Annotated in this window: 49 protein-coding genes; 25 read left to right on the forward strand and 24 right to left on the reverse strand. The window is 40.6% G+C overall.

Annotated features, from left to right (window positions below):
- Positions 1 to 241: 241 nt before the first annotated feature.
- Positions 242 to 811, reverse strand: a complete 570-nt coding sequence (locus FTV37_RS13905) for a peptidylprolyl isomerase (protein ID WP_168379531.1) — start codon at positions 809 to 811, stop codon at positions 242 to 244.
- Between the two features lie 101 nt (positions 812 to 912).
- On the opposite strand from FTV37_RS13905, the gene FTV37_RS13910 reads away from it, so the two are divergent.
- A complete protein-coding gene (locus FTV37_RS13910; RefSeq protein WP_180064154.1) occupies positions 913 to 1,584 on the forward strand; it encodes an acetoacetate decarboxylase family protein in 672 nt (223 codons plus the stop codon).
- Positions 1,585 to 1,647: 63 nt separating this feature from the next.
- On the opposite strand, the gene FTV37_RS13915 is transcribed toward FTV37_RS13910, so the two are convergent.
- The gene (locus FTV37_RS13915) at positions 1,648 to 2,718 is read right to left on the reverse strand and encodes an alpha/beta hydrolase (protein WP_078194436.1); all 1,071 of its coding nucleotides are present in this window, start codon (positions 2,716 to 2,718) and stop codon (positions 1,648 to 1,650) included.
- Between the two features lie 201 nt (positions 2,719 to 2,919).
- On the opposite strand from FTV37_RS13915, the gene FTV37_RS13920 reads away from it, so the two are divergent.
- Positions 2,920 to 3,489, forward strand: coding sequence for a hypothetical protein (locus tag FTV37_RS13920; protein ID WP_168379529.1), 570 nt, complete (start codon positions 2,920 to 2,922; stop codon positions 3,487 to 3,489).
- A gap of 182 nt (positions 3,490 to 3,671) precedes the next feature.
- On the opposite strand, the gene FTV37_RS13925 is transcribed toward FTV37_RS13920, so the two are convergent.
- Positions 3,672 to 3,899 carry a hypothetical protein gene (locus FTV37_RS13925; protein WP_252725869.1) on the reverse strand — a complete coding sequence of 76 codons (228 nt, stop codon included), beginning with the start codon at positions 3,897 to 3,899 and terminating at the stop codon, positions 3,672 to 3,674.
- Between the two features lie 938 nt (positions 3,900 to 4,837).
- Between FTV37_RS13925 and grpE the strand changes: the two genes are divergently transcribed.
- The 4 genes from grpE to FTV37_RS13945 all read left to right on the forward strand — a co-directional run bounded on the left by grpE (position 4,838) and on the right by FTV37_RS13945 (position 9,098).
- A complete protein-coding gene (grpE, locus tag FTV37_RS13930; protein ID WP_078189495.1) occupies positions 4,838 to 5,377 on the forward strand; it encodes a nucleotide exchange factor GrpE in 540 nt (179 codons plus the stop codon).
- A 154-nt stretch (positions 5,378 to 5,531) separates the two neighbouring features.
- The gene (dnaK, locus tag FTV37_RS13935) at positions 5,532 to 7,472 is read left to right on the forward strand and encodes a molecular chaperone DnaK (RefSeq protein WP_078194438.1); all 1,941 of its coding nucleotides are present in this window, start codon (positions 5,532 to 5,534) and stop codon (positions 7,470 to 7,472) included.
- A 216-nt stretch (positions 7,473 to 7,688) separates the two neighbouring features.
- Positions 7,689 to 8,600: a matrixin family metalloprotease gene (locus tag FTV37_RS13940; protein ID WP_180064142.1), complete on the forward strand. Its 912-nt coding sequence runs from the start codon at positions 7,689 to 7,691 to the stop codon at positions 8,598 to 8,600.
- A gap of 120 nt (positions 8,601 to 8,720) precedes the next feature.
- Complete coding sequence (locus FTV37_RS13945; protein ID WP_180005534.1) at positions 8,721 to 9,098, forward strand: hypothetical protein; 378 nt, start codon at positions 8,721 to 8,723, stop codon at positions 9,096 to 9,098.
- A gap of 68 nt (positions 9,099 to 9,166) precedes the next feature.
- Here the strand turns inward: FTV37_RS13945 and erpA are convergent, their stop codons facing one another.
- The 4 genes from erpA to FTV37_RS13965 all read right to left on the reverse strand — a co-directional run bounded on the left by erpA (position 9,167) and on the right by FTV37_RS13965 (position 13,117).
- Positions 9,167 to 9,502, reverse strand: coding sequence for an iron-sulfur cluster insertion protein ErpA (gene erpA / locus FTV37_RS13950; RefSeq protein ID WP_180064143.1), 336 nt, complete (start codon positions 9,500 to 9,502; stop codon positions 9,167 to 9,169).
- Between the two features lie 134 nt (positions 9,503 to 9,636).
- Entirely contained in the window at positions 9,637 to 10,644 is a 1,008-nt protein-coding gene (locus FTV37_RS13955; protein WP_180005535.1) for a putative solute-binding protein, read from the reverse strand.
- A gap of 201 nt (positions 10,645 to 10,845) precedes the next feature.
- Positions 10,846 to 11,856 (reverse strand): putative solute-binding protein, encoded by a 1,011-nt coding sequence (locus FTV37_RS13960; RefSeq protein WP_180005536.1) that lies wholly within the window; start codon positions 11,854 to 11,856, stop codon positions 10,846 to 10,848.
- A gap of 256 nt (positions 11,857 to 12,112) precedes the next feature.
- Positions 12,113 to 13,117, reverse strand: a complete 1,005-nt coding sequence (locus FTV37_RS13965) for a putative solute-binding protein (protein ID WP_180022815.1) — start codon at positions 13,115 to 13,117, stop codon at positions 12,113 to 12,115.
- Positions 13,118 to 13,313: 196 nt separating this feature from the next.
- Here FTV37_RS13965 and FTV37_RS13970 point away from each other — a divergent pair, with 196 nt between their 5' ends.
- Positions 13,314 to 15,251 carry an ATP-binding cassette domain-containing protein gene (locus tag FTV37_RS13970; protein WP_180056038.1) on the forward strand — a complete coding sequence of 646 codons (1,938 nt, stop codon included), beginning with the start codon at positions 13,314 to 13,316 and terminating at the stop codon, positions 15,249 to 15,251.
- Between the two features lie 531 nt (positions 15,252 to 15,782).
- Here FTV37_RS13970 and FTV37_RS13975 read toward each other — a convergent pair.
- The 5 genes from FTV37_RS13975 to dnaA all read right to left on the reverse strand — a co-directional run bounded on the left by FTV37_RS13975 (position 15,783) and on the right by dnaA (position 22,591).
- Positions 15,783 to 16,160 carry a hypothetical protein gene (locus FTV37_RS13975; RefSeq protein WP_180064144.1) on the reverse strand — a complete coding sequence of 126 codons (378 nt, stop codon included), beginning with the start codon at positions 16,158 to 16,160 and terminating at the stop codon, positions 15,783 to 15,785.
- A gap of 170 nt (positions 16,161 to 16,330) precedes the next feature.
- Positions 16,331 to 18,799, reverse strand: a complete 2,469-nt coding sequence (gyrB, locus tag FTV37_RS13980; RefSeq protein ID WP_180064145.1) for a DNA topoisomerase (ATP-hydrolyzing) subunit B — start codon at positions 18,797 to 18,799, stop codon at positions 16,331 to 16,333.
- Positions 18,800 to 18,842: 43 nt separating this feature from the next.
- Positions 18,843 to 19,925 carry a DNA replication/repair protein RecF gene (gene recF / locus FTV37_RS13985; RefSeq protein WP_078194447.1) on the reverse strand — a complete coding sequence of 361 codons (1,083 nt, stop codon included), beginning with the start codon at positions 19,923 to 19,925 and terminating at the stop codon, positions 18,843 to 18,845.
- Between the two features lie 23 nt (positions 19,926 to 19,948).
- Positions 19,949 to 21,097, reverse strand: coding sequence for a DNA polymerase III subunit beta (dnaN, locus tag FTV37_RS13990; protein ID WP_180005503.1), 1,149 nt, complete (start codon positions 21,095 to 21,097; stop codon positions 19,949 to 19,951).
- 108 nt (positions 21,098 to 21,205) lie between these two features.
- Entirely contained in the window at positions 21,206 to 22,591 is a 1,386-nt protein-coding gene (gene dnaA / locus FTV37_RS13995) for a chromosomal replication initiator protein DnaA (RefSeq protein ID WP_111885711.1), read from the reverse strand.
- Positions 22,592 to 23,250: 659 nt separating this feature from the next.
- Between dnaA and rpmH the strand changes: the two genes are divergently transcribed.
- From rpmH to mnmE, 5 genes are all read left to right on the forward strand, one after another.
- Positions 23,251 to 23,385 (forward strand): 50S ribosomal protein L34, encoded by a 135-nt coding sequence (gene rpmH / locus FTV37_RS14000; protein WP_000831329.1) that lies wholly within the window; start codon positions 23,251 to 23,253, stop codon positions 23,383 to 23,385.
- Positions 23,386 to 23,416: 31 nt separating this feature from the next.
- Positions 23,417 to 23,809: a ribonuclease P protein component gene (rnpA, locus tag FTV37_RS14005; RefSeq protein WP_078189509.1), complete on the forward strand. Its 393-nt coding sequence runs from the start codon at positions 23,417 to 23,419 to the stop codon at positions 23,807 to 23,809.
- A 9-nt stretch (positions 23,810 to 23,818) separates the two neighbouring features.
- Complete coding sequence (gene yidD / locus FTV37_RS14010) at positions 23,819 to 24,139, forward strand: membrane protein insertion efficiency factor YidD (RefSeq protein WP_078189510.1); 321 nt, start codon at positions 23,819 to 23,821, stop codon at positions 24,137 to 24,139.
- A 5-nt stretch (positions 24,140 to 24,144) separates the two neighbouring features.
- Entirely contained in the window at positions 24,145 to 25,911 is a 1,767-nt protein-coding gene (gene yidC / locus FTV37_RS14015; RefSeq protein ID WP_168379514.1) for a membrane protein insertase YidC, read from the forward strand.
- 92 nt (positions 25,912 to 26,003) lie between these two features.
- Complete coding sequence (mnmE, locus tag FTV37_RS14020) at positions 26,004 to 27,359, forward strand: tRNA uridine-5-carboxymethylaminomethyl(34) synthesis GTPase MnmE (protein WP_180009134.1); 1,356 nt, start codon at positions 26,004 to 26,006, stop codon at positions 27,357 to 27,359.
- A gap of 85 nt (positions 27,360 to 27,444) precedes the next feature.
- Here the strand turns inward: mnmE and FTV37_RS14025 are convergent, their stop codons facing one another.
- The 3 genes from FTV37_RS14025 to FTV37_RS14035 all read right to left on the reverse strand — a co-directional run bounded on the left by FTV37_RS14025 (position 27,445) and on the right by FTV37_RS14035 (position 30,309).
- Entirely contained in the window at positions 27,445 to 28,623 is a 1,179-nt protein-coding gene (locus tag FTV37_RS14025) for a hypothetical protein (protein ID WP_180064146.1), read from the reverse strand.
- A 128-nt stretch (positions 28,624 to 28,751) separates the two neighbouring features.
- A complete protein-coding gene (locus FTV37_RS14030) occupies positions 28,752 to 29,927 on the reverse strand; it encodes an MFS transporter (protein ID WP_257224347.1) in 1,176 nt (391 codons plus the stop codon).
- A gap of 115 nt (positions 29,928 to 30,042) precedes the next feature.
- Positions 30,043 to 30,309 (reverse strand): metal/formaldehyde-sensitive transcriptional repressor, encoded by a 267-nt coding sequence (locus FTV37_RS14035; protein WP_078194474.1) that lies wholly within the window; start codon positions 30,307 to 30,309, stop codon positions 30,043 to 30,045.
- A 56-nt stretch (positions 30,310 to 30,365) separates the two neighbouring features.
- On the opposite strand from FTV37_RS14035, the gene dmeF reads away from it, so the two are divergent.
- Entirely contained in the window at positions 30,366 to 31,322 is a 957-nt protein-coding gene (dmeF, locus tag FTV37_RS14040; RefSeq protein WP_180024969.1) for a CDF family Co(II)/Ni(II) efflux transporter DmeF, read from the forward strand.
- Between the two features lie 113 nt (positions 31,323 to 31,435).
- Positions 31,436 to 32,134, forward strand: a complete 699-nt coding sequence (locus FTV37_RS14045) for a DsbC family protein (RefSeq protein ID WP_180064156.1) — start codon at positions 31,436 to 31,438, stop codon at positions 32,132 to 32,134.
- 79 nt (positions 32,135 to 32,213) lie between these two features.
- Here FTV37_RS14045 and FTV37_RS14050 read toward each other — a convergent pair whose 3' ends face one another.
- From FTV37_RS14050 to guaD, 3 genes are all read right to left on the reverse strand, one after another.
- Entirely contained in the window at positions 32,214 to 32,471 is a 258-nt protein-coding gene (locus FTV37_RS14050; RefSeq protein ID WP_078189516.1) for a GlsB/YeaQ/YmgE family stress response membrane protein, read from the reverse strand.
- A gap of 178 nt (positions 32,472 to 32,649) precedes the next feature.
- Positions 32,650 to 33,177 carry a hypoxanthine phosphoribosyltransferase gene (hpt, locus tag FTV37_RS14055; protein WP_078194457.1) on the reverse strand — a complete coding sequence of 176 codons (528 nt, stop codon included), beginning with the start codon at positions 33,175 to 33,177 and terminating at the stop codon, positions 32,650 to 32,652.
- Positions 33,178 to 33,401: 224 nt separating this feature from the next.
- Positions 33,402 to 34,718, reverse strand: coding sequence for a guanine deaminase (gene guaD, locus FTV37_RS14060; protein ID WP_078189518.1), 1,317 nt, complete (start codon positions 34,716 to 34,718; stop codon positions 33,402 to 33,404).
- A 208-nt stretch (positions 34,719 to 34,926) separates the two neighbouring features.
- Here guaD and FTV37_RS14065 point away from each other — a divergent pair, with 208 nt between their 5' ends.
- On the forward strand, positions 34,927 to 35,541 hold the full coding sequence (locus FTV37_RS14065) for a nucleotidyltransferase family protein (RefSeq protein ID WP_249748283.1): 615 nt from the start codon (positions 34,927 to 34,929) through the stop codon (positions 35,539 to 35,541).
- Positions 35,542 to 35,607: 66 nt separating this feature from the next.
- Here FTV37_RS14065 and FTV37_RS14070 read toward each other — a convergent pair whose 3' ends face one another.
- Entirely contained in the window at positions 35,608 to 36,573 is a 966-nt protein-coding gene (locus FTV37_RS14070; RefSeq protein ID WP_078194460.1) for a TerC family protein, read from the reverse strand.
- Between the two features lie 302 nt (positions 36,574 to 36,875).
- The gene (locus FTV37_RS14075) at positions 36,876 to 38,069 is read right to left on the reverse strand and encodes a sugar transporter (protein WP_180064147.1); all 1,194 of its coding nucleotides are present in this window, start codon (positions 38,067 to 38,069) and stop codon (positions 36,876 to 36,878) included.
- 132 nt (positions 38,070 to 38,201) lie between these two features.
- On the opposite strand from FTV37_RS14075, the gene FTV37_RS14080 reads away from it, so the two are divergent.
- The 3 genes from FTV37_RS14080 (at position 38,202) to FTV37_RS14090 (ending at position 40,214) form a co-directional block, all read left to right on the forward strand.
- Positions 38,202 to 38,507, forward strand: a complete 306-nt coding sequence (locus FTV37_RS14080; protein ID WP_347269446.1) for a GNAT family N-acetyltransferase — start codon at positions 38,202 to 38,204, stop codon at positions 38,505 to 38,507.
- A gap of 308 nt (positions 38,508 to 38,815) precedes the next feature.
- A complete protein-coding gene (locus tag FTV37_RS14085; protein ID WP_257224348.1) occupies positions 38,816 to 39,142 on the forward strand; it encodes a GNAT family N-acetyltransferase in 327 nt (108 codons plus the stop codon).
- Between the two features lie 601 nt (positions 39,143 to 39,743).
- Positions 39,744 to 40,214: a BLUF domain-containing protein gene (locus FTV37_RS14090; protein ID WP_180064149.1), complete on the forward strand. Its 471-nt coding sequence runs from the start codon at positions 39,744 to 39,746 to the stop codon at positions 40,212 to 40,214.
- Between the two features lie 61 nt (positions 40,215 to 40,275).
- On the opposite strand, the gene mpl is transcribed toward FTV37_RS14090, so the two are convergent.
- The gene (gene mpl / locus FTV37_RS14095) at positions 40,276 to 41,640 is read right to left on the reverse strand and encodes a UDP-N-acetylmuramate:L-alanyl-gamma-D-glutamyl-meso-diaminopimelate ligase (protein ID WP_180064150.1); all 1,365 of its coding nucleotides are present in this window, start codon (positions 41,638 to 41,640) and stop codon (positions 40,276 to 40,278) included.
- A 225-nt stretch (positions 41,641 to 41,865) separates the two neighbouring features.
- Between mpl and FTV37_RS17935 the strand changes: the two genes are divergently transcribed.
- Both FTV37_RS17935 and FTV37_RS14100 read left to right on the forward strand, forming a co-directional pair.
- A complete protein-coding gene (locus FTV37_RS17935; RefSeq protein ID WP_257224351.1) occupies positions 41,866 to 41,997 on the forward strand; it encodes a hypothetical protein in 132 nt (43 codons plus the stop codon).
- Positions 41,957 to 42,253, forward strand: a complete 297-nt coding sequence (locus tag FTV37_RS14100) for a DMT family protein (RefSeq protein WP_257224350.1) — start codon at positions 41,957 to 41,959, stop codon at positions 42,251 to 42,253. Before FTV37_RS17935 ends, FTV37_RS14100 begins: the two co-directional genes overlap by 41 nt.
- Before the next feature lie 25 nt (positions 42,254 to 42,278).
- Here FTV37_RS14100 and FTV37_RS14105 read toward each other — a convergent pair whose 3' ends face one another.
- A complete protein-coding gene (locus FTV37_RS14105) occupies positions 42,279 to 42,626 on the reverse strand; it encodes a hypothetical protein (protein WP_257224349.1) in 348 nt (115 codons plus the stop codon).
- A gap of 632 nt (positions 42,627 to 43,258) precedes the next feature.
- Here FTV37_RS14105 and purE point away from each other — a divergent pair.
- The 3 genes from purE to FTV37_RS14120 all read left to right on the forward strand — a co-directional run bounded on the left by purE (position 43,259) and on the right by FTV37_RS14120 (position 46,926).
- Positions 43,259 to 43,771, forward strand: a complete 513-nt coding sequence (purE, locus tag FTV37_RS14110) for a 5-(carboxyamino)imidazole ribonucleotide mutase (protein ID WP_078189531.1) — start codon at positions 43,259 to 43,261, stop codon at positions 43,769 to 43,771.
- A 16-nt stretch (positions 43,772 to 43,787) separates the two neighbouring features.
- Positions 43,788 to 44,909, forward strand: a complete 1,122-nt coding sequence (locus tag FTV37_RS14115; protein ID WP_180064151.1) for a 5-(carboxyamino)imidazole ribonucleotide synthase — start codon at positions 43,788 to 43,790, stop codon at positions 44,907 to 44,909.
- 730 nt (positions 44,910 to 45,639) lie between these two features.
- Positions 45,640 to 46,926 carry a lytic murein transglycosylase gene (locus FTV37_RS14120; RefSeq protein ID WP_180064152.1) on the forward strand — a complete coding sequence of 429 codons (1,287 nt, stop codon included), beginning with the start codon at positions 45,640 to 45,642 and terminating at the stop codon, positions 46,924 to 46,926.
- 56 nt (positions 46,927 to 46,982) lie between these two features.
- Here FTV37_RS14120 and FTV37_RS14125 read toward each other — a convergent pair whose 3' ends face one another.
- Positions 46,983 to 48,110, reverse strand: coding sequence for an anhydro-N-acetylmuramic acid kinase (locus FTV37_RS14125; RefSeq protein WP_078189534.1), 1,128 nt, complete (start codon positions 48,108 to 48,110; stop codon positions 46,983 to 46,985).
- A 63-nt stretch (positions 48,111 to 48,173) separates the two neighbouring features.
- Here FTV37_RS14125 and tyrS point away from each other — a divergent pair, with 63 nt between their 5' ends.
- On the forward strand, positions 48,174 to 49,406 hold the full coding sequence (gene tyrS, locus FTV37_RS14130; RefSeq protein WP_171262600.1) for a tyrosine--tRNA ligase: 1,233 nt from the start codon (positions 48,174 to 48,176) through the stop codon (positions 49,404 to 49,406).
- Between the two features lie 493 nt (positions 49,407 to 49,899).
- On the opposite strand, the gene FTV37_RS14135 is transcribed toward tyrS, so the two are convergent.
- Positions 49,900 to 50,541: a YitT family protein gene (locus FTV37_RS14135; RefSeq protein ID WP_180064153.1), complete on the reverse strand. Its 642-nt coding sequence runs from the start codon at positions 50,539 to 50,541 to the stop codon at positions 49,900 to 49,902.
- Between the two features lie 225 nt (positions 50,542 to 50,766).
- On the opposite strand from FTV37_RS14135, the gene FTV37_RS14140 reads away from it, so the two are divergent.
- Positions 50,767 to 51,039 carry a hypothetical protein gene (locus FTV37_RS14140; RefSeq protein WP_111886092.1) on the forward strand — a complete coding sequence of 91 codons (273 nt, stop codon included), beginning with the start codon at positions 50,767 to 50,769 and terminating at the stop codon, positions 51,037 to 51,039.
- Positions 51,040 to 51,454: the final 415 nt, after the last annotated feature.

Genomic DNA, 51,454 nt, shown 5'->3' on the forward strand with positions numbered 1-51,454 from the left:
AAAGCTGGACTTCGATAAACTCAACAATTCAACGCTTCGCGTTTCGTTCGTTTCCGTCTATCTCGTCGGTATGGTGCTCATTATAGGGCAATTTCTTACACGTGCAAGTGCTTTTCACTCACAAAGAACACGAGTGTTTCATTTTTATGCACTATTATGGTTCAAAAAACACACTTTATTCACATAAATACATGATATTTATTACAAATATCATGTAAAATATTTTTCCTATTTTGTGTGCTTAGTTTTTTACAGGTGCTGCTTTAATCACCACACTCTGTATAACCACTGGGTTTACAGGGACATTTTGGTGCATTCCATAGTTCGCAGTTGGAACTTTTACGATTTTATCGACGATATCCATCCCTTTAGTGACCTTACCAAAAACAGCATATCCCGCATTCATTGCACTTTTATTGAGAAAGTCATTGTCTGCAACATTAATAAAGAACTGACTACTTGCTGAATCAGGATGATTCATCCGTGCCATTGCCAATGTGCCGCGCTTATTGCTCAAGCCATTACTTGATTCATTCTTAATAGCCGCTTTTGTTGGCTTCTCCTGCATTTTGACATCCATGCCCCCACCCTGAACCATAAATCCAGGAATCACGCGATGAAAGATTGTACCGTTATAAAATTTTTCTTTTGCATAGCTTTCAAAGTTTTTTGCTGAGATAGGTGCCTTGTCATTGAATAGTTCAATTTCAATATTGCCTTGAGAGGTTTTCATTTCGACAATAGTATTGGCAGCAAAACTGCTTAAGCTCACACAGCCAAGTGCTACAGTAAATAAAATCTGTTTTAACATTTGCTAACTCTTCTGATTGATCTCGTACTTGTTATTGACTGTATATTAGTCTTTGATGATTAAAAAGTAATTATTCTGCCATTATTAAAACGAGAACAATGATGACGCAAATAATACCGTCGGACACTCCATTGACACATTTACCGCCTTGGCAACTGCGTGGCGATGCTTTTATTTTAAATTATTGGATCTCTCCGAGTTTTATCCAACAAGCGCAGATGTTCCGTTTAGCGACATCACCTTTGGGTCGTGTGGTTCAGGTGTTATTGGTCCGATATCATGATTCGCCTGTGGGTCCTTATGACGAATTGCTGATTTTAGATCACCCTTTATGGAGTAAGAAAAGGTTAAGTTCGATACCTAAGATTTATGTTTCGACAGATATCTCTGTCATTCATGGCCAAAAACTCTGGGGTATTCCTAAAGAGTTGGCAAAGTTTGAATGGCAACAACATGACAATGAAGTAGTCTGTACTATAGAAGTTGAACAACAAAAGATGCAGATCCGTTTAAAAAAATCACGTTTACAGCGTTCTTTCTATATTAATAGTCATCATATCCCTGCAGCGATGTTGCAAATCAGACAAGCGTGGGAAGGTAAGCGCTATCAATTTTCACCGAAGTTTCGCGGACGGCTATCTAAACTGAAACAGGTAGAATGGCACAACACACAGGACATTTTTCCAAATTTTTCTGAAGCACGATTATTGCAAAGCTTTTATGTCCCCCAATTTAGCCTCGTTTTTCCTGCTGCAAAAATCCAAGATAAATAACCCAATAAATAAAAACCCAGTGTTTCACGTGAAACACTGGGTTTACTTTATATAAAGGAATGATTAGCTACGTTTATCCCAAAATTTACGGAACTTCGTACTGATCTCAATCACGTATTTTTTAGCTCGGTGCGAAACCGGGGTTAAGTTAATAAAGCCATGGGTTTGATCGGTATATTCTTGATAAAACACTTTCACCCCTTGCTGACGGAGTTTATGCGAATAAATTTCACCTTCGTCATGTAAAACGTCATGCCCTGCCGTCACGATATACGCGGGTGCGATACCTGCCAATTTTCCATAGGTTGGTGAAATTAATGGATCATCCAAGGCCACTGCATGTTGTTCCGCATATAAAGCAGTTACGACATCAATATCTTTTTCAGTCAGAACCAAACCATCTTTATAAGCATAGAAAGATGGGTGGCGACTTTTGAAATCCACCACAGGATAAATTAATAGCTGAGCTTGCGGGGCAAAAACTTTCTGAGCACTGCGCTGCGCAACTGCGGTAGCAATATTGCCGCCTGCACTATCCCCTGCCACCGCAATTCGATTTTTTAGAATTTTAAACTGACGACTATTTTGATAAGTCCAAGCCAAGGCATCTTCACAACTTTGCATTAATTGAGCTGGGCTGGCCTCTGGCGTGAGTGGATAATCAATACTTAAAACTTGTGCTTTGGCATGCACGGCCAATAAACGACAAACTTCATCATGCGTGTCTAGACCACCCACCACAAAACCACCACCGTGATAGAACACGATCATCGGTAATTTTTTATTTGGAGCAGGATGATAATGACGCGCAAACAGCGTAGCACTTTGTAAAGGTAGACGTATATCTTGCACTTGTTTCACAAAAGTCGGCTTGGTCTTGATCGACTCCATCTGTAAATCAAATAATTTACGAGACTTCACATAGTCTTCGGTCACAAAGCCTGACTTACCTTGCTTGAGTTGAGCCGCCATCATGCATTTCACCAGCGGATCTAATTCTGGAAAAATAAACGGATAATCGAGACGTTTTGCGAGGCTTTCTTTGGCAAAGTTAGGAAGACGATCAAGTAACCGAGCAGCCGTACCTTGGCCTTTATCTTTCATATTTTTAAGTGATTCATTCAATGCAAACATGCTCTATCCTTCGAATTATGCTCTTCATACTTTCTACATGATCTAGGTCAAATGTGACCATATTCACATATAAGTCTCAACATCGACATACATAGTACAGACCTAGTTAAGCTAATCTTCTTTTATAGAGTTGTCATTGACAATTTACCCAAGTTTTATGGGTTGATTATGCTAACCCATTCTCGATAAAGGATACTCACCATGGCTAAAAAGATCATCCTTCTGTCTTTTGCGACTGCTTTTTTGGCTGTAGGCTGCGTAGCATTCCCTGAAGATGGTTACTACGATGGACGTTATGATCAACGTTATGACCGCCGTTATGATAATAATGATCGACGCTATGATAATCGTTATGATCGCCGTTACGACAGTCGTTATGAACAAGACCGCCGTACATGGGAACGTCAGCAACAACAACGTAATCGTTTAGAGCTCGAACGTAGAAAGCAGCAACTTGACCAGCGTAACTGGGAACAGAATCGTAAAAATCAACAAGAGTGGGATCGTCGTAAAAACGAACTCGAACGTCAACGTCTAGAACAACAGCGTAAATACTCTGAAGCTGAACGTCGTAAACGTGCTGAACAAGATCGTCAAAAAGTCAGCAAAGAGCGTCAGCGCTTAGAAGAACAGCGCCGTAAAGCCAGTCAAGATCGTAGAAAACAAATTGAGCAAGAGCGCAAAAAAAATATTCAAGATTTAAGAAAGGCATCAGATCAACAACGTAAAGCGGCTGAAGAACGTCGTCGCGCGTGGGAAAATCGCCGTTAATTGTTGTTTTTGCAGATCGGTTAAAAGTAAAAAGCTCATCTACATGATGGGCTTTTTTTTCGTTCACTAAAAATAGAAAAGGTAAAAAAAAGCAATAGAAAAGAAAATAGACAGAAGAGGCATCCTATCTTCTGTCTATTCTTGACTGCCTGTTGTTACAGGTCAGAGAGCATTAAACAATCTTATTGCTGAATTGTAGGTTGTGGTGCAGGCGCAGATTGAACTTCAGCACCTTGAGCTGATGGATCTGCTTGAACCACAGCACCCGATTGCTCTGTCGTTACAGATGCTTCAGTTGCAGACGTTACTTGTGCGGTTTCTGGAGATTCTACAGTTTCTTGAGAAGTACAACCTACCGCAGCTAAACCAAAACCTAAAACTGCGACAGCGAATAAACCAATTTTTTTCATCTTCATTATTTCCTTCATTGAATCATTAAAAGCAAAGCTCAACTTTGCCCGAGTCATAATGGAAAATAATTCTGTGAAGTTCCCACCTTCTGAGTTGTACTTTGTACGAGGCACGGTACAGCTTATGAAATGTTTTATTAATCAGGCAGTTTTCTTTTATATTGAGGCTTTACATCATTTTTTTAACTCAAGTGCTTTGTTTTTTATTAAAAAAATAAATATAAATGATTTTTGAATAAAGCGTGATCACAGCTTTTGAATACAACAAAGTTCAACAAAACTTGCAACTCAGTTACTTAAGTGGCTGTTTTTATAAATTTCATGCAAAAAAAAGCCTGCTTATGAGAGAAGCAGGCCATGAAAAACACATTTGAAATAAATTAAGAAACTACAGCGATAGAATCTGAAACAAAGAATACTGTGCTGATCATTTTTTGTGAAATATTTAATAAAACTGATACTAAGAGTTTTTATGTATAAATATTAACCACTATTTTTTGAGGCAAAAAAAATGCTGATTCTTGGGAAATCAGCATGGAAAAGTGTTTCTAAAATCTAGAGGTAGTCACCATATCCCTCTCTCCAGTGGATATGGTCACTTCCGATAGATAAATTATGCAAATTTTCAGGCACAAAGAGAAACCGTTAAAATTTATGATGAAAATCTATAAATCCGATCAAAATATGATTATACATTCAAATCAATAATTTATATTTTCATAGAATTTAATTTTGCAGTCGATATTTGGCTGAAAAACCATTTATTTGAATAAAAAACTGCATTTAATCGCTGACTTCGCTTGAATTTTTATCCCCTGCCCCGATTTCTTTTATTAATCATGAATTCAAAACGCATGGCAGTTACGCATCGATGTCGTTTGAACACACAGCTATAAGGACTGAACATGTTTAAGAACCCATTTAAACGGAGTAAATCAATGGCGACTGAGCAAAACCAAGACGCTCAAGATCTTCAACAAGAGCAAGCAGAACAGCAAACTCAAGCTGAAAACGAGCAAGCTGAAGTTTCAGTTGAAGATTTACAAGCACAAATCACCAATTTAGAAGAAAGCTTAAAACTTGAAAAAGCACGTACTGCAAATGCCGTATATGAAGCGCAAAAAAGTGTAGAGCGTATTCAACGCGAATCTGAAAAGCATAAAGATACTGTGCTGGAAAAATTTGCAAAACAATTGCTTGATTCAGTCGATAACCTTGAACGCGCCATCGCTGCGGCAGGTGATGAAAAATCAGGTTTATCTGAAGGTGTAGAGCTTACGCTGAAATCATTGCTCAGCACTTTAGAAAAATTTGGTGTGGTTGCTGTGGATACTGCAAATGGTTTCAATGCAGATCTTCACCAAGCTGTGGGCATCGATCCAAATGCCAAATCGAATGAAATCGGGACAGTATTGCAAAAAGGCTATAGCTTAAACGGTCGTCTATTACGTCCAGCTATGGTTATGGTTGGTGCATAAACCCAAATTTTCTGAGACGAATTAAAAATTTTAACTAATATTACTTGAAAATTTTTGATTGGCTCTCATATCGGATAACAAGTAAATCCCTTTTTATTTCCCTTTGAGAAAGGGAAGAGTTTGGGAATAAAAGAATTTTAGAGGAAACATCCAAATGGCGAAAATCATTGGTATTGACTTAGGTACTACAAACTCTTGCGTAGCAGTACTTGAAGGCGACAAAGTAAAAGTAATCGACAACGCTGAAGGCGCTCGTACAACTCCATCTATTATTGCGTATAAAGATGGCGAGATCCTTGTCGGTCAATCTGCTAAGCGTCAAGCAGTGACTAACCCTAAAAACACATTATTTGCAATCAAACGTTTGATCGGTCGTAAGTACCAAGACCAAGCTGTGCAAAAAGATATCGGCCTTGTACCTTACAAAATCATCAAAGCTGACAATGGCGATGCTTGGGTTGATGTAAATGACAAGAAACTTGCACCACAACAAATCTCTGCTGAAATCTTGAAAAAGATGAAAAAAACAGCTGAAGACTACCTTGGTGAAACAGTAACTGAAGCGGTAATTACTGTTCCTGCGTACTTTAACGATGCTCAACGTCAAGCGACTAAAGATGCAGGTAAAATTGCTGGTTTAGATGTTAAACGTATCATCAACGAACCAACAGCTGCTGCACTTGCGTTCGGTATGGACAAAAAAGAAGGCGACCGTAAAGTTGCGGTTTACGACTTAGGTGGTGGTACTTTCGACGTATCAATCATTGAAATCGCTGACCTTGATGGCGACCAACAAATCGAAGTATTGTCTACAAACGGTGATACATTCCTTGGTGGTGAAGACTTCGATAATGCATTAATTGAATACTTGGTTGAAGAGTTCAAGAAAGAACAAAGCGTAAACTTGAAACAAGATCCGCTTGCACTTCAACGTTTAAAAGAAGCTGCTGAAAAAGCAAAAATCGAGCTTTCTTCTTCGAATGCAACAGAAATCAACCTTCCATACATCACAGCAGATGCGACTGGTCCTAAACACTTAGTGATCAACGTGACTCGCTCTAAACTTGAAGGTTTAGTTGCTGAATTGGTTGCTCGTACAATTGAACCATGTAAGATTGCACTTAAAGATGCAGGTCTTTCAACCTCTGACATCTCTGACGTAATCTTGGTGGGTGGTCAGTCTCGTATGCCACTTGTACAACAAAAAGTACAAGAGTTCTTCGGCCGTGAGCCACGTAAAGACGTGAACCCAGATGAAGCTGTAGCGATGGGTGCTGCGATTCAAGGTGCAGTACTTTCAGGTGATAAAACTGACGTACTTCTTCTTGACGTAACTCCGCTTACACTTGGTATTGAAACAATGGGTGGCGTGTTAACAGCGATCATTGAGAAAAACACCACGATTCCTGCGAAGAAATCTCAAGTGTTCTCAACTGCTGCAGACAACCAACCAGCTGTAGACATTTCAGTTTACCAAGGTGAACGTAAAATGGCTCAACAAAACAAATTGTTGGGTAACTTCCAATTGGGCGATATTCCACCTGCTCCACGTGGTGTACCACAAATTGAAGTATCATTTGACATCAACGCTGATGGTATCTTGAAAGTATCTGCAAAAGATAAGAGCACAGGTAAAGAGCAATCAATTCAAATTAAAGCTAACTCTGGTTTGAGCGATGCTGAAATTGAAGCGATGATCAAAGATGCTGAAGCGAATGCTGAAGAAGATCGTAAATTTGAAGAATTAGCGAAAGCACGTAACGAAGCTGATGCACTTGTTTCTTCTGCTCAAAAAGCAGTAAAAGATCTTGGTGAACAGGTAACTGCTGATGAGAAATCTGCAATCGATGCTGCTGTAGCTGAGCTCGAAGCAGCGACTAAAGAAAACGATGTAGATGCAATCAAAGCGAAAACTGAAGCACTTCAAAACATCATTATGCCGATCACTCAACGTGCTTATGAAGCTGCACAAGGTCAAGGCGGTGCTGAAGGTTTTGATCCTAACGCTTTCCAAGGCGCTGAAGGTCAAGCTCAAAAAGCAGATGACGGCGTTGTAGATGCTGAGTTCACTGAAGTTAAAGATGACAAAAAATAATTTGTCGCTTTAACTGAGTCTTTCAAAGCTCAAAAAGACCGCGCGAAAGCGCGGTTTTTTTTTTTGGATGATTTTATCTGCATCAGGCAATATTCAAATAACACGCAAACGTTCAAACAGCCACATTCTTTTCGACTCACTATCAATCTAAACTTAGATTTGCATAGCGCTAAATTTCAGTTAAATTAATGTAATATAATCAAGTTTTGCGACTCTATGCGTTTGATTTTAATTATTGTTGTCATCGTTTTGAGTACTTGGTGGATCTATCAAACCAAGCAGCATCCTCAACTGAAATTTAATTCAATTTCAGATCGACTTTTACACCCTCTCGATACCCGACTGCGTTATCGGGTTGCTGATGTCGATCCGCGTTTTGGATTAAGCCAGCAACAAGTCATTCAACTTAGCCAAGAAGCCGCAGAGATATGGCATAAAGGGACACTCAAACCATTATTTATCTATGACCCAAATGCACAACTGGCAATCCATCTAATTTATGATGATCGTCAAGAACAATACAATGCCTATAAGCAAGTCCAAAAGACCTTAGCCGCAGATAAAGCCCGTAATGATTTATATGCCGAGAACTTAGCAAATTCGAGAAAAGGTCTGGAGATGAATGAGCAACAGCTCCGATCAAAACAAGCCATGATCCGTGCTGAAATAGTACAACTGTCGCAAGAACGTATGGGTTGGAGCCGAATCGAGCATGCGCAAGGCCCCAACATGCAACGCGTTGAAAGAGAACTTGCGCAAGTCAAAGCACAAGCAATGCTATTAGACCAAGAAATAGATCGATTTAATCAGCAAAATGATCAATTTAATCAACAAGTCTCAAGCTATAACCAGCAAATCGATCAATATAATGCAAGCTTGATACAAGCCAGTCAGCGCTTTCCTGCAAGAGAGTTTCATAAAGGTGTCTTTATGGGAGATCAGATTCAGATTTATCAATTTGATGCCGAAGATGATTTACGCCTCACCCTTGCCCACGAACTCGGACATGCTCTCGGCTTATCTCACCATAATGACCCTACTGCATTAATGTACCCAATCTTGGGCGCGCAACAATTAGAAAACTTTAAACTGATGCCAGCAGACCAAAGCTTACTGTATTATCGCTAGTGTGCCCTGAGCATAAAAAACCATACAATTTATAAGGATATTGCAGGATTCACCAACAAAAATCAGCATTTCATGTTATTGTTGATCTGCAATAATCCCCTTATATCAATGACATCTTCCGTGGAGAGCAATGTGAGTTACTACCATATCTTAATTGAAGTGAATGACCACATCAGCACGATTGAACAAACCCGTGATATTGAGCTTTTTGATATTACCGAAATTCAACCTTATCTCCATGCGGTACTTTTACCATTTTTTAATGAGCAACTCATTGAACTCGAAGACGAAAATCTTGAGTTTAAAGATGTCTTGCATTTACAGGTCAAACAAACCCTATTGCCGATCCGTGACCTCATCGAAGAAGAACAACGCCTGCTTCCGAGTGATACCGATATCACCATTACGGCTTATGAAATTTTTAATAATTATCAATTGAGTCAAGACGTGACCACAGTGATTTTAGATCTGTTAGAAGCGCTAAAATTTGAAGCCTAATATCGATTTTAAACATTAAAAAAGCCCTCAAAATGAGGGCTTTTTTATGGCTCAATTCATCATCGTGATTAGATCGAGAATGAAGATCCACATCCACACGTGGTTGTCGCATTCGGGTTTTGTACCACAAAACGAGAACCCTCTAAACCTTCAATATAGTCGACTGTTGAACCAACTAAATATTGATAACTAAGTGAATCCACCAACATTTTCACGTCTTCATTGACAAATTCAGCATCATCTTCGTTTTGGCTTTCTGCAAAATTAAATCCATATGAGAAACCTGAACAACCACCACCAGTCACATATACACGTAACATGAGGTCTTGATTACCTTCACTGTCACGCAATTGGCGTACTTTATTGGCAGCATTGTCAGTCAGCACAAGTGCTTGAGCATTCATGATGGATTCCTCTGAGTCATTGGGGTGTCTTTAAAAAGAAAAGACCATGTTTCAAGTATAACATACTCAATATATGGTCAGTCTTCACAGTTTAAAGTTAAATCAGAGTATTTTTCTCAAGATTCATTTAAAACTTATTTATAGTTTTCGTCCTGTAATGCACATTCGAAGTTTTTCGGGTCTTGTTTACAGCGGAATTGCCATAATAATTTCATCATTCGCTTGTCGTAGATATCACGTTTAGTCAAATCAATACGCGCTTCACGCATCATTTTTTGATAGCCAGCTTTGTCTGCCGTTGGAACATCCATCCAATATTTAGCTGGGATTTCTGACTTCATTTTGCCTAATATCGTGAATGCACGAGGTAATTGTGTTTTGACCCAATCACGTGATTTTTGCCCATATCCCGCTGGGAATTTATCTGGGCGAATAATGATATTACCCGTCACTTGTAAAATTGGATAATTAACAATTGCACCTTTACTACCTAAACCTTTATGTAACTCCAAGGGTTTAAACACCGCTGCAGGTGCACCAATAATATCCACCTGACCATTGTTAAATTTAGAGCCAAAATTGGTCACGTCAGCACTGACCGCTTGAGCCCCCACCTGTTGCACCATAATTTTCTGCGCTTCATCATAATCAAGCACCGCAATTTTTTTACCTGCTGCTTTAGCGACAGTATTGATACTACGGTCATTCACCAACAGGTAGGCATCACCTACAGGAATCACACCTACCACTTCATATTTACTATTGACCATGCTCTTTGCAAACGTTGGACTCGCAAGGCCTTGCATAACTTTTACGGCCAATTTCAAATCTGGAATCGCACCAATCGCATCTAAAGAACCGGTAAAATTATTAAATTGACGACCACGCATACCTGTGACACTGATCCCATCACATTTACCGGCTTTAAAATCTTCCGCAATCACCGCTTCATTTTGACTGACGCGGAGCTCAATGTCTGCGCCCCAGTTTTTTGCCGCCAATTGGTAATCTCTCATCAGGGTAAAAACATCACCATTTTTACCCACCAAATCAAATACACACACCACTTGCTTTGCTTGAGCTACGCCATTCACCGCCATTAACGCAGCAGCAATACTCAATGCCTTTGTCCATTGTTTCATACTGACTTTCCTTGTTTTTTACTGTTTTTGTTTTAACCATTTTTTGATTTTTGGGTCATGCGGAGTATGATTAAATATACTCACAGCCCTCGATTTCAATTTAGATTACCTGAATATTTTGCTGACTCAATGGCGAAAATGACCTGTGCATTTGCGAAAAAAAGCCCGGATAAATCCAGGCTTTTTTCTTTAAATATCAGTTTATTCGCCGCTAAGTGAACATTCAAAATTGGCTTTATCGACAGAACAACGTGCCTTTTTCAATACTGACATCATGCCCGCATCATAAATGCCACGTTTCGTCATATCCATACGACCTTCACGCAATAATTTTTGATATTTGGTTTTATCTTCTGCACTTAAGTTAAGTTTATATTTCGCAGGAATACCCGCCTCTAAACGGTTAATCATCGCAATACTCTTCGGTAAATGTTTCACAAACCAATCACGAGATTTTTGACCAAAGCCTGCTGGGAACTGATCAGGACGAATAATAAAGTCCGCGGTCACTTGTAAAACTGGGAAGTTAAACATCGCACCATTGGTACCTAAACCCTTATAAATCTCTAATGGTTTGTAGGCATACGCAGGCGCACCCACCATATCGACCTGACCATTATTAAACTTCGCCACAAAGTTAGATACATCTGAAACCACAGCTTGAGCGCCGACACGTTGCACCATGATTTTTTGTGCTTCGTCATAGCCTAATACTGCAAACTTTTTACCTGCTGCTTTTTCAATTGAGTCAATTTTTTTGTCTTTGACAAAGATGAATGCTGAACCCAGTGGAGCAATACCCGCCACTTCGTATTTCTTACCACCTAGGTTGCTGACCATTTTTGCAGCATTACGTTGGTCTAATGCAAAGGTAATCGCACGTTGCGCAATTGCATTGCTCGGTGCGCCACCAAGCGCATCAATCGAACCTGCAAATTTATTGTATTGACGAGCACGCATTGCCGTCATAAATACGCCATCACATTTACCCGCTTTAAAATCATTGTCGGCTACTGCTTCATCTTGACGCGGAATTAAGTTAATTTCAGCACCCCAGCCTTTTGCTGCAAGCGCCCATTCCTGAGCCATTTGGTATGACTCACCTGACTTACCCAGTAAGTCAAATACACAGATATCTACTTTTGCTGCCTGAGCTGAACCAGCAAAGCCAATTGCAGCAAATGTAGCCAATGATAGGAGCGTTTTTTTCATTCTATTTTCCTTTCAAATCTTTTTATGGTTCAGAGGTGTCCTTACACAACGCCGATATTAAGCAAGTTAATTTAAAAAAAATAGAGCATTTACTCCATTTATTTATGTCATTTTGGCACATTCTGTTTTTTTGTGATTAATATCACTTTTTTATTTAAGGCAAAATTATAAATATAATCATCATGTTGTATGCAAAAAAGGCTTTTTGCATTTACAGCCTTTTTATGAAACTTTACAAAGAAATACAGAAAAAAGCTTATTCACCCGCCACTGAACACTCAAAATTGGTTCGCTCAATCGTACAACGTGCTTTTTTCAGTACCGTCATCATGGTGGAGTCGTAGATTCCTTGTTTGGTTAAATCCATCCGTCCTTCACGCAAAATTTTCTGATATTTCAACTGATCATCTTTGCTGAGATTCATCTTATATTTGGCAGGAATTTCAGCTTCCATGCGTTTTACCATGGCAAAACTTTTCGGTAATTGTTTAACGAACCATTGCCGAGAGGGTTCAGCAAAACCATCTGGGAATTTATTGTTACGAATAATCAGGTCTGCCGTGACATTCACCACAGGAAAATTCACCATCGCCCCAGTAGTGCCTAAGCCTTTTGAAATTTCGAGTGGCTTAAAGGCATAAGCCGGCGCAGCCACAATTTCAACTTCGGCCTGATTAAATTTGCGAATAAAATTGGAAATTTCCGACATGACTGGCACAGCGCCGACACGGTCGACCATCTCTTTTTGCGCATAGTCATAATGCAAAATGGCAAATTTTTTACCTTCAGCTTTTTCTAAATTATTGATATTGCGATCACGGACAAAAATATAGGCTGAACCAATTTGCCCAATCCCTGCCACTTCATAACTATCTTTACCTGAATTGGTAATCAGTCGCTTACTGTTCCGCTTATCTAAGACATAGGTAATGGCTTTTTGTGCGATGGTATTGTTCGGTACACCGCCAATGGCATCAATCGAACCAGCAAATTTGTTATACGCACGTGCCCGCATCGAGGTCATATAAAATGCGTCACATTTCCCTTCTTTAAAATCTTTATCGACTTTGGATTCATCTTGATATGAAATCAGTTGAACTTGTGCTCCCCATGCCTTACTGGCTAGAGACCACTCTTCCATTAGCTTATAAGATTCCCCTGCTTTTCCAAGTAAATCGAACACACAGACCTTCTGATTGGCATAGCTTTGTGCAGACATCACACCTGAAAGAAGCGATAAAATTAAAATTCCTTTTCTCATTTCTTATATTCCCAATATGTTTTATTAATCCATTTAAAACAACAACTTGAAATATTTTTTTAATACTAAAGCCAGTTCAATATACCTAAATACGTGGAATCTGTCACATTTTTTCAGATGGTTGCGATGCTTTGTTTTTTCTTTTGCAAAGCCATCCATTAGAATAGCCTCACATTCTTCTTGTTTAGTTAGTTCCATGATTCAGTTAGACCAACTTTCCATTCGTCGCGGTGGGCGTGTTTTATTTCAAAAAGCATCTATGCAATTGCATCCAGGCTGGAAAATCGGCTTAACCGGTGTAAATGGTGCGGGTAAATCGACTCTTTTTTCTGCACTTTTAGGTGGAATGGAATCTGATGGTGGTTCATTAACTCGTCCTGCGGTATGGACCGTCGCGCATATGGCGCAAGAAATCAAAGCACTCGATATGAAAGCGATTGATTTCGTTCTATCAGGCGATGAAGAATATTGGGATATACAACATAAACTTGAACATCCAGAGCAATTAGACAATGAAGCGTTGGCACACTTATATGGCCGATTTGATGAAATCCATGGCTATACAGCACCATCCAAAGCCTCACAGCTGATGGCTGGCCTGGGTTTCTTTGAACATCAGTCCCAGCTCAATGTTTCAAGCTTTTCAGGTGGTTGGCGTATGCGTTTAAACCTTGCGCGTACCCTGATGAGCCGTTCTGACCTTTTATTACTCGATGAACCAACCAACCACTTAGACTTAGATGCGATTTTGTGGTTAGAAGATTGGTTAAAAGCTTATGAAGGCACACTGATCTTGATTTCACATGACCGTGATTTCTTAGATGCGGTGACTGATCATATTTTACACATCGAAAATCAAGAGCTGACGCTTTACACCGGTAACTATTCAACCTTTGAACGTACCCGTTCTGAGCGCTTGGCACAACAACAACAAGCCTATGAAAAACAACTTGAAACCCGTGCGCATCTCCAAAAATTTATTGACCGCTTTAAAGCCAAAGCGACTAAAGCTAAGCAGGCTCAAAGCCGTATTAAACAATTAGAACGTATGCAGGAACTTTCTGCCGCGCATGTCGATACGCCATTTACCTTTAGTTTCCGTGAGCCAACCAAAATGAGCTCGCCGCTGTTACAAATGGAACATGTCGACATTGGCTATGGTGACAAACTGATTGCCACCAATGTGAATTTACAGATTACCCCAAACAGTCGTATTGGTTTACTGGGAATGAATGGTGCAGGTAAATCAACCTTAATTAAATCCTTGGTTGGTGACCTTCCCTTATTACAAGGGACACGCAAAGCCTCGGAACTGTTGAATATTGGCTATTTTGCACAGCATCAAATGGATGCTTTAGATGGCAATGCCAGCCCAATGTTGCAATTATCTCGAATCGCTGACAAAAAAATCAGTGAAGCTGCATTACGTTCATTCTTAGGCAGTTTTGGTTTTAGTGGCGAACGCATGGATACACCAAGTGAAGGCTTTTCAGGCGGTGAACGAGCACGATTGGCTTTGGCTTTGATTGTTTGGCAGCGCCCCAATGTTTTAATTCTAGATGAACCGACCAACCATTTAGACCTTGATATGCGTCATGCGCTAACTATGGCATTACAAGACTTTGAAGGCGCTGTGGTTTTGGTTTCGCATGAACGTCAATTGATTGCCAGTGTTTGTGACGAATTATTATTGGTACATCATGGGAAATGTCGCGAATTTGATGGTGACCTCGTGGCTTATGCCGATTGGCTGCGTCAAGCACGGATCGACATGATGAAAAATAGTCAACAAGCCCCGACTCCCATCAAATCTCAAGTTGAAACTAAACCGACGATTTCCAAAGTCGATAAAGAAGCGCAACGTAAAGAAGCTGCACGTCAGCGTGAATTGACCCGCCCGATTCGTAAAAACATTGAAAAAAATGAAGCGCAAATCAGCAAAATTCAACCACGCTTAAACGAAATCGAGGAATTATTAGCAGACAGTGCTTTATATGAAGCCAGTCGTAAAGATGACTTACTCAAACTGATGAATGAGCAAACAGAATTAAAAGCCAAACTTGAATCTGTCGAAGAGCAAATGCTTGAATTAATGATGGAATTAGAAGAAATGGAAAGTAGTTTTGAGGCTTAATTTAAAAAGCAAAACCCTAGATTTGCATTATTAAGAAAACCTAACTTAAGCTCAAAAAATCAATCGCCGTGAAATTTAAATGTTCCACGGCGATTTTTTATTTATACTTCACAATAATAATCACACTATAAATCTAAAAAATATTTAAAAAATCGAATGTTCATATCCAACTGGTTATTGCATCGTTAAGGCATTTCTATTCGGAAAGAATCTAAAAATTCAGCGATAGCTTTTACCCTAACTTTGTAAATGAATTCAAAAAATATACTTCACATCAAACTCATTGCCATAGTTATCCATAAAAGCCATTTTTAAATTCAAATCTTGGTTTTAAATTCATTTTTATTTTTTAAATTCAAAATATCGAACCACCTTTTTTGTGGATAAATATTTTTAAATGATATTATCCACAATTATAAATGACTTTGATGTTGAACACTATTAAATGTGAAAATTCACAAAACTTACCCACATTTATAAGATGGATGCATTTTATCTCCACTGACTACATCAATTTAAACTTTTTATTGTTTAAGATAAGGCAGAAGGATGGACTTTTTTTGCCTTTAAAAAGCGTAATTCTTGTATTTTCCAGGTTTGATCAAAATGCCAGATTTCCTGTATTTGCTGCTGTGTTTCAGCTAAACCAATTAAAATTTTGCACTCAGTTTGGTCACGATTAAACTCATATTCTTCAAATTCTACGTCTGGTTTTTGTGGTTTCCAAACCCCATTTTTCACTGCATGTGCAATACGTTCATAGCGGATATAATTACTTTCGACACGCCCGTCTTGCTCATAAACCACCTTAAAGTGCTCATCTTCGTATTCGGCAAGAACGGTATAATTTCCGGTAAAAAATGCATTTACCCAGATGTCACGAATGTGTTCAAGTTGATTGTCCATCATATATAGACCTCTTATTTTTAGCTGCTAAGTTCAATTTGATTTGAGCTTAGCATCAGAATAAGTCAATTTTATAAAACACAAATTGGCGATTTAATATTCAATTTTATTTAAGATAGCACAAAAAAAAGCACTCCGAAGAGTGCTTTTTTGAATGATTCTGTAATCAGAATTTAGGCATCAATATCCGCATTTAACGCATTTTCTTCAATGAAAGCACGACGTGGTTCCACATCATCACCCATCAAACAAGAGAACATACGATCAGCTTCAATCGCATCCTGTACCGTTACTTGCAGCATGTTACGGTTCTCAGGATCCATTGTGGTTTCCCAAAGCTGTTCAGCATTCATCTCACCCAAACCTTTATAGCGCTGAATCATCATGCCACGGCGTGAGTCTTGTAGGATGTTTTGCCAAACCTGATGGAAGCTATTTACTGGAATTTTGCGCTCACCTTTTTGTAGGTAAGCACCTTCTTCCAATAAGGTGAACCAACTCTTCGAATTTTTGAGTAAACGTGCATATTCACCTGAACCCAATAGACCTGAATCTAACAAGTATTGGTGCGGTAAGTTATGAACATAGATGGTAATACGCGGGAAATAGGTCGCTGACTTATTGCCTTCGGTATCTTCATGCTCAAAAGTTTCTAAGCTTAATTCAGGACGTAAGCTAGGTTGAGTTTTCTCAATATTGGCACGTAGTTGCTCACCCCAAGTCTGTACATAGTCTTGGTTATTTGCGTGATCTAACTTAAAGCCTTCTACTGCCAATAAACCATCCAACACACTTGCAGGATAACGTACAGTCAGACGATGCAAGCTCTTTTGAGAGGTTTGATAATCCGCAATCACACCCGCTAAAGCCTCACCACGAATGGCTGGTGCTTCTGCACTGATGTGTAATTCAAGCTCATCAATTGCATTTGAAATCAGGTAAGTCTCAAGCGCATCATTATCTTTGATGTACTGTTCTTGCTTGCCTTTTTTCAGCTTATACAACGGTGGCTGTGCAATATAAATATATCCACGTTCCACAAGTTCTGGCATTTGACGGAAGAAGAAGGTCAACAGTAGCGTACGAATGTGCGAACCATCGACGTCAGCATCGGTCATGATGATGATTTTGTGATAACGCAGTTTATCTGGGTTATATTCCTCACGGCCAATACCACAACCTAAAGCAGTAATCAGTGTTCCCACTTCTTGTGAAGAAATCATCTTGTCAAAACGTGCACGTTCCACGTTGAGGATTTTACCTTTCAGCGGCAAAATCGCTTGCATCTTACGGTTACGGCCTTGTTTTGCAGAACCGCCCGCAGAGTCACCTTCGACTAAGTAAAGTTCAGACAATGCAGGATCTTTTTCCTGACAATCGGCCAATTTACCTGGCAAACCAGCAATATCCAGCGCACTCTTACGACGTGTCATTTCACGTGCTTTACGTGCTGCATCACGCGCACGTGCTGCATCAATAATCTTGCCTGCAATCGATTTAGCGGCTTGTGGGTTCTCTAAAAGATATTCAGAGAACGATTTATTCATGGCTTGCTCAACCGCAGTTTTCACTTCGCTCGACACCAATTTTTCTTTGGTTTGCGAAGAGAATTTTGGATCAGGCACTTTCACCGAAACAATCGCAGTTAAACCTTCACGTGCATCATCACCAGAAACCGCCACTTTCTCTTTTTTGAGTAAGTTTTCGCTTTCCATGTAGCTGTTTAAGCCACGGGTTAATGCAGCACGGAAACCCGCTAAATGCGTACCGCCATCTTTTTGTGGAATGTTGTTGGTAAAGCAACGAACATTTTCCTGATAAGAATCGTTCCACTGCAATGCAACTTCTACACCAATGCCATTATCCGCTTGAGTGGTAAAATGGAAGATATCATTCAGATGAGTTTTGCCTTGGTTGATATATTTCACAAACTCAGACAAACCACCTTCATAGTCATAAACGTGCTCTAAATTGATACGTTCGTCACGTAGCACAATTCGCACACCTGCATTCAGGAACGATAATTCACGTAAACGACGCGCCAAAATATCGACATTAAAAATCGTTTGACTGAAGGTTTCAGCACTTGGCCAGAAACGTACACGTGTACCTGTACGATCTGTCTCACCCACCACTTTTAATGGATACACGGAATCACCGTGTTTATATTCTTGCTGGTGGATTTGACCTGCACGATGAATGGTTAATTCGAGCTTGCTTGAAAGCGCATTCACCACGGATACACCTACACCGTGTAGACCGCCTGAAACTTTATAGCTGTTATCGTCAAATTTACCGCCCGCATGCAGAATCGTCAAAATCACTTCTGCTGCAGAAACACCTTCTTCTGGGTGAATGTCGGTAGGAATACCACGACCGTTATCCGATACGCTTACAGATTCATCTTCATGAATGGTTACATTGATCTCGTCACAATGACCTGCCAACGCTTCATCAATTGAGTTATCGACAACTTCAAACACCATGTGGTGTAGGCCAGTACCATCGTCAGTATCACCAATATACATGCCCGGACGCTTACGTACAGCGTCTAGACCACGTAATACTTTGATGCTAGAGGAATCATAAGCTTTTTCTATGGTTTGTTCTGTTTGAGAAGCAGCTTGATCTTCTGAACTCATGGTTTCTCCCTAGTGAAAAATAGGTCTATCCAAAGGTGGTATTTCATTGCACAACAGCCTGCACCGTACCATTTTCAACTTTGAATAATTGATAAGAAATAGATAAATCATGTAAGTGTTTTTGCACTGAATCATGGTCTAAAGTGGTAATAAAAACTTGACTACCAAGATGGCTTAAACGCTCAATTAAACGCTGTTGTGCGGTTAAATCTAATTCTGCTGTCAGATCATCTAATAATACCACAGTTTCCTTATTACAAGCATGTAGCATTGCAATCTGTGACAGTTTTAACGCCATGATCAATAACTTTTTTTGCCCACGAGAGAGTACAACATCTGCATCCCCCATAGCGGTTTTTAACCTTAAATCTGCACGGTGCGGACCATACTCGGTATAGCCACGCTCGCAGTCTTTAAAATGCTGATTGGTCAGATCATTCAACAGCCCTGTTTCGGCATGAAAGCCTGCATTGTATTCCAGTGTCACTGTTAAATCAGGCAATAAGGCTTCTAGATCTTGTTGAAAATATCGAATCCACTGTTCCACCACATTACTGCGCAGACTATGCAAGATCTCACCATAGTCACTGAGCATTTTGTTCCACGGTTCTAAGTCAGACAAACTCAAATGACGTCGTGATTTCAGCAAACTATTCCGTTGTTTTAATGCCCGTGCATAATATTGCCATGTATGGTAAAACTCCGGTTCCACGTGGAACATCAACCAATCTAAAAGTTGACGTCGTGGCTTCGCACCATGATCAATGATATCCGTACTTTGTGGGTCGATGAGTTGTAGCGGTAAAATCTTAGCCAACTGCCCTTGTGTCCCCACTAGGTCGCCATTGACTTTAATCACTTGCTCGCCCGACTGCATTTTTTGCATACCAATGCGGTCTGTTGCAGACTGCGCAAAGACAACAGCGTCAGGGCTATTATTTTGAATATAGTTTTTCGGAATATGGGTTCGAAAAGAACGTCCGGTTGCCAGCAAATGTACTGCTTCTAATACAGACGTTTTACCTGAACCATTTTGCCCATAAAAGACATTAAACGGTTGCAACCCAGAGAGTGCAACCGTCTTTAAATTTCGAACACGTTCTACATGTAAACGCGTGATATGCATAATAATTGAGACGTCAGTCCGAATTAAACACGCATTGGCATCACAACATAGGTTTGATCTTGTTGTTGTGGATCTTGTACCAATACAGATTGGTTGGCTTCTGTCATGGTCATTGCAACATCATCACCATCCAACACATTCAGAACTTCCAATAAGTACTGTGCATTGAATGACATTTCCATCGGTGCATCAGCATATTGAATTGCGAGATCTTCGATAGCTTCATCTTGCTCAGGGTTATTGGCACGAAGTTGTAAAGTGTCCGCATCAAACTTCAAGAATACGCCGCGCAATTTTTCATTACTTAAAATCGCCACACGTTGTAGTGATTGTTTAAATACATCATGTGCAATGCGCACATTTTTATCACCACCACGTGGAATCACACGGCGGTAGTCAGGGAATTTACCATCGATCAATTTTGTGGTGAAACGTACGGTAATATCACCCTGCTCTTTATCACGGCTGGCAATGGTAATCGTTACATTTAATAATTCACGACCAATTAACAACGATAATTGCTCGTCTTCAACACTCAATAGACGCTGCAATTCACCTACAGCTTTACGTGGAACAATCGCTTGCATTGCTTGTGTCGCATTCGAGCTTGCCACTGTTTCACACATCGCTAAACGGTGACCATCGGTCGTTACTGCACGCAATTGATTTTCATCAATTTCAAGCAAAGTACCCGTCAAATAAAAACGCACATCTTGAACCGCCATGGCAAAAGACGTTTTTTCAAATAAACGCTTTAACTCACGTTGAGTCACACCGACTTGAGTGCCTTGAGTATTTTCAGTGGTTAATAATGGATAGTCTTCTGCAGGCAAAGTACCCAATACAAAACGACTGTTGCCCGATTTTAAAATACAACGTTGATCTTCAGTAATTTGCAAATCAATCAATGCCGCTGACGGTAATGATTTACAGATATCCATCAATTTACGTGCAGGAACAGTCGTCACTCCTGCTTGTAAACATGCACCTTCAGTAAGTGGTGTGCTTGCAACCAGTTCCACTTCAAGATCTGAACCGGTAATGGTCAAAGCTTGCTCAGTTACCTGTACTTTTACATTGGATAAAATATTTAAGGTATGGCGACGTTCAACCGCTCCTACGACATGTGATAGAACATTCAGTAAGCTTTCTTTCGCGATTTTTAAACGCACGATACATTCCTCTAAAAACTGAAGATAGACAAAATAAATTAATTTTTTAGCAGTGTACTATGCGGCAGAATATACCGCATTGCAAGAACAGAATTTGAACGAAAAGACTTAACTTTGCAGCAGACGTTGCAAGTTTTTATAGTCCTCATTGAAGATTGGATCTTCTTCACGCAGGCTTTGTACTTTTTCACAGGCATGCATCACAGTACTGTGGTCACGATTACCAAAAGCCATACCAATTTCAGGGAAACTATCCCCTGTCAGTTCACGTGCTAGCCCCATAGCCAACTGACGTGGACGTGCATAAATACGTGTACGTTTTGGACCAACCAATTCTTTCAATGGAATACGGAAATATTCACTCACCACACGCTGAATGTTTTCAGTACTGATGGTGCGCGCACGAATTGCCAACACATCTTTTAACGATTCACGCACCACATCTAGATCGATTGGGGTGCCTTTAAAACGAGAAATGGCTACGACTTTATTCAGCGCACCTTCTAGTTCACGGACATTAGCAACCACTTGTTGAGCAATAAACAGCGCACAATTCCGTGGAAGTTCCACCCCATTGCTTTCCGCTTTTTTCAGTAAAATTTCAATACGAGTTTCGATATCTGGTGGTTCAACACCCACCGATAAGCCCCACGAAAAACGTGAAACCAAACGTGGATCTAGCTCAGTCAGTTCTTTTGGATAACGATCTGAGGTTAAAATGATTTGCTTAGATTCATCTAATAACGCGTTGAAGGTATAGAAAAACTCAACCAAGCTGGCCTCTTTACCCGCTAACAAATGAATATCATCCACCAATAACAAATCTAACGAACGACAGTTTTTCTTAAATTCTTCGACCTTACCTTGCTGTAACGAGCTCACAAAGTCTTGTACAAAACTTTCAGCCGTCATGTACATCACACGTGCATTCGGCTTCGCTTGCAATAATGCATTACCCACTGCTTGCATTAAGTGGGTTTTACCTAAACCTGTCGGCCCATACAAAAATAAGGGATTATGTTGTGAAGCACCGGGTTGTGTAAGTACTTTACGACAGGTTTCTGCCGCCATCTGATTGGAACGGCCTTCAACAAACAAGGAAAAGGTAAATAATGGGTTAAGCTGACGCTTACGGTTATTCTTTGATGACGTCTCTTCTTTTTCTTTTTTAGGACGATTCGGTGCAGACACTTGCGGCGTTGACTCTAATGCTGCGGTGGTTGTTGCCGGTTGTTCAGCTGCAGATAAAATTGCACCAGGCCGTGAATCAACCAAAATCTCGACTTTACGTACCCGACCTTCAGACAACTGTTCCGCTAAAATTGAAATCAGTTCTAAATGGTGCTCTTGAATATAGCGTGTCCAATACGGATTCGGTGCATAGAGTTTTAGACTATCACCTGCATCTTCTGCCACCAGTGGGCGTATCCACATTGTATAGACATTTCCTGAAAGCTCTTGTCGCAAGCGAGTTAAGCAGTCTGTCCAAAGCATGTGAAACCCCTATTTCAGTCCATTGTACGTAAAAAAATAATTCAACCCCGCCTAAGCGGGCAGCCATTCTAACCATCTTATCCACATCTGTCATGAACAAATCAGTCGAAATCGATCAAAAAAACGCAAATTGAGTTTAAATTTAAATTTAAATCACGTGTGGATAAGTTTATCCGCAAGCTGTGGATAAATTGTAGCACAAAGTTATCCACAAACTATCAAAATTATAAAAACATCGTTATCCACAATGTAATTATTTGTTTTTTAAATCTAAAAATACGTTTTCCACAGAAAATATCAACACTAATAGTAATAAATTTAAATTTTAAAATTTGAATTTATTTATAAGATTGACCCATTCTGGGGATAACTTGATGGTTGGTTTAAATTCAAATTTAAATTCATAAAACCAATTCACAAATTTGAGATTGTGGATAAATCTGTGAGTAAACTTGAAGATAACTTAAATAATTAATATATACAATGATTTAGTTTGTGAATATTTTAATTTAAAACTTTCTGACTGATTTCTAATCCTTATATTATCTTGATATATCACAGCCTAGATTTTGAAAGAAAGCGTGTTTTTCATTGACAGCTCAAGCAATGAGCACTAAAATCGCGAACCTTTACTGAAAGATCATTTGTGGAGTTTCGATATGAAACGTACTTTCCAACCTTCTGAGTTGAAACGTAAACGCGTTCATGGTTTCCGTGCTCGCATGGCTACTAAAGCTGGCCGTCAAGTATTAGCGCGTCGTCGTGCAAAAGGTCGTCACAGCTTAACTGTTTAATTTCAGTTAAGACTGTCAAGACTTGGGTGTTATGACAACACTTTACGGCTTTAGCACAGATGTGCGAATACACTGTGCTGCCGATTATAAAAGTGTGTTCGATGGTGCGCTTTTTAAAGTGCATCAACCCCATTTCTTATTTCTAGCAAAAATCTCCGAACAGCCGAATAGCCGTTTGGGTATTGTTGTTGCTAAGAAAAAAGTGCGCCGCGCACATGAAAGAAATCGAGTAAAACGACTTGCACGCGAAAGTTTTCGCCTGCATCAACAGCAGTCTAATGTATTAGATATTGTCGTTATGCCAAAAATGGGCATAGAGGCGGTACCGAATGCAGAGTTGCATCAGCAATTACAATTTGCTTGGCAAAAATTGCAGCGCCTTGCAAATAAGCATAAAAAAATAGCTACCTCCCCACAAGCGTAGAGATGACCAATGGTTCGTTTGCTGCATTGGCTCATTCGTTTCTATCAGATTGCGATTAGTCCTTTATTGGGACCACGCTGTCGTTATATTCCAACATGTTCTCAATATTCTTTGGAAGCAGTCCATCAACATGGTGCTGTACGTGGAGTGTGTCTAGCTGTTCAGCGTATTTGCCGTTGTCATCCTTGGGGCGGTTCAGGCTATGATCCTGTTCCATCAAAAGCAATTCGTTTTATTTCATTTCAGCAAATAGATTCTCAAACGCTTCACGTTGCTGTACCCTTTCGTGAACGTTTATTGAACCAAAATCACTCTAACCACTTGGGGTAATACCTATGCAACAATGGGCCAGGATTGCAATTCTAGGGGCCATGTTTGTTGTCGCATATTTGCTCATTTTGGCTTGGCAGAAAGATTATGGAAATGCGGAACAAAAACCTCAGCAAAATGCTGCGGTGGTAACGCATGAAGTATCTGCCGATTTACCAAATGGCCAGACAGCTACGGCTGCTACTGATGTGCCGCAAGCAAATAATGCTGCTACACAACAAACAACAGATGCCACTGCACCTGTTAGTCAACAGTTAATTTCAGTACAAACTGACCTTTACCATCTTTGGATTAATCCAAAGGGTGGCGATATTGTTCGTATTGAATTACTCAATCATGACAAAAATAAAGACAGCGACGAACCGTTTGTAATGCTTGAAAGCGATGCAAAACGGACTTATGTTGCTCAGTCTGGCTTAATTGGTCTCAATGGCCCGGACAGCAATCCGAAAGGACGTCCGACGTATGAGATTGAAAAATCTTCATATACGTTAAATGACGCAAAAACTGTGAAGGGTAAAGATGGACAAACAGCAAAAGTTTTGTCAGTACCGATGGTTTATAAAACAGCAGATGGTGTAGAGGTTATTAAAACCTTTAACTTCACTGAAGGTGAATACCCTGTTGTCGTGAATCATAAAATCGTGAACCGCAGTGCTCAGAACTGGCAAGGTCAGATGTTTGGTCAGCTTAAACGCGACAACTCTGAAGATCCAGGTAAATCTGATCAAGGTATTTTCACTTTAGGTACATTCCTTGGTGGTGCATGGGGTTCGCCTGAAGAACATTACAACAAACTTAAATTTGCCAACTTCAATGAAGAAAAATTGAATGTTGAAGCAACTGGCGGTTGGGTTGCAATGGTTCAGCATTACTTCGTGAGTGCATGGATTCCTGGACAGATCAAATTAACGCAAGCTAATGGTCAACCCTACGCTGCGAAATTTGAGTCACGTAAATCTACCGATGATATGAACATTATTCAGTTCACATCGCCTGCAATCAATGTTCCTGCAGGAACTGTGGCAGAAGTAGATGCAACGTTCTATTCAGGTCCAAAAATTCAGTCTGAATTGAAAGATTTGGCTGTTGGTTTGAACCAAACTGTAGACTATGGTTGGTTATGGCCAATCGCGAAATTGTTGTTCTTAGGCCTACAATTCTTCCATGGTTTAGTGGGTAACTGGGGTTGGTCAATTATTCTATTGACGATTCTGGTGAAACTGATCTTGTGGCCATTGTCGTCGAAGAGCTACCGCTCTATGGCGAAAATGCGTGTGATTGCACCTGAAATGCAACGCATGAAAGAAGAGTTCGGTGAAGACCGTATGCGCTTCTCGCAAGAAATGATGGCATTGTATAAACGTGAACAAGTGAACCCACTATCAGGTTGCTTGCCGTTATTGCTCCAAATGCCGATCTTCCTTGCTTTGTACTGGGTATTGATGGAATCTGTTGAACTACGTCATGCGCCATGGTTAGGTTGGATTCAAGATTTATCTGCGATGGATCCATGGTTTATTTTGCCGCTATTAATGGGCTTGACCATGTTCATTCAGCAAAGTTTGAACCCACAACCGGCTGATCCAATGCAGGCGAAAGTCTTCAAAATCATGCCAGTGATCTTTACGGTATTTATGTTGTTCTTCCCTGCGGGCCTTGTGCTTTACTGGATCTGTAACAACAGTATTACTATTCTTCAACAAGGTTTGATTAACAAATCTGTTGAAAAAGACCGTTTAAAACGTGAAGCAGCTGACTCAGCAAACTAAGCATTGCTGATGGGCTGAATAAATCCGCTTAAGATGGTAATCTTAGGCGGATTTTTCTTTATCTGTCGTTTGAAAATTTTTAGGTGAATTTTATGTTAAACCGAACCACCATCGCAGCAATTGCCACACCGCCGGGTCGTGGTGGTGTCGGCGTGATTCGCCTGTCTGGTCCCAAATCTTATGCCATTGCAGAAGCATTAACGCAGCAATCCTTACCACAAGCACGTTTTGCTGGTTTCCGTAAGTTTTATGATGCATCGAATGAAATCATGGATGAAGGTTTGGTGATTTGCTTTCCAAATCCGCACTCCTTTACGGGTGAGGATGTGGTGGAGCTTCAAGGTCATGGCGGCCCCGTTATTCAAAATGCATTATTGGCACGGTTACTTGAATTGGGTGCTATTGCTGCAAAAGCGGGCGAATTTTCAATGCGCGCCTTTGAAAATGGCAAAATGGACTTGGTGCAAGCCGAGGCGATTGCCGACCTGATTGATGCCACCTCACAAGCAGCGGCACGTTCAGCGGTACGTTCATTACAAGGTGCCTTTTCGAGCAAGGTCAATACGGTGCTAGAAAAACTTATCCATTTGCGTTTGCATGTGGAAGCAGCGATTGATTTTCCTGAAGAAGAAATCGACTTTTTGGCGGATGGTAAGATTTTGGGCTTATTGGATGAAGTGGCAAGCTCGGTCCATGCTGTACAGCAGTCTGCTCGTCAAGGTCAGTTACTACGTGAAGGTTTACAAGTGGTGATTGCAGGTAAACCCAATGCAGGTAAGTCATCTCTACTCAATGCTTTGGCGGGTGTGGAACGTGCGATTGTGACGGATATTGCAGGTACGACACGTGATGTTTTACATGAAAAAATCAGCCTCAATGGTTTGCCGATTACCTTGACCGATACCGCTGGTTTACGTGAAACCGGTGATATCGTCGAAAAAGAAGGGATTCGTCGCGCAATTAAAGAAATTGAGCAAGCTGACTTGTTACTTTTGGTCTATGACTTGAGTCAGGGCGAAGATCCACTACAATTGGCTCAAGCGTACTTTGCCGATCATATTGAACCGAAGCGTTTGATGTTGATTGGTAATAAATGCGATTTGACGGGATCTACCGCGGAAATTACCGATTTAAACGGTTTTCGACATATTCGCGTTTCGGCTAAACAAGAAACTGGCGTTCAAGCGCTTATTGATGCGATTACAGCGCATGCAGGCTTTCAACCAGAGGAAGATACCTTTATTGCTCGAACACGCCATTTAGACGCAATGAAGCGCACTCAGCGCTATCTTGCAGAAGCACGTGAGCAGTTGGTGGTTTATCATGCGGGTGAGTTGGTGGCTGAATCTCTACGTTTGGCGCAAAATGCCTTAGGTGAAATTACCGGCGATTTCAGTGCGGATGATTTGCTAGGGAAGATTTTTGGATCATTCTGTATCGGAAAGTAATAAAACGATTGAGCTCCTCATTTCACCTATGGATAGATCCATCCAAAGCACGATGTTCGAAAACATCGTGCTTTTTTGCATCGCTTTAGCGTGGGTTTGAGCCAAAAATGATTTTAATGATCGTTCTCAGCACATCTTTTATTTTCATCTCATAAAAAGGATTGATTGCTGCTCTTTTCGATACAGCCTCAACTTTGACTTTGAGTGTTGCATAGTCTGGAAATTGTTGCTGTTGCGAGGATTTTTCGACCGCTGACAAAATATCAATTAAAAATGCACGATTAATTTTTGAACTTAATGGAATGGATTGATACCACTGTTTTTCAAAGCGACGATCTAAAAAGATATCGGGAATTTCGGGGCTAGTGGCATAAAACATGGCTTTGGTGCGCATACATTTACTGCATTGACCACAATTTTTTGGTCGAGCCCTATAGTCCACACAAATCGACAGGGTTTGTAAATCTAAGTCAGATTGGCTTAAAAATGCGGTTTTTTGTGATCGCGTGACATCATCGTCGAGGGTGATTAAGACCCCAGATCGGTTCTTCATCAATCGGTTGGATGCCGTATTTGAGCCATAGGGATGAACGAATAATTGTTGATCTAAACGGTAATCGGCTGAAATTCGATATTGCTGGTAATGTTCAAAAATCGAAGCGCAGGAAAACAGCGAAAAGATATGTGTGACATGCGAACCTTTAGGGTTACAGCCATATTTACTGTACAGCGCGTAAGCATCGGTTTTTACCACGCGACTTTGCTTAAAAACTTGGCTTCTAAAACTATGGGTCTGATCCATTAAGGCCTGAAATTTTTCATGGTCATCAAATTTATAATCCATTCCATGCACAGTGAGACAATCAGAGTCTTGCCCATTTTCAAGAAAAGCTTTGTATGTACTATAAGTAGAGTCAATCCCACCGCTAAAAAAGCTTAAATTTTGAGTGGATTGGTTTGCTGGTGGTGTTTGGATAATCGATGCAGCACTGAGCATGACTGGTTGATATAAATCAGGTAACCAAGCGGCCCAGACCGTTGAAACTTCACGTGCGGAGTGGAGGGTTTGTATTGAAATAGGTCCTTCTACATGCAGTGGGATGCCTAGGCGCATGGCAATGGGTAAAAAGCCCCAAACGATAAAATCATAGGTTTCTAATTGCGGTAAGGATTCAAACGGTAAAATATAGTGAATATTCCCGTATTTGCTGCTGGCGATGATTTGATTTTCCGCAGTGTTAATTTGACATTGAATTTTTAGCATTTTTTTAAATTTTTGAATCACATCACACAAGATCTTAATTTAATTTGATTGATTTTTATAGGGTTTCTTAATTGCTTTTGGGTTTAAGAAGCACCCAATACAAGATGCTTCTTGAATAAGTTCAATGGTTAATTAGTGTTCAGACTGCGGTGCCAAAACAATAAGCCGATACACAATAAGCCTACGCCAATACAAAAACCTAAAACACCGACCATTAAGCCGAAATGATCAGATAAATAGCCGGCTGCAATAATTGGAATAATGGTGCCTAGATATCCAATAAATAAATAGGTCGAGATCACCGCAGCACGGTTTTGATTGTTGGTCATTTGATGAACTAAGCCAAATGCGCCTAAAAGCCCCAGACCATGCCCGACACCGACTAAAACATCGCTAATAAAAAACAATGCGCTCCAATGTTGGGTCATACATAGCGCAAGGAGCGCATAGCTCAGTATTAATACCATTAAGCCGGTATTTACACATTTTGCAGAAGGAATCGATTTCGCCATAAATTGCACGACAGCGGAAACCAGCAAGATACTTGCAATGGCACTACCACTGACCAAAGGGCCATGCCATGGGATTGCATCTTTAACGAAAGAGGGTGCGAGTGATGCAAATAAGCTGAAGGAGCCAAAGGCACAAAAGGCAGTCAGTCCGGCGATATAAAATCGTGAATGATCACGCTTTTCAGGCAATTCCAAATGTGGTGCCACTGAAAAAGGCTGTGGCTCAAAATTCGGTGTACGAATAAAAAATAACCCTATTAGACACGCCAAACCCCCAAAGATCACAGGGATATAAGGGGTGACTAAAGGCTGTTCCGAAAATTGAGCAATCACTCCACCAATAAATGGGCCAAGACCAAAACCAATCACGGTTATGATTGAACTCAACTGTGGAGCATTATTTTTATGCTGTTCAGGAATGGTATAGACCAAGCCCAGCATGGCTGAGGTGCTGATTAAACCCGAGGCAATCCCGATAATAAAGCGCCCGATAGATAACCACAGCGCATTACTGGCAAACACCGACAAGCTTAAACCTAAGATGATGCACGCCATACCGATTTGCAGGGTTCTTAAAAAACCAAAACTGTTACTGGTACGACCTAAAAACAGCAAGGTCGCTAGGCAACCAAACATGTAGGCAACAAAGATATAGGTGATATGACTCGGCAGCAGTCCCCAAAGTTGCTGATAAATGGGATACAGAGGACTAGCTAGCGCTGTACCAATAGTGCCCATACAGAGTGCAAGGCTCACCATGATAAACGGTCGCCAAGAGGGAGATGTGGTCATTTTAAAGTCGCAGAGGTACAGTCAATAGGGTCAATATTGTGCTGCATGAGAAAGAAGGAAATATGGGCTCAGTTTAATGCCGATTGTTTTCCATGGTCAAATCACAGATGTAACTTTATCCATAGCGTTTAAGCAGTTTTACAAATTCTTCCAGTTCTGCTTCATTAATTTCAGCATCTTGAGGCAATACATGATGGCGTAAATGTGCTTCGATGAGTTCATTCATTAATCCATTTACAGCACCTTTGATGGCCGCAACCTGTTGTAAAACCTCGATACACCCTGCTTCGGGTTGCTGTAAAGCCAGTTCAACCGCATTGACCTGACCTTGTAGGCGTTTAACCCGATTTAAAATCTTTTTGTCCTGATGTAAATGACTCAACACTTTCTCCCGAAAATAAATATACTATGGGGGAGTATATTTAAGCATAGAACCTAATGAAAACTTCCCCATCCATCCGAATTCATCATCATCAATTTGATGAAGGTAATCCACTCGCACAAAAACGGATCTTAATTGCCACCATTTTAACGGCAGTCATGATGTTGTTAGAAGTCATTGGCGGATGGATTTTTAATTCGATGGCATTATTGGCAGATGGTTGGCATATGAGTTCACATATGTTGGCATTAGGCTTGGCCTATTTTGCCTATCGTGCGGCACGCCACTATGCCCAAGATGCTCGTTTTAGTTTTGGGACTTGGAAAATTGAAATTTTAGCGGGCTATAGCAGCGCGATATTATTGATGGTCGTTGCTGCATTTATGGCCTTTCATTCGGTGGAACGCTTATTCAACCCGGTCCAAATTCATTATAACGAAGCAATCCCTATTGCGATTTTAGGTCTGGTGGTGAACTTGATCTGTGCTTGGTTATTGCATGATGACCATCACCATCACCATCACCATCACCATCACCATCATCATCACCAGCATAGCCATGAAGAGCAGCATGATCATCATCACGACCTCAATCAGAAAGCAGCCTTCATGCATGTGGTTGCTGATGCGGTGACTTCAGTGTTGGCGATTGTGGCTTTATTTGCTGGAAAATGGATGGGCTGGGGATTTTTAGATGCGCTATTGGGGATTGTTGGTGCGGTACTTGTTGGTAAGTGGGCCATTGGGCTGATGAAAGAAACTGGACAAACATTACTGGACGCAGAAATGGATCATCCTGTCGTTGATGAGATTCGAGAGGTTTTAATGCAATTGCCTGTCGACGTCGATGTAACCGATTTACATGTGTGGAAAGTGGGTAAAGGTCAGTTTTCATGTATTGTAGCTTTAGAAACCAGTCAGGCATTGAGCGCAGATGAAGTGCGTCAAGCGCTGTCGATTCATGAAGAAATTGTGCATGTGTCTGTTGAAATTAATTCACCTGATGCAGCGTAATATGTTCCACGTGAAACGGCATGTAGCTATTGCGTAATGAACTGAAAAAAGCCCAAGACTTTCACACGTTAGGGCTTAGAATGCTCAATCAATTAAATGTTGAAGTTCGGTCTATGTTGAAAAAAATATGTGTGTTGGCGTTGAGTACCACCCTTTCGACTTTTGCTTTAGCAGATGCGGCACAGGTTCAAAAGCTCTTGGCAGAAAAGCACCCCAGTTTAAAAATTGAAAATATTCAAAGTACCGAAATGCCGGGCATATATAGTGGCTTTGTTGAAGATCAAGTTTTGTATTTGAGTGAAAATGCGGATTATGTGATCGCAGGTTCTATGATTCGTTTAAAAGATCAAAAAAATCTGACCAAACAATTGATCCTCAGTCAGCAAAAAACTGAGTGGAATAAACTTCCATTACAAGATGCGATTAAAACAGTCAGGGGGAATGGGAAGCGCCAAATCGCGATCTTTTCTGACCCAAATTGCCCATATTGTAAGAAGCTTGAAGTAGAACTGGCAAAACTCAATGATGTGACCATTTATACTTTTGTCACAGCGATAAAACCGCAGTCGTTGGCGCCATCGAAGCAGATTTTTTGTGAGTCAAACCCTGCTATGGCCTGGAATAATTTAATCAATAAGGGAATTCAACCGAAGTCAGCGAAAAGCTGTGCAAACCCGATTGAGCGAAATTTAAAATTAGCAAAAAGCTTAAAACTAGGTGGTACACCGGGAATCGTCTTTGCCAACGGTTCGATCTTAACTGGTGCTTACCCTGCTGCTGAATTAGAATCGATGTTAAAAGAGATCAAATAATTTCAGCTGTACGTCATGAATAAAATATAAATAAAAAAATACCCGTCTACAGGCGGGTATTTTAATGGTGCTATAAAAATTAGACGCGGGTTTTTTTCGTTACAAGGTTATAGATAAACAACACGATGATCGCACCAATAACGGAAGCGATAAATCCTGCAGCAGAATTTTCTCCATACAGACCTAATAAACGTCCGCCATAGGTTGCAAGTAAGGAACCTGCTATCCCGAGAATGGTGGTCATGATGAAACCGGCTTTGTCATCTCCAGGATGGATCGCACGTGCAATTAAACCAGCAATAAAACCAACAACAATCGCAACAATGAGTGACCACATAGTAACTCTCCTTTTGTTATCATGTATTTGTTTTTTACGACATGTTCAATCTTTATCTTTAATCAAAACTAAGCTGAGCTACAGCCTAAACATGCAAAAAACTGTTGTTTTTTTGTTCAAAACAAACCAAAAAATAAAAAAAAGTGGCCTTTGGCCACTCTTAAGTATCTGATCTTGCTTAGAGACCAATTTCCCCAATAAATGGAATGTGACGATATTTTTGATCATAGTCCAGACCATAGCCTACGATAAATTTATCTTCGACTTCAAAACCTAAAAATTTCACTTCGAGTTCAATCTCACGACGTGAAGGCTTGCTAACCAAAGTACAAAGCTCGATTGAGTTTGGATTACGCGTCTGTAAAATTTCTAGGACTTTGCTTAAGGTATTTCCTGAATCGATAATATCTTCAACCACCAAGACATCTTTATCTTTAATGTCACCGTCTAAATCTTTTAAGATTTTTACATCACGAGTAGATACGGTCCCACCGCCATAACTTGAAACGGTCATGAAGTCGAGTTCATGCGGTTTTGAAATTGCGCGGCAAAGGTCAGCCATAAAAATAACAGAACCGCGTAAAAGACCGATTAACACCAACTCTTTGTCGCTGTTAGCATAGTGTGCATCAATTTTTGCGCCAAGCTCTTTCACTTTAGCTTGAATTTCTTCAGTGGAAATCAGTACGCTCATTTGAACAGACATGGGTAGATACCTAAAAAAGCAAATCAAAAAATAAAAAAGGTGTTGACTTGCAACACCTCTAAAGATGAACCAATTTTAATACATCTGGCGCGCAGATGCATCTTTTTTGCCGTTGAAAATGTAATCAGTTTTTCTTGGAAGTGCTGTCACGCTTGAGTAAGCACAGACAAGCGACGGCAATCAGTCCAATTTTCAACGCTGTTTTTCGTCTCGGTCGAGCCGTTTTATGCTTTGACATACGCACATTGTCCAAACACATAGGTGGCATGGATATTACGATCATCACCCATCAGCATCAGGGCAAATAAAGCATCTTCCAGATTTTTGGCACGTTGTTGACGTAGGGCTTGTAAAGCCGTGGCTTTTAAATCGAGCACCACAAAATCTGCTTCTTTGCCCAAATCAAAGTTTCCAAGTTTGTCCTCTAGGTCTAAGGCTTTTGCTCCCCCTAACGTGGCATGGTACAGCGCTTCAAATGCGGACAGTTTATCACCTTGAAGTTGTTGAACTTTGTAGGCCTCATTGATGGTTTGCAGTTGGTTAAATGAAGTGCCTGCACCAATGTCTGTGCCTAAGCCGACTTTCACCTGTTTTTCCCATGTTGTCTTTAATGGAAATAAACCACTGCCTAAGAACAAATTTGAGGTTGGACAAAACGCAATGGCAGAGTTGGTCTGATGCATACAGTCCCATTCGGCATCTTCCAAATGCACGCAGTGCGCAAACACGGAACGTGATCCGGTCAGACCATAATGATGATAAACGTCCAAATAGCCGTTTTGCTCAGGGAATAATGATTTGACCCACGCAATTTCATTTTTATTTTCACTCAAATGTGTATGCACATAAACATCGGGATACTCGGCTTTTAGCTCCCCTGCCCGTGCCAATTGTTCAGGCGTTGAGGTTGGGGCAAAGCGAGGCGTGATGGCATAAAGGTTACGGCCCTTGCCATGCCACTTTTCGATGAGTGCTTTGGAGTCGTTATAGCCACTCTCTGCAGTGTCACATAATGCTTCAGGTGCATGTCGATCCATCATCACTTTACCGGCAATTAAGCGCATCTGATGCTGTTCTGCAGCCTTAAATAAAGCATCGACCGATTGTGGATGAACGGTACAAAAAACCAAGGCTGTTGTGGTTCCGTTTTTGAGTAACTCGTTTACGAAGAACTGTGCAATTTGCTCTGCATAAGCCGGATCTTCAAATTGGATTTCGGTTGGGAAGGTATAAGTATCAAGCCATTCCAGCAGTTGTTCACCATAAGCCCCCATCATTTCCGTTTGTGGATAATGGATGTGGGTGTCGATGAAACCCGGAACAATCAATTGATCTGGATAATGCTGTACGTCAACCTGATCTGGGAGATGGTGTTGTCCCTCAGACCATGGACCGAACCATTGAATTTTTCCGGCTTGCGTAATCAGCAAACCATCTTCGAAATAGCGCACTTGGTCGTGAATTTCACGTGCTTGGGCAACTGTATTCTGAATATCTAGAAAGCGACCACGGATCGCTGTAGATGCGATAACAGAAGACATGACATACCTGCAGTTTAGAATTTTTTCGGTTGATTGTAGCTTAATTTGGCTAGAAAAGGCGTTGTTGTAATTAGAGGATCATGTTCTAAAACATCGAACAGCCATTAATGTATGTCGAGAGCATGTCATTTTTTCAAAGCGATTGATTAAATCAATGCGCTTGTGTCAGGCTAAATCGAATCAAAGAATAGAATTCAACCGTGTATCTATGTCCCATCCAATGCATCCTGTGAATCAATCACAGCTTGAAGCCACTTATGTTGAGCGCTTGCAGCAACTGATTCAGCAACATGACGGCATCATGTCTATTTTAAAGCAGCTTTATTTGGTGGATGCCAGTGCGTATATTGCCGCAGGTGTCATTCGAAATATGCTGTGGTCAGTGCTACACCAACACAGCTATACACTGTCCCATACTGAGGTGGATATTATATTTTATGATGCTGAGGATAACGGTGCTCATAGTGATCAGATCCAAAAAGAAATGCAGTCTTTCTTTCCATTGATACAGTGGGATGTGACCAACCAAGCTTTGGTGCATCATTGGTATCGTTTAGACAATGGTGATTCTATTTTGCCCATAACATCGATTTCCCATGCCCTTTCTTTGTGGGTTGAAACTGCAACGGCTGTTGCCGTCCGTTTAAATGAGCTTGATCAAGTAGAAATCGTGGCACCATTTGGACTAGCTGATTTATTTGAATTAAAACTGCGTTGGAATTCAACCTTAGTTAGTCGAGCGACTTTTTTGCAACGTATAGAAGAGAAACAATTTTTACAACGTTGGCCGAAACTCAAACTCTTGATGACGCCTGAAGCTTAGTTCATGGCTTTGTTACAAAATAAATAAAAGCCTTCTCGAAAGAAGGCTTTTATTTATCTAAGCGTTTTATAACGTGGTTTGATGGTACTTCTTACTGTGTCGGATTGATAACCATGCAGTAATGGTTAAGGTCACCACAATAAAACCGAGTGAAATCCAAATTGGCATGTGGAACACATCGAGCAATAGCATCTTAGCGCCAATAAACACGAGGATAATGCCCAGACCATATGGTAAGTAATGCATTTTCGATGCAGCACCTGACAAGAGGAAGAACATTGCACGTAGACCTAAAATCGCCATTAAGTTTGCCGTCAGTACAATGAATGGGTCAGAGGTAACCGCAAAGATCGCTGGGATTGAGTCAACCGCAAAAATGACGTCCGATGCTTCAACCAAGATCAACACTAAAAAGAGCGGCGTTGCCCATAAGACACCATTTTGACGAACAAAGAATTTATCTTCATGCATCTGAGGGGTAATACGCATGTGTTTACGTAGCCACTTCAAAATCGCCATATCTTCGATATCTTTATCTTCTTCGTCTTGGCCTTTAAGGAATTTAAAGCCGGTATACACTAGGAATGCACCGAAGATGTACAGCACCCAAGAGAATTCTTGAACGAACCATGCCCCAATAAAAATAAAGATAGTACGGAGTACAATTGCGCCGAGTACACCGTAGAGCAATAGTTTGCGCTGCAAAGCAGGTGGAATGGCGAAGGCAGCAAAGATCATGAGCCAGACAAAAACGTTATCAATTGCGAGTGATTTTTCGAGCAGATAACCAGCGAAATATTCCATGACTTTGGTGTTTGCAACAGCGACACCAGCGGTTTGCTGTAAGTAGAGCCACAATGCACCACCGAATAAGGTAGCCACAGAGACCCATGCAATACTCCAATAGGCAGCGGTTTTGACTTTGATTTCTTGGCCTTTGTTATTTTTAAAGCCTAAAAAGTCGATGAGTAGCATGATGGTGACTAAACCGAAAAATGCCAGATATAGCCATAAAGAGCCAATCGTTTCCATGTGTATTCTCCACATCTAACAACCAGCCATAAAAAAACCTCGACCAGTTGCCAGACGAAATAAAACGCCTGAGACAACATGATCAAGGTCTTGCCTACATCGTACTGTAATGATTTTCAGCAGCGATGCTCAGATACCGACTTTTTGCAAAGTGTAATGACGATATTCTGACACGTAAAACAAGGTTTACGTTTGGAGGAGGCTACTCCCCTTGTTCAAATTTTGTTTTGGACACTGTCCAAATATGCTGCAAAGCATGACAGTTTTTAGTACAAAGTGCAATCGGCAATTTGCGAATTCATTTAATGTGCCACAGGAGGGTTAAAATCACCACGGTGTGCTAACGCTAAGGCTAAAAGTGTGCCGATCACCGCGATGATTCCTCCGATCACACCAATATAACTCAAACCGAAATGAACGCTGACGATACCGCCCAAGAGTGCACCACCGCCAATCCCGACATTATAAAGTCCTGAATAGATAGCCATGGCGACATCGGTGGCGTCGGATGCGAGATGTAGTGTCTTTGACTGTAATGCGAGACTAAATCCAATGATACTCATGCCCCACAATAAGCACACTGCACTTACACCTGCAAAACTGAAAGAAACAGGAAGCAACAGCAGCATGGATAAAGCCAGTGTGGCTGTACTCAAAGGAATCGCAACTTTGGGATATTTCCCACCAAATTTTCCAAAGAGATAAGAACCTAGAAAGCCTGCTGCACCAAAGATTAATAACAACGTGGTGGTTTGCATGGAGCTGAATGCAGCAATGTTGAGCGAGAACGGTTCGATATAGCTATATGCGGTAAATTGCGCACTAATTACGATAATGGTTAATGCAAAGACCATCATTAAGCTTGGACGACGAATAAACTGTTTTAGGCTGCTCAGCGAGCCAGAGTTCAAACTCGGCAGTATTGGCAGCGTTTTGGCTAAAATCAGACAAACGATACTGGCGCCAATGCCAATCAGAGCAAAGGTATTTCGCCAACCATAGGCTTCTCCAACCATCCGCCCAAACGGAATACCGAGAACCATTGCCAAAGCTGTGCCTGTGGCTAAAAGACCCAAGGCTTGAAATTCTTTGCCTTTCGGTGCAACACGAACTGCCAGCGACGCAGTAATTGACCAAAAAAGTGCATGCGAGAAAGCAATGCCAATTCGACTGAGCAATAAAGTATTAAAGCTCCATGCGAAATACGACAGAATATGGCTGACAATAAACACCATAAATAAGCAAATCAGGAGTGAACGACGTTCAATATTTTTGGTCAATAACATGATCGGCAAAGAAATCGGAGCAACCACCCATGCATAGAGCGTAATCATGATGCCGACATCGGTCGCTGCCAAGCTAAAGGTTTTGCCAATATCGCTGAGTAAAGCGACAGGTACAAATTCAGTGGTATTAAAAATAAATGCTGCGAAAGCCAAAGCAATCACAGCCGTCCAAGAGCCAGAAGAAGCCGTTTCGGAGGGAGAGGCAGACATGAGTGTCTTCAAATAAATAAAGTGGCTTATTTTACTATGCTCTATACACGAGCAGGAACAGATTTAAGCCCTGTGCATGCGGTTTAAATTAATACAAAAACAACAGAGTTGACCTGCATTACATGCCAATTTATAAAAAAATGGAGGAAATTTAAGATGTTTGTACAACAAGATGATGATCAAAAAAAAGGAGCTTTCTTTGTTGAGCAAGATGGGGAGCGTTTGGCAGAGATGACTTACTCATGGGCAGGCGATGATAAATTTATTATTGATCATACCGATGTCAGTGATAGCTTGCGAGGACAAGGTGTTGGACGACATCTCCTCGATGCAGCAGTGAATTTTGCTCGGGAAAAGAACGTGAAAATTATTCCACTCTGCCCTTTTGCAAAATCTGTATTTGATAAAGATGAATCGATTCGTGATGTTCTACGCTAAATTGTACAGCGTGATGTAGATTAATCATTTGGATAAATAAAAACAGCCTGATCGTATTGCGATCAGGCTGTTCTTTTATTTGAAATCTAATTGTGAAATTGAATTAAGATCGTGATTTATACAGCGATACAACCAAGCATGCTGCAGCAATGAGTAATACAAAGATGGCGACAAGATAAAGGTCCATAATAAAAATATCCGGCAAGTGTGATTTAATTGTTTTTTAATTAATGTGAAAGGTGTACGGATTTATTATCACCTACAGTTGAATATAGGTCGTTTAAGTTCTGTACCAATCACTTTCTCGTTTGTTACACGGTGTATTTTTTCATAAAAAGGAAGAAAAAACAGTGATTATGCAACATCAAGATAACGGTCAAAAAGGTGAATTTTTTCAGTTAAATGCTGAGGGTGTACGCCTTGCAGAAATGAGTTACTTATGGCGTGATGAACACACTATTGTGGCAAATCACACGTGGGTAGATGATTCCTTACGTGGGCAAGGGGTTGCTCGTGTACTATTGGATCATTTGGTGGAATTCGCTCGTGAGAAACACTTAATAATTATTCCAACCTGTTCTTATGTAGAGGTGATGTTTCGCCGAGACAAGACATTAGCCGATGTTCAAGCCTAAAAAAGCCCGCGATGCGGGCGTTTTATCAGTATGAAAATTTAAAAACTGCTTTGTGCTCAATTGAGCTTGAGTTTCAACACCGTTGATGGTGTTTTGACGATATGTGGCCACAATTGTAACAAAATCGAGCAGATCAATATTCCTAAAACCAAGCTTAAACACATGATATTTAATAAAGCAAAATCATTCAGCACGAAATAAATACTGCCAATGGTCATCATCATTAGTAAATAAATAAGATAGTGAGGAATCACGGTGCGCAGTGTTATTCCTAAAATAAATGAGCAAATAACGACATTAAAAAAATCTGAAACGCCAAAATTATTCAGTATGATCAAGGCAGCAAAATATACACAAGTGATCGATAAAAAAATGAGTAAATTTTTAAGCATGGTCGGCCTCTTTATTCATCTTCAAATGGAAATAATTTCATTGTTTTAATATGTATAAGTTTAAAAAAATGAAGGTGATATCGGTATACGTGATCTTGGTTTTGTGTTGTAAGTTAAAAAGCACATTTGATTAAAAAATATACAAATATTTACTCATCCTGTAGAACTTTCTACGTTAAAATCGTGCAAATACTTTAAGAATAAACACAATGATACAACTCTGTTATGCCAGTACACGTGTAGAACAACAATTTGATTTAATACAAGATTTAAGTGATATTTTGGTGAGAGCCCGCAGCTTCAATACCGAACAGCGTATTTTTGGCGTGCTGTACTATGCCGAAGGCCGGTTCTTCCAATGCTTGCAAGGTGAGCAAGCGGCTCTCGAACAGCTTTTTCAGCATATTGCGAAAGATACTCGCCATCGGGATATTGTGCGTTATCCTGATCAAACTATTGATCAAATCGATTTTTCAAAATGGTCGATGAAATATGTCAACCGACATAGTGAAATTGCTAGTTTGTTTCAGCGCTTTGGACATTCAAGCTTTCAACCCGACGTGCTCAATCTAGAACAAATTCAGGCGTTTTTAACGACATTGTTAAGATTAGAGAATGTTGAACAGCCGGTTAAGCTGGATTTAGGCTATAAAAACCGAGGCTATCAGCATTATTTTTAAGCTGAGTGTGAATAAAAAAAAAAGCCCGCGCAGCGGGCTTTTTTTATTTTATCTAGTGGGTTTAGGCTTTTAATGCACTGATCAACTTCTGATGTAAACCACCAAAACCGCCATTCGACATAATCACCACAGCATCGCCCTCGCCTGCCTCGCTTACGATGGTTTGGATGATGTCATCCAGTGAACGAGCCACCACAGCTTTATTCGCAGCAGCTTCAATCACAGGTTGTAAATCCCAATCCAAACCTTCAGGTTGATACCAAATCACTTCATCTGCTAAGCGTGCAGAATGTGCAAGCCCATCTTTATGGCTACCCATGCGCATGGTATTAGAACGTGGCTCGATTACCGCCCAAAGCTTACGTTCACCCAAGCGCTTACGTGCACCTTCCAGTGTGGTATCAATTGCAGTTGGGTGATGTGCAAAGTCGTCATAAACTTCAACGCCACGTACGGTACCCAAAAGCTCCATACGACGTTTTACACCACCAAAGTTCGAAAGCGCCTCACACGCCGTTTCAATCGAAACACCGACATGTTCAGCCGCAGCAATGGTTGCCAAAGCATTGGCTACACTGTGTTGCCCAGTCATATTCCATTTGACTTCGCCTTTCACAACACCATGCTGTAGCACTTTGAAATGTGAACCGTCAGCAGACAATTGTTCTGCATACAGCTCAGATTTGTCATTGGCATCTAAAGATGTACGCACTACAGGTGTCCAGCAGCCCATTTCCAAGACTTCATCAATATTTGTCTCTGTGATGGGTGCAATGATACGGCCTTCACTTGGAATAGTACGAACCAGATGATGGAATTGCTTTTGAATCGCCGCCAAGTCATCGAAGATATCAGCATGGTCAAATTCAAGGTTATTTAAAATTGCTGTTTTAGGATGGTAATGCACAAACTTAGAACGTTTGTCGAAGAATGCCGAATCATATTCATCGGCTTCTACACAGAAATATTCACCACCGCCTAAACGTGCGCTTTCACTAAAGCCTAAAGGTACTCCGCCAATCAAGAAACCTGGGTTTAAACCCGCTTGATCGAGCACCCATGCCAACATGGTTGTGGTTGTGGTTTTACCATGCGTGCCTGCAACGCCTAAGACATGTTTGCCTTGTAGGACGTGGTCTGCAAGGAACTGTGGGCCAGAAATATAAGGTAGGCCTTCGTTCAGCATGTATTCCACTGCATCAATGCCACGTTTCATGGCATTGCCGACAATCACGAGATCTGGGTGTGGTTGAAGGTGGCTACGGTCATAGCCTTGCATTAAGGTAATGCCTGCATTTTCCAATTGGGTAGACATTGGTGGGTAAACGTTTTGGTCTGAACCCGTCACCTTATGTCCTAAATCACGCGCCAAGAGCGCCAATGAACCCATAAAGGTGCCACAAATACCCAAGATATGCAGATGCATTCGTTCTAACTCCACTGCTTTTATCGACACATCACTTTGTTATTGTGGTGTTGTCATTATAGATTTGGTTGAAAAGGTTAATTTCATTTGAGAGCAACCATAGCAAGGGTCTTAGCGAAAAGATAGATTTTTTTGTATGAGATCGTGCAAAAAGATTGAGCACGTAACTGATCAAATGTACGCAATTTTCTTGAGGATAAAAACACGGAAAATAGGCGCGAAATCGTGATGAAAAACGTACAATATGCGCAAATTTTTGCGATCTTGATTGCTTATGTCACTTGCCCTGTTTTTATTGATTATTTCCAACTGTTTTATGACTTTGGCCTGGTATGGGCATTTGAAGTTTTTACATGATGCACCGCTTTGGCAAGCGATTTTATTTGGATGGGCGATCGCGTTACTCGAATACAGTTTTATGATTCCAGCAACGCGACTGTTGGCCAAACATGGGTGGTCATTGGGCCAAATGAAAATCACACAAGAAGTCGTGACGCTCTTGGTCTTTGTTCCATTTATGATTTTCCTTTTTAAACAACCCTTTAAGTTGGACTATTTGTTGGCAGGTTTATGCCTTTTTGGATGTGTCTATTTTGTATTTCGCAGTGCTTAATTGATTCAATACCGCATGGGGCTGATCATTTAAGTGAGGCGTGTTTGCAGGCATTTTTGAGGACTTTACTAAACTCACGGTCTCGTGGAGTGGGATCTTCATAGTCAAAGGCATAATCACTCTCACTGGTCAGTACAGTCATTTGACCGTCTGCTTCAAAGTTCATGAGAGCAAAACCATAGCTTTGGTCATCGCAATACACACGATATTCTGAAATTGAATACATTTTATCGCGGCCATCATCTGCTTTGTAATAGCCTGTCATCTTGAGCGGCTCACGTTCATTAATGATCGATTTTCCGGGGACTAAAAATTTTTCGTGGATGTAGCCATTACTCTTGATTTGGCCGTTATAGCCTTTTTGTTTCTGCAAGAGTCTAAAGTCTTTTTCAAATTGGCTCGTATTGAGTTGAACGAGTTGGGCAAAACTCGGAGAGCTTAGGGCTAAAGTGAGCAGGATAAAGATCTGTTTTATGTTTAAGGTGTCTTATAAACTGATGTTACGCAGTAACATCAGGAGCGTAATTTGATTCAAATAAAAGAACAATACGCGGTAAGGTCATCCGCAAGTGTTTGAGACAGGACTACTTCTAATCAAAAATGTTTTGCGATATTTTTGAATAATTAGACGCTAGTGAACGAGTTTTGCGGATGACAATGGTTTTGGGTACTTTTGCTGAAACAAAAGTACCTCCAGCCGAAGGCTAATCCCTTTATTCAATCCCTAAGATGTAAGACTCCGTCGAATAGGCTTAAAAATCATTTTAAAAATGCAAAATTACTTTTATGTGCGTAACATCAGTTATAAATATTGATTTAATAAAAGTTTTTATAAAATTGAAAAAAATAAAAATATTTTCATCAAAATATTATGGAGTTTTCTCTTTAAAGACAACCGTTAAATTTTATTGAGATGAATTTTCAGTCTATAATATGGGGCTCTTATTAAAGCTTGGCTCTAGTCGAGATTTACTCTCTCTTACTTTAATCTCTGGAAACATTGCAATGAATGCGGCCGCTTCACAAGACACTCCTCTCGTTGGAATTATTATGGGTTCTCAATCGGATTGGGCAACTCTAGAAAACACTGCCAATATGCTGAAACAGCTTGGCGTCCCATTTGAAGCGGAAGTTGTATCTGCACACCGAACTCCAGATCGATTATTCGAATATGCTGAAACCGCACGTGATCGTGGTATTCAAGTGATTATTGCCGGTGCTGGCGGTGCAGCGCATTTACCAGGTATGTGTGCAGCCAAGACTGACCTACCTGTACTTGGTGTACCGGTAAAATCATCAATTTTAAACGGCGTGGATTCATTGCTGTCTATCGTGCAAATGCCAGCAGGTATTGCAGTTGGTACTTTGGCGATTGGCCCAGCGGGTGCGACCAATGCAGCGATCATGGCGGCACAAATTTTAGGTTTAACGCGTCCTGAAATCGCAAAAAATGTTGCAGATTTCCGTGCTGCGCAAACCGATAAAGTGGCGAGTAAAAATATTCCGGGTCAAGCTTAATTAAGGGGCATTTCTCATGGATAAAACCATTGGTATTTTTGGTGGTGGCCAGCTTGGTCGCATGATGGCGCAAGCGGCATTGCCTTTAAACATTCAATGCACCTTCTTTGAAGCGAGTACTGAGTGCCCTTCTGCAGCACTGGGTCCAGTGATTTCGACTCAAGCTGAAAATGGTTTGCAAGATTTCATTCAGAGCGCAGATGTTTTCAGCTTAGAGTTTGAAAATACTCCGTTAGCAGATGTTGATGTGTTGACCAAGAATAAAGCATTGCACCCACCGCGCCAAGCTTTAGCGATTGCACAGCATCGTTTGTCTGAAAAAGCCTTGTTTGATGAGTTGGCTATTCCAGTTGCACCCTATAAGGCTGTGACGTCTTTAGAGAGTTTGGAAGCCGCTGTTGCTGAGCTGGGTTTACCCATCGTACTGAAAACATCGCGTGGCGGTTATGATGGTAAAGGCCAATTCGTGCTACGTAGCGCTGAGCAAATGGATCAAGCATGGGCTGAACTGGGCCCTGCTGGTGAATTGATTGCGGAAAGCTTTGTAACCTTCTCACGTGAAGTCTCAATTATTGCGGTGCGTGGTCAAGACGGTGATGTGAAAACATGGCCATTGGCGGAAAACCACCACCACAACGGCATTTTGTCGCATTCGATTGTGCCTGCGCCAAACAGCGCAGACTTACAACCAGTTGCGCAAGACTACATTACTCGCCTGCTCAATCATTTGAATTATGTCGGTGTTTTGACGCTAGAGCTGTTTGTGACAGATAAAGGCTTATATGCCAATGAGATGGCGCCACGTGTGCATAACTCTGGGCATTGGTCGATTGAAGGCGCAGTGTGTTCACAGTTTGAAAACCACATTCGTGCTGTAGCAGGTCTACCTTTGGGTTCGACTGAAGTTGTTCGTCCAACGGTCATGGTAAACATCATTGGTCAACATCCGAAATCTGAAGATGTATTGGCACTGAATGGCGCGCATTTGCATCTGTATAACAAAACAGAGCGTGAAGGTCGCAAAATTGGTCACATCACTTTAATGCCGAACGATACCGCTGAATTAACAGCTTTATGTCGTGCTTTGGCGAAAATTTTGCCGAATCCATTGGCACTTAGCGAAGATATGACCATTTAAACCTGAGTTTGAATGATAAAAAAGCGGTCATGCACATGGCCGCTTTTTTTATTGCTGTAGTTCGGGCATCATTGCGCCTCTTTGCAAAATCACACCGTTTATCGGTGAAACGATAAGAAACTATTGATCATAAAGTGTTCGTTCGTTTATAAATATTCTGCGCTAATCTTCGTATGGTTTTTTCTGTATCAATAGCCTGTGATGTATGTGAATCAAAATCAAAAATAACTAATGCGTTTTGAATTCGAACTGTGTTTTTAAATTTAAACTATGAATTTGAATTCAAAAAATCCTATACCAAAAACAATGAATTCAAAGTTTATGAATTTAAATTTGAAAAAATGAATTCATTGCGCTGTGTTTAAATTTAAAAATTTGAATTTAAAAGTTGCTTAGCCTTATTGGATCTATAGAGAGAGTCTTTTAAAAATTATAATATTTTGATTATTAATAATAAAAATGAATTTTCACGCCATTTTGAATTTGTGGATAACTTTTTATGCACGTAATTTATTTTTAAATTTAAAAGTTTTGAATTTAAATTTAAACCACGGTTTGAGCTGGAATGAATTTAAAACTGGGCTGTGGATAACTGTTTTTGAATTCAAATTTTAAAAATGAATTTAAATAAGTAGAAAATATGAATTTAAATTTACGTTTTGAACCTTTAACTTTTGTTTTGAGCTGCTATTGTTAAAACAACAATTTAAATTCAAAAAAGATCTAGGGTATGAAGCATCACTTAGGATTTGTTTTCGGGACTGCTTTTTTGGCAATAACTCAGGCAAATGCCGAGTTGATTATTAATGGGCAGTCTGTCAATTCGTCGAGCATGCCTGCAACAAGCAGCATTTCATCACAAAATAACTTTCAAGGTTGTTTAGCCAATTTGCGCTCGCAAGCAATGAATGCTGGTGTGAGTGCATCAACTTATGATCGCTATACGCAAAATTTAACACCTGATTATTCTGTGATTGAAAAGCTCAACTATCAACCCGAATTTTCCACACCGATCTGGGATTATTTATCTGGTTTAGTTGATGAAGAGCGGGTGCAACTCGGTCAGCAAAAATTAGCGCAGCACCGAGAAGTCTTAAACCGTGTGGCAGCAGCCTATGGTGTGCCTGCGGAAACTGTGGTCGCGGTTTGGGGCGTGGAAAGTAATTTTGGTGATATTGCAGGAACTTATCCTTTATTACAGTCTTTAGGTACCTTGAGTTGTGAGGGTCGACGTCAAAGTTATTTTCGTGGTGAGTTTTTTGCAGCCATGCGGATTTTGCAGCGTGGTGATTTAAATGAATCACAATTGAAAGGTTCATGGGCAGGTGCATTTGGTCATACCCAATTTATGCCGAGTACTTATGAAGAACTGGCCGTGGATTTTGATGGTGATGGCCGCCGTGATTTGGTGTCGAGCACCACGGATGCTTTGGCATCTACAGCCAACTTCCTGAAAAAGCGTGGTTGGCAAACTGGTCAGCCGTGGGGCTTTGAAGTAAAAATTCCCGAAGGTATGTCGATCAGTGGTGAAAGTCGCCGTAATAAAAAGTCATTAGATAGCTGGATGAATCGTGGTTTGCAGCGTGCCGATGGCACGCCGTTAATTCAAGGCAACCTTTCTGGATCGAGCCAAGCAGGTTTAATGGCACCGGCTGGGGCAAGTGGGCCTGTGTTCTTGGTGTTTAAAAATTTCGATGCAATCTATAGCTACAATGCGGCAGAGAGTTATGCATTAGCGATTGCGCATTTATCCGATCGCTTGCAAGGCAAGGGCGGCTTTAGAACGACATGGCCAACCGATGATCCTGGCACTTCACGTGCGGAACGACGTGAGATTCAACAATTTTTACTTAACCGTGGCTATGACATTGGTAAAGTGGATGGATTAATTGGAGATAAAACCCGTCAAGCCATTCGACAAGAGCAAAATCGACTGGGTTTAAGTCCAACAGGACGTGCAGGGCAACAGATTTTACGCGCATTTCGCAATGAAAATGCGAAAAATATGATGCGTTAATTCATCAATAATAAAAAGGTCTGCAATTGCAGACCTTTTTTATATGTTTTTGACTCTTAAACCGCAGTGATTGTACCTAAGATACGATAGCCAGCAGCACCCGTCACACTTGGTAAATTTGCACTGAGTTGATTGACAAAGCGCATCGCCAACCAAGCGAATGCAGTGGCTTCCACCCATGTCGGGCTTAAGCCTAAATCTGCGGTACTTTGCACCGTCCATTCATGTTTACGTAGACGCCAGCGCAATTGCTCTAAAAGGTGAGAATTGTATGCACCACCACCACAGACATAGACTTCACCGGTATCCATGTCAGAACGGTAAATGGCTTTTTTAATGGCACGTGTGGTGAGTTTCATTAAGGTTGCTTGAATGTTTTCTGGCGTATCTTCGAGTTCGTCATATTCGAGATCTCCACGCCAATCGAGAATCTGTTCATCTAACCATTCAAGATTGAAGTCTTCACGGCCTGTGCTTTTAGGTGGTTCTTTAGAGAAAAACTCATGCGCTTGTAAGCGGTCGAGCAGGCTGCGAATGGGTTGCCCATAAGCCGCCCAGTTGCCATTTTCATCATACGGCTGACCAGTATACCGTTCGCACCATGCATCCATTAAAATGTTGGCAGGGCCTGTATCAAAGCCATAGACATCTTCAGGTTTGCCTGCAGGTAACATACTGACATTGGCGATGCCGCCCAAGTTTAAAATCACACGGTGAATGGTGTCATGTTGGAAAAGCGCTTGATGGAACGCAGGAACTAAAGGTGCGCCTTGACCACCCGCAGCCATATCGCGGCGGCGAAAGTCTGAAATCACAGGGATTTTAGTGAGTTCGGTAATAATATTGGGGTCGCCAATTTGCAGGGTAAAACCATGTTCAGGACGGTGGCGGATGGTTTGTCCATGTGAGCCAATCGCCTTGATTTGGCTACGATCTAGCTGATTTTTCTCGATCAATTCATTAATGCCATGACCGATCATTTGAGCTAAAGCAACATCTGCCTTACCCATACGATCAATTTCGTTGTCATCAGGCAAGGTGAGGGCCATCAGTTCATCACGAAGGTCTGGGTCAAAGGGAAGTGTGAGCGTCGCATGAATCTCTAAAGGATCAAAAGAAGCAGCAACAATATCGACACCATCCATGCTTGTGCCGGTCATTACCCCAATGTAGATCGCTGTCATGATGATTCTTAAGCCTGCAATGTGCTGAAAAAGTGTTAGTATATCGCACAAATTGTATAACTGATCTATTTGGATTTTGTGATGTCAAATTTCCTGCCGGCTGAAGAACAACTTGCCCTCATCCAACGAGGCACACATGAGATTATTTCTGAAGAAGATCTTCTTAAGAAATTAAAGCAGAATCGCCCATTAAAAATTAAAGCGGGTTTTGACCCGACTGCACCTGATTTACATTTAGGTCATACGGTTCTGATTAATAAATTAAAAGTTTTCCAAGATTTAGGTCATGAAGTTTACTTCCTGATTGGTGACTATACAGCCATGATCGGTGACCCAACGGGTAAGAGCGCTACGCGTCCACCGTTGTCACGTGAAAAAGTTTTAGAAAATGCTAAAACTTATCAAGAACAAGTATTTAAGATTCTTGACCCTGCGAAAACTAAAGTTGTGTTCAACTCAGAGTGGTTTGGTCAAAAAACTGCTGCTGACTTGATTCAGTTGGCTTCACAGCAAACTGTGGCACGTATGTTGGAACGTGATGACTTCACTAAACGTTATAACAGCCATCAACCGATTGCGATTCACGAATTTTTATATCCATTGGTACAAGGTTATGACTCAGTTGCACTAGAAGCGGATGTAGAGTTAGGTGGTACAGACCAAACCTTTAACTTGCTGATGGGTCGTACATTACAAAGCCGTTATGACCAAGAATCTCAAGTGTGCATTACTGTGCCAATTCTTGAAGGTTTAGACGGCGTAAATAAAATGTCTAAATCTTTGGGTAACTATATTGCTGTATTTGATGCACCGGGTGCGATGTACCAAAAAGTGCTTTCAATGCCAGATGATTTGATCGAACGTTACTTTGACTTGTTGAGCTTTAAATCGATTGAAGAAATTCAACAGTTACTTAAAGAAGTGGCTGAAGGTCGTAATCCACAAGAAGTGAAGAAAATTCTTGCACTTGAATTGGTTGAGCGTTTCCATGGCGCAGAAGCTGCGGCAAATGCGCACAAAGGTGCAGGCAACTTGATTACTGAAGGTGAACTTCCAGAAGGTACACCAGAAGTGACTATTTCTCGTGGCGCATTTGGTGGTGAAATATTCATTACGTCTATTTTGCGTGAAGCTGGTTTGACTAAAAATGCAGCTCAAGCAAAAGATGCAATTGGTCGTGGTGCAGTGAAAGTGGATTGGGAAGTGGTTGATGCAGGTTATGCTGTGTCAGAAAACAAAACTTTGATTATCCAAGCGAGCAAAAAAGCGATCGCAAAAGTAACTTTTACCGACTAATAAATTCTTGAATTTTTAGTTAAGTTATTGAATTAAAAGCAGGCTTCGGCCTGCTTTTTTTTACCAATTAATATATTAATAATATAAATAAGAAAATTCAAAAAAAACCTTATAAAAACAACACTTAAATTTTGCCAAATGTGTTGCATTTCTTGAATTTTATGTATAAGATTTATTCATCTAGAGAGATATATACCATCTAGAGGGTACATAACGATAACTCCACTTTTTATAAGTCTCTTCCCCAAGGGACTCTTTTTTTAGTGAGTTAACAAATAACTATAATAACTACACGATGGATCGACTAAAGATTCAATTCTAAGGGAAAGATTTTGGGAGAGATCTTTCCCTTTTTTATTTGTAAAATTGAGCTATTCCTTTCAAAAATCACATTCATTTCTGTATTAAAGACTTTAATCGCGCCAGAAAAAAAGCCCGATTCAATCGAGCTTTAAAATGTCTTTACTCAGATAGATGTTCATGGAGCTTGGTTTTAGGGCTTAGAGCCAAATTGAATGAAGCTTAATTTAGGTAAAATCCGCTTGACTAAAGTCCCCACTAAAAGTGCGGTAATAATGGTGCCTTCACGTACTCCGATGACTTGATGTAAGACCAGCCAACTACTGATAACTGCAATACTGACCAAGAGAATGTCGCCATAGGTCTTACAGTTGCCAAAATCAAGGCGATAACGAACAGCAATGGCTTGATAGAGGCCTTCTGCGGCCAAGAAGACTAGACTGGCTTTGACCACTAAGCTCACACCTAAAGCAGTAATCAGGCAACTTGCCAAGCAAGCCAGGAGTTGAAGTGGGTAACTTTCTATGCTCCAGCCTTGGGTCAGCCACATTAAACCGTCAATAAATGCACCAAACAAAATTCCCACGGGTAATTGCAACCACTGTATCCACTGAAAGCGTGATTTTAAGATTAGCATTTGCAGCAGGATCATGACGATATGCATTAATACTGTTAATGTGCCGACGGTGAGAGGAAAGATATAGCTAAAGCTATAGGGCACCGAGGAAATAGGGGATGTCCCTAAATTTGAATGTATAGAGAGTACGACACCAAAAGCCAAAAATCCTAATCCGCCTAATAGTAAGAATAAGCGTGGAAAAAACTGTGTTGGCATCCTGCACCTAAAAAATAAAAAGAGTGTACGTAAAACGCAGCCTGCGCTCTATGCGTCTAAAGCCCAAAAATAGTGGCTTTTTATGACTGTGATCGTTAATAGTGATTATTCAAATAAAATAGGCTGTATTTTTATCAGCAAAAATGACTAAGCATGTAATTAAAATGATTTTTGCAAAAACAGGCCTTATGGAACAATGGTCAAAAATCAAAAAAGAGCAACAACATGGCGTATTACAATACCGATAATCATGATGAACAGATTGATCGAATCTTGAGATATTTATTTGATCACCAAACCACACAGTATAAGCGAGCATTATTTTGTGAGGCGCAGCAACAATTACATGATTTGGATATCGCAGCACAGTACCAACTATTTGCATTGGTACGAGAACAACTCCCTCGACGTGCCAAGCTGCTATTTTCTGCCGAGGATTTCCGTGGAAAGCAACAAGTCATCTTGGAAGTCATGCAACATTTAGCATTTGAACGTTAAAAAATGCTTGGAAATATAAAAATGCACGCAAAAAAATGTCTATAAAGCTTGAATAGGTGTGATGACAGAAAAAAATGATGTGCTTTGAGGAAGAAAAGTAGACTAATGATCAATAAATAATCAAAGCTACTTTTATTAGATTTAAAAGCGCTGAAAAAGATTTGCTAGATATAAGAAATTTACTTAATTAAATATCGACTATTTGCTAAAAATTTATAAAAAATGCTTAAAAAATAGGTAAAAGTGCAATTTTTTTAGCAAAAACGCTTATAAAAAATACATACGTGAAAAATATAGTGAATTGGGGGTTGCAATGATTCTGAAATGCTCTAGAATGCACCCCATACCGACGAGATAGACGGAAACGAACGAAACGCGAAGCGTTGAGTTGTTAAGTTTATCGAAGTCCAGCTTC

Source organism: Acinetobacter sp. YH16042, from assembly GCF_013417245.1.
In the GTDB taxonomy this organism is placed as follows: domain Bacteria; phylum Pseudomonadota; class Gammaproteobacteria; order Pseudomonadales; family Moraxellaceae; genus Acinetobacter; species Acinetobacter amyesii.

What these genes read in the sequence shown, in the direction of transcription:
- FTV37_RS13905 (WP_168379531.1), bottom strand. Translation starts at nt 811, where the DNA reads ATGTTAAAACAGATTTTATTTACTGTAGCACTTGGCTGTGTGAGCTTA.
- FTV37_RS13910 (WP_180064154.1), top strand. Translation starts at nt 913, where the DNA reads ATGACGCAAATAATACCGTCGGACACTCCATTGACACATTTACCGCCT.
- FTV37_RS13915 (WP_078194436.1), bottom strand. Translation starts at nt 2,718, where the DNA reads ATGTTTGCATTGAATGAATCACTTAAAAATATGAAAGATAAAGGCCAA.
- FTV37_RS13920 (WP_168379529.1), top strand. Translation starts at nt 2,920, where the DNA reads ATGGCTAAAAAGATCATCCTTCTGTCTTTTGCGACTGCTTTTTTGGCT.
- FTV37_RS13925 (WP_252725869.1), bottom strand. Translation starts at nt 3,899, where the DNA reads ATGAAAAAAATTGGTTTATTCGCTGTCGCAGTTTTAGGTTTTGGTTTA.
- grpE (WP_078189495.1), top strand. Translation starts at nt 4,838, where the DNA reads ATGGCGACTGAGCAAAACCAAGACGCTCAAGATCTTCAACAAGAGCAA.
- dnaK (WP_078194438.1), top strand. Translation starts at nt 5,532, where the DNA reads ATGGCGAAAATCATTGGTATTGACTTAGGTACTACAAACTCTTGCGTA.
- FTV37_RS13940 (WP_180064142.1), top strand. Translation starts at nt 7,689, where the DNA reads ATGCGTTTGATTTTAATTATTGTTGTCATCGTTTTGAGTACTTGGTGG.
- erpA (WP_180064143.1), bottom strand. Translation starts at nt 9,502, where the DNA reads ATGAATGCTCAAGCACTTGTGCTGACTGACAATGCTGCCAATAAAGTA.
- FTV37_RS13955 (WP_180005535.1), bottom strand. Translation starts at nt 10,644, where the DNA reads ATGAAACAATGGACAAAGGCATTGAGTATTGCTGCTGCGTTAATGGCG.
- FTV37_RS13960 (WP_180005536.1), bottom strand. Translation starts at nt 11,856, where the DNA reads ATGAAAAAAACGCTCCTATCATTGGCTACATTTGCTGCAATTGGCTTT.
- FTV37_RS13965 (WP_180022815.1), bottom strand. Translation starts at nt 13,117, where the DNA reads ATGAGAAAAGGAATTTTAATTTTATCGCTTCTTTCAGGTGTGATGTCT.
- FTV37_RS13970 (WP_180056038.1), top strand. Translation starts at nt 13,314, where the DNA reads ATGATTCAGTTAGACCAACTTTCCATTCGTCGCGGTGGGCGTGTTTTA.
- FTV37_RS13975 (WP_180064144.1), bottom strand. Translation starts at nt 16,160, where the DNA reads ATGATGGACAATCAACTTGAACACATTCGTGACATCTGGGTAAATGCA.
- gyrB (WP_180064145.1), bottom strand. Translation starts at nt 18,799, where the DNA reads ATGAGTTCAGAAGATCAAGCTGCTTCTCAAACAGAACAAACCATAGAA.
- recF (WP_078194447.1), bottom strand. Translation starts at nt 19,925, where the DNA reads ATGCATATCACGCGTTTACATGTAGAACGTGTTCGAAATTTAAAGACG.
- dnaA (WP_111885711.1), bottom strand. Translation starts at nt 22,591, where the DNA reads ATGCTTTGGACAGACTGCTTAACTCGCTTGCGACAAGAGCTTTCAGGA.
- rpmH (WP_000831329.1), top strand. Translation starts at nt 23,251, where the DNA reads ATGAAACGTACTTTCCAACCTTCTGAGTTGAAACGTAAACGCGTTCAT.
- rnpA (WP_078189509.1), top strand. Translation starts at nt 23,417, where the DNA reads ATGACAACACTTTACGGCTTTAGCACAGATGTGCGAATACACTGTGCT.
- yidD (WP_078189510.1), top strand. Translation starts at nt 23,819, where the DNA reads ATGGTTCGTTTGCTGCATTGGCTCATTCGTTTCTATCAGATTGCGATT.
- yidC (WP_168379514.1), top strand. Translation starts at nt 24,145, where the DNA reads ATGCAACAATGGGCCAGGATTGCAATTCTAGGGGCCATGTTTGTTGTC.
- mnmE (WP_180009134.1), top strand. Translation starts at nt 26,004, where the DNA reads ATGTTAAACCGAACCACCATCGCAGCAATTGCCACACCGCCGGGTCGT.
- FTV37_RS14025 (WP_180064146.1), bottom strand. Translation starts at nt 28,623, where the DNA reads ATGCTAAAAATTCAATGTCAAATTAACACTGCGGAAAATCAAATCATC.
- FTV37_RS14030 (WP_257224347.1), bottom strand. Translation starts at nt 29,927, where the DNA reads ATGACCACATCTCCCTCTTGGCGACCGTTTATCATGGTGAGCCTTGCA.
- dmeF (WP_180024969.1), top strand. Translation starts at nt 30,366, where the DNA reads ATGAAAACTTCCCCATCCATCCGAATTCATCATCATCAATTTGATGAA.
- FTV37_RS14045 (WP_180064156.1), top strand. Translation starts at nt 31,436, where the DNA reads ATGTTGAAAAAAATATGTGTGTTGGCGTTGAGTACCACCCTTTCGACT.
- FTV37_RS14050 (WP_078189516.1), bottom strand. Translation starts at nt 32,471, where the DNA reads ATGTGGTCACTCATTGTTGCGATTGTTGTTGGTTTTATTGCTGGTTTA.
- hpt (WP_078194457.1), bottom strand. Translation starts at nt 33,177, where the DNA reads ATGTCTGTTCAAATGAGCGTACTGATTTCCACTGAAGAAATTCAAGCT.
- guaD (WP_078189518.1), bottom strand. Translation starts at nt 34,718, where the DNA reads ATGTCTTCTGTTATCGCATCTACAGCGATCCGTGGTCGCTTTCTAGAT.
- FTV37_RS14065 (WP_249748283.1), top strand. Translation starts at nt 34,927, where the DNA reads ATGTCCCATCCAATGCATCCTGTGAATCAATCACAGCTTGAAGCCACT.
- FTV37_RS14070 (WP_078194460.1), bottom strand. Translation starts at nt 36,573, where the DNA reads ATGGAAACGATTGGCTCTTTATGGCTATATCTGGCATTTTTCGGTTTA.
- FTV37_RS14075 (WP_180064147.1), bottom strand. Translation starts at nt 38,069, where the DNA reads ATGTCTGCCTCTCCCTCCGAAACGGCTTCTTCTGGCTCTTGGACGGCT.
- FTV37_RS14090 (WP_180064149.1), top strand. Translation starts at nt 39,744, where the DNA reads ATGATACAACTCTGTTATGCCAGTACACGTGTAGAACAACAATTTGAT.
- mpl (WP_180064150.1), bottom strand. Translation starts at nt 41,640, where the DNA reads ATGCATCTGCATATCTTGGGTATTTGTGGCACCTTTATGGGTTCATTG.
- FTV37_RS14100 (WP_257224350.1), top strand. Translation starts at nt 41,957, where the DNA reads ATGACTTTGGCCTGGTATGGGCATTTGAAGTTTTTACATGATGCACCG.
- purE (WP_078189531.1), top strand. Translation starts at nt 43,259, where the DNA reads ATGAATGCGGCCGCTTCACAAGACACTCCTCTCGTTGGAATTATTATG.
- FTV37_RS14115 (WP_180064151.1), top strand. Translation starts at nt 43,788, where the DNA reads ATGGATAAAACCATTGGTATTTTTGGTGGTGGCCAGCTTGGTCGCATG.
- FTV37_RS14120 (WP_180064152.1), top strand. Translation starts at nt 45,640, where the DNA reads ATGAAGCATCACTTAGGATTTGTTTTCGGGACTGCTTTTTTGGCAATA.
- FTV37_RS14125 (WP_078189534.1), bottom strand. Translation starts at nt 48,110, where the DNA reads ATGACAGCGATCTACATTGGGGTAATGACCGGCACAAGCATGGATGGT.
- FTV37_RS14135 (WP_180064153.1), bottom strand. Translation starts at nt 50,541, where the DNA reads ATGCCAACACAGTTTTTTCCACGCTTATTCTTACTATTAGGCGGATTA.
- FTV37_RS14140 (WP_111886092.1), top strand. Translation starts at nt 50,767, where the DNA reads ATGGCGTATTACAATACCGATAATCATGATGAACAGATTGATCGAATC.